The organism is Profundibacter sp. (genome assembly GCF_965277155.1).
GTDB lineage: Bacteria > Pseudomonadota > Alphaproteobacteria > Rhodobacterales > Rhodobacteraceae > Profundibacter.
Window position 1 is genome coordinate 1 of sequence record NZ_CBDIBV010000013.1, and the last position, 55,509, is coordinate 55,509.

Annotated in this window: 59 protein-coding genes, 2 tRNA genes and 1 pseudogene (1 of these 62 only partly in view); 24 read left to right on the forward strand and 38 right to left on the reverse strand. The window is 56.1% G+C overall.

What is annotated here, in order from left to right:
* Positions 1-328: 328 nt before the first annotated feature.
* Positions 329-1,461, forward strand: a protein-coding gene (locus tag ACQY4M_RS15125) for an IS3 family transposase (RefSeq protein WP_428539245.1) whose coding sequence is annotated in 2 segments (ribosomal slippage) — positions 329-581 and positions 581-1,461 — 1,134 coding nt in all. Because the reading frame shifts where the segments join, the coding sequence is not laid out codon by codon here.
* A 46-nt stretch (positions 1,462-1,507) separates the two neighbouring features.
* Positions 1,508-1,846 carry a Hint domain-containing protein gene (locus ACQY4M_RS15130; protein WP_428545772.1) on the forward strand — a complete coding sequence of 113 codons (339 nt, stop codon included), beginning with the start codon at positions 1,508-1,510 and terminating at the stop codon, positions 1,844-1,846.
* 293 nt (positions 1,847-2,139) lie between these two features.
* Here ACQY4M_RS15130 and ACQY4M_RS15135 read toward each other — a convergent pair.
* Positions 2,140-3,366 (reverse strand): annotated as a pseudogene (locus tag ACQY4M_RS15135) (IS256 family transposase).
* Between the two features lie 313 nt (positions 3,367-3,679).
* Between ACQY4M_RS15135 and ACQY4M_RS15140 the strand changes: the two are divergent.
* The gene (locus ACQY4M_RS15140; protein WP_428545775.1) at positions 3,680-4,087 is read left to right on the forward strand and encodes a hypothetical protein; all 408 of its coding nucleotides are present in this window, start codon (positions 3,680-3,682) and stop codon (positions 4,085-4,087) included.
* Here ACQY4M_RS15140 and ACQY4M_RS15145 read toward each other — a convergent pair.
* The 6 genes from ACQY4M_RS15145 to ACQY4M_RS15170 form a co-directional block, all read right to left on the reverse strand.
* Positions 4,068-4,724 carry an IS1595 family transposase gene (locus ACQY4M_RS15145; RefSeq protein WP_428539609.1) on the reverse strand — a complete coding sequence of 219 codons (657 nt, stop codon included), beginning with the start codon at positions 4,722-4,724 and terminating at the stop codon, positions 4,068-4,070. The two genes, ACQY4M_RS15140 and ACQY4M_RS15145, sit on opposite strands and share 20 nt — an antisense overlap.
* 119 nt (positions 4,725-4,843) lie before the next feature.
* A tRNA-Thr gene (locus ACQY4M_RS15150) sits at positions 4,844-4,919 on the reverse strand.
* A 41-nt stretch (positions 4,920-4,960) separates the two neighbouring features.
* Positions 4,961-6,481, reverse strand: a complete 1,521-nt coding sequence (locus ACQY4M_RS15155) for a heme biosynthesis protein HemY (protein WP_428545778.1) — start codon at positions 6,479-6,481, stop codon at positions 4,961-4,963.
* A gap of 9 nt (positions 6,482-6,490) precedes the next feature.
* Positions 6,491-6,844 (reverse strand): COG4223 family protein, encoded by a 354-nt coding sequence (locus tag ACQY4M_RS15160; RefSeq protein WP_428545781.1) that lies wholly within the window; start codon positions 6,842-6,844, stop codon positions 6,491-6,493.
* The gene (locus ACQY4M_RS15165) at positions 6,807-7,688 is read right to left on the reverse strand and encodes a hypothetical protein (RefSeq protein WP_428545784.1); all 882 of its coding nucleotides are present in this window, start codon (positions 7,686-7,688) and stop codon (positions 6,807-6,809) included. Before ACQY4M_RS15165 ends, ACQY4M_RS15160 begins: the two co-directional genes overlap by 38 nt.
* Positions 7,689-7,775: 87 nt before the next feature.
* Positions 7,776-8,459, reverse strand: coding sequence for a uroporphyrinogen-III synthase (locus tag ACQY4M_RS15170; RefSeq protein ID WP_428545787.1), 684 nt, complete (start codon positions 8,457-8,459; stop codon positions 7,776-7,778).
* Positions 8,460-8,534: 75 nt separating this feature from the next.
* On the opposite strand from ACQY4M_RS15170, the gene tsaD reads away from it, so the two are divergent.
* From tsaD to ACQY4M_RS15195, 5 genes are read left to right on the forward strand one after another with little or no spacing between them, the layout of a single operon-like run.
* Positions 8,535-9,632: a tRNA (adenosine(37)-N6)-threonylcarbamoyltransferase complex transferase subunit TsaD gene (tsaD, locus tag ACQY4M_RS15175; RefSeq protein ID WP_428545790.1), complete on the forward strand. Its 1,098-nt coding sequence runs from the start codon at positions 8,535-8,537 to the stop codon at positions 9,630-9,632.
* On the forward strand, positions 9,629-10,594 hold the full coding sequence (locus ACQY4M_RS15180) for an NAD(P)H-dependent glycerol-3-phosphate dehydrogenase (RefSeq protein ID WP_428545793.1): 966 nt from the start codon (positions 9,629-9,631) through the stop codon (positions 10,592-10,594). The genes tsaD and ACQY4M_RS15180 overlap by 4 nt, the downstream gene beginning before the upstream one ends.
* A 3-nt stretch (positions 10,595-10,597) precedes the next feature.
* Positions 10,598-10,870 carry a YciI family protein gene (locus ACQY4M_RS15185; protein WP_428545796.1) on the forward strand — a complete coding sequence of 91 codons (273 nt, stop codon included), beginning with the start codon at positions 10,598-10,600 and terminating at the stop codon, positions 10,868-10,870.
* Positions 10,870-11,316 (forward strand): EVE domain-containing protein, encoded by a 447-nt coding sequence (locus ACQY4M_RS15190; protein WP_428545798.1) that lies wholly within the window; start codon positions 10,870-10,872, stop codon positions 11,314-11,316. Before ACQY4M_RS15185 ends, ACQY4M_RS15190 begins: the two co-directional genes overlap by 1 nt.
* A 57-nt stretch (positions 11,317-11,373) precedes the next feature.
* Complete coding sequence (locus ACQY4M_RS15195) at positions 11,374-11,898, forward strand: DUF302 domain-containing protein (RefSeq protein ID WP_428545801.1); 525 nt, start codon at positions 11,374-11,376, stop codon at positions 11,896-11,898.
* Between the two features lie 12 nt (positions 11,899-11,910).
* On the opposite strand, the gene ACQY4M_RS15200 is transcribed toward ACQY4M_RS15195, so the two are convergent.
* The 8 genes from ACQY4M_RS15200 to ACQY4M_RS15235 form a co-directional block, all read right to left on the reverse strand.
* Entirely contained in the window at positions 11,911-13,137 is a 1,227-nt protein-coding gene (locus tag ACQY4M_RS15200) for an IS256 family transposase (RefSeq protein WP_428539582.1), read from the reverse strand.
* Positions 13,138-13,342: 205 nt separating this feature from the next.
* Positions 13,343-14,215, reverse strand: a complete 873-nt coding sequence (locus ACQY4M_RS15205; protein WP_428545804.1) for a carbohydrate ABC transporter permease — start codon at positions 14,213-14,215, stop codon at positions 13,343-13,345.
* Positions 14,215-14,793 (reverse strand): carbohydrate ABC transporter permease, encoded by a 579-nt coding sequence (locus ACQY4M_RS15210; RefSeq protein WP_428545807.1) that lies wholly within the window; start codon positions 14,791-14,793, stop codon positions 14,215-14,217. The genes ACQY4M_RS15205 and ACQY4M_RS15210 overlap by 1 nt, the downstream gene beginning before the upstream one ends.
* A 133-nt stretch (positions 14,794-14,926) precedes the next feature.
* A complete protein-coding gene (gene istB / locus ACQY4M_RS15215; RefSeq protein ID WP_428539322.1) occupies positions 14,927-15,658 on the reverse strand; it encodes an IS21-like element helper ATPase IstB in 732 nt (243 codons plus the stop codon).
* On the reverse strand, positions 15,655-17,154 hold the full coding sequence (gene istA, locus ACQY4M_RS15220; protein WP_428539289.1) for an IS21 family transposase: 1,500 nt from the start codon (positions 17,152-17,154) through the stop codon (positions 15,655-15,657). The genes istB and istA overlap by 4 nt, the downstream gene beginning before the upstream one ends.
* A gap of 73 nt (positions 17,155-17,227) precedes the next feature.
* Positions 17,228-17,611, reverse strand: a complete 384-nt coding sequence (locus ACQY4M_RS15225) for a carbohydrate ABC transporter permease (protein ID WP_428545810.1) — start codon at positions 17,609-17,611, stop codon at positions 17,228-17,230.
* Between the two features lie 84 nt (positions 17,612-17,695).
* Positions 17,696-19,021, reverse strand: coding sequence for an extracellular solute-binding protein (locus tag ACQY4M_RS15230; protein WP_428545813.1), 1,326 nt, complete (start codon positions 19,019-19,021; stop codon positions 17,696-17,698).
* 41 nt (positions 19,022-19,062) lie between these two features.
* A complete protein-coding gene (locus ACQY4M_RS15235; protein WP_428545816.1) occupies positions 19,063-20,160 on the reverse strand; it encodes an ABC transporter ATP-binding protein in 1,098 nt (365 codons plus the stop codon).
* Positions 20,161-20,311: 151 nt separating this feature from the next.
* Here ACQY4M_RS15235 and ACQY4M_RS15240 point away from each other — a divergent pair, with 151 nt between their 5' ends.
* From ACQY4M_RS15240 to ACQY4M_RS15250, 3 genes are all read left to right on the forward strand, one after another.
* Positions 20,312-20,965 (forward strand): GntR family transcriptional regulator, encoded by a 654-nt coding sequence (locus ACQY4M_RS15240; protein ID WP_428545819.1) that lies wholly within the window; start codon positions 20,312-20,314, stop codon positions 20,963-20,965.
* Positions 20,966-21,063: 98 nt separating this feature from the next.
* The gene (locus tag ACQY4M_RS15245) at positions 21,064-21,273 is read left to right on the forward strand and encodes a hypothetical protein (RefSeq protein ID WP_428545822.1); all 210 of its coding nucleotides are present in this window, start codon (positions 21,064-21,066) and stop codon (positions 21,271-21,273) included.
* A 175-nt stretch (positions 21,274-21,448) separates the two neighbouring features.
* Complete coding sequence (locus ACQY4M_RS15250; protein WP_428542502.1) at positions 21,449-22,465, forward strand: IS110 family transposase; 1,017 nt, start codon at positions 21,449-21,451, stop codon at positions 22,463-22,465.
* Between the two features lie 445 nt (positions 22,466-22,910).
* On the opposite strand, the gene ACQY4M_RS15255 is transcribed toward ACQY4M_RS15250, so the two are convergent.
* Together ACQY4M_RS15255 and ACQY4M_RS15260 are read right to left on the reverse strand one after the other, a co-directional pair.
* Entirely contained in the window at positions 22,911-23,396 is a 486-nt protein-coding gene (locus tag ACQY4M_RS15255; protein WP_428545825.1) for an N-acetyltransferase family protein, read from the reverse strand.
* A 5-nt stretch (positions 23,397-23,401) separates the two neighbouring features.
* On the reverse strand, positions 23,402-24,271 hold the full coding sequence (locus tag ACQY4M_RS15260; protein WP_428545828.1) for a LysR family transcriptional regulator: 870 nt from the start codon (positions 24,269-24,271) through the stop codon (positions 23,402-23,404).
* A gap of 105 nt (positions 24,272-24,376) precedes the next feature.
* Between ACQY4M_RS15260 and ACQY4M_RS15265 the strand changes: the two genes are divergently transcribed.
* On the forward strand, positions 24,377-24,532 hold the full coding sequence (locus ACQY4M_RS15265; RefSeq protein ID WP_428545831.1) for a hypothetical protein: 156 nt from the start codon (positions 24,377-24,379) through the stop codon (positions 24,530-24,532).
* Here ACQY4M_RS15265 and ACQY4M_RS15270 read toward each other — a convergent pair whose 3' ends face one another.
* Complete coding sequence (locus ACQY4M_RS15270; RefSeq protein ID WP_428545834.1) at positions 24,533-25,126, reverse strand: YfbR-like 5'-deoxynucleotidase; 594 nt, start codon at positions 25,124-25,126, stop codon at positions 24,533-24,535.
* A gap of 153 nt (positions 25,127-25,279) precedes the next feature.
* Positions 25,280-26,530: an IS256 family transposase gene (locus ACQY4M_RS15275; RefSeq protein WP_428539230.1), complete on the reverse strand. Its 1,251-nt coding sequence runs from the start codon at positions 26,528-26,530 to the stop codon at positions 25,280-25,282.
* Positions 26,531-26,695: 165 nt separating this feature from the next.
* Here ACQY4M_RS15275 and ACQY4M_RS15280 point away from each other — a divergent pair, with 165 nt between their 5' ends.
* From ACQY4M_RS15280 to ACQY4M_RS15310, 7 genes are all read left to right on the forward strand, one after another.
* Positions 26,696-27,001: a hypothetical protein gene (locus ACQY4M_RS15280; protein WP_428545837.1), complete on the forward strand. Its 306-nt coding sequence runs from the start codon at positions 26,696-26,698 to the stop codon at positions 26,999-27,001.
* Between the two features lie 80 nt (positions 27,002-27,081).
* Positions 27,082-28,476: an adenosylhomocysteinase gene (gene ahcY / locus ACQY4M_RS15285; protein ID WP_428545840.1), complete on the forward strand. Its 1,395-nt coding sequence runs from the start codon at positions 27,082-27,084 to the stop codon at positions 28,474-28,476.
* A 250-nt stretch (positions 28,477-28,726) separates the two neighbouring features.
* A complete protein-coding gene (locus tag ACQY4M_RS15290; RefSeq protein ID WP_428545843.1) occupies positions 28,727-29,305 on the forward strand; it encodes a porin family protein in 579 nt (192 codons plus the stop codon).
* Positions 29,306-29,477: 172 nt separating this feature from the next.
* On the forward strand, positions 29,478-29,819 hold the full coding sequence (locus ACQY4M_RS15295) for a DUF2853 family protein (RefSeq protein ID WP_118944226.1): 342 nt from the start codon (positions 29,478-29,480) through the stop codon (positions 29,817-29,819).
* A gap of 59 nt (positions 29,820-29,878) precedes the next feature.
* Positions 29,879-30,535, forward strand: a complete 657-nt coding sequence (locus ACQY4M_RS15300) for an IS1595 family transposase (RefSeq protein WP_428539609.1) — start codon at positions 29,879-29,881, stop codon at positions 30,533-30,535.
* A gap of 479 nt (positions 30,536-31,014) precedes the next feature.
* On the forward strand, positions 31,015-32,241 hold the full coding sequence (locus tag ACQY4M_RS15305; protein ID WP_428539582.1) for an IS256 family transposase: 1,227 nt from the start codon (positions 31,015-31,017) through the stop codon (positions 32,239-32,241).
* A gap of 332 nt (positions 32,242-32,573) precedes the next feature.
* Positions 32,574-33,617: an IS5 family transposase gene (locus ACQY4M_RS15310; protein ID WP_428539221.1), complete on the forward strand. Its 1,044-nt coding sequence runs from the start codon at positions 32,574-32,576 to the stop codon at positions 33,615-33,617.
* Positions 33,618-33,939: 322 nt separating this feature from the next.
* Here ACQY4M_RS15310 and ACQY4M_RS15315 read toward each other — a convergent pair whose 3' ends face one another.
* The 3 genes from ACQY4M_RS15315 to ACQY4M_RS15325 form a co-directional block, all read right to left on the reverse strand.
* A complete protein-coding gene (locus ACQY4M_RS15315) occupies positions 33,940-35,190 on the reverse strand; it encodes an IS256 family transposase (RefSeq protein ID WP_428539230.1) in 1,251 nt (416 codons plus the stop codon).
* A 394-nt stretch (positions 35,191-35,584) separates the two neighbouring features.
* Entirely contained in the window at positions 35,585-36,811 is a 1,227-nt protein-coding gene (locus ACQY4M_RS15320) for an IS256 family transposase (RefSeq protein ID WP_428539582.1), read from the reverse strand.
* Positions 36,812-37,166: 355 nt separating this feature from the next.
* A tRNA-Ser gene (locus ACQY4M_RS15325) sits at positions 37,167-37,256 on the reverse strand.
* 175 nt (positions 37,257-37,431) lie between these two features.
* On the opposite strand from ACQY4M_RS15325, the gene ACQY4M_RS15330 reads away from it, so the two are divergent.
* On the forward strand, positions 37,432-37,731 hold the full coding sequence (locus ACQY4M_RS15330; protein ID WP_428545847.1) for a DUF308 domain-containing protein: 300 nt from the start codon (positions 37,432-37,434) through the stop codon (positions 37,729-37,731).
* On the forward strand, positions 37,728-38,045 hold the full coding sequence (locus ACQY4M_RS15335) for a DUF308 domain-containing protein (protein WP_428545850.1): 318 nt from the start codon (positions 37,728-37,730) through the stop codon (positions 38,043-38,045). Before ACQY4M_RS15330 ends, ACQY4M_RS15335 begins: the two co-directional genes overlap by 4 nt.
* 54 nt (positions 38,046-38,099) lie before the next feature.
* Here the strand turns inward: ACQY4M_RS15335 and ACQY4M_RS15340 are convergent, their stop codons facing one another.
* A complete protein-coding gene (locus ACQY4M_RS15340; RefSeq protein ID WP_428545853.1) occupies positions 38,100-38,447 on the reverse strand; it encodes a hypothetical protein in 348 nt (115 codons plus the stop codon).
* A gap of 60 nt (positions 38,448-38,507) precedes the next feature.
* Here ACQY4M_RS15340 and ACQY4M_RS15345 point away from each other — a divergent pair, with 60 nt between their 5' ends.
* Complete coding sequence (locus ACQY4M_RS15345) at positions 38,508-39,551, forward strand: IS5 family transposase (RefSeq protein ID WP_428539221.1); 1,044 nt, start codon at positions 38,508-38,510, stop codon at positions 39,549-39,551.
* A 102-nt stretch (positions 39,552-39,653) separates the two neighbouring features.
* On the opposite strand, the gene ACQY4M_RS15350 is transcribed toward ACQY4M_RS15345, so the two are convergent.
* From ACQY4M_RS15350 to ACQY4M_RS15385, 8 genes are all read right to left on the reverse strand, one after another.
* A complete protein-coding gene (locus ACQY4M_RS15350; RefSeq protein ID WP_428545856.1) occupies positions 39,654-39,872 on the reverse strand; it encodes a hypothetical protein in 219 nt (72 codons plus the stop codon).
* 159 nt (positions 39,873-40,031) lie between these two features.
* Positions 40,032-41,075, reverse strand: a complete 1,044-nt coding sequence (locus tag ACQY4M_RS15355; protein WP_428539227.1) for an IS5 family transposase — start codon at positions 41,073-41,075, stop codon at positions 40,032-40,034.
* A gap of 177 nt (positions 41,076-41,252) precedes the next feature.
* The gene (locus ACQY4M_RS15360; protein ID WP_428545859.1) at positions 41,253-43,616 is read right to left on the reverse strand and encodes a DUF3772 domain-containing protein; all 2,364 of its coding nucleotides are present in this window, start codon (positions 43,614-43,616) and stop codon (positions 41,253-41,255) included.
* Entirely contained in the window at positions 43,616-44,653 is a 1,038-nt protein-coding gene (locus ACQY4M_RS15365; protein ID WP_428545862.1) for a cysteine synthase A, read from the reverse strand. Before ACQY4M_RS15365 ends, ACQY4M_RS15360 begins: the two co-directional genes overlap by 1 nt.
* A gap of 53 nt (positions 44,654-44,706) precedes the next feature.
* On the reverse strand, positions 44,707-45,834 hold the full coding sequence (locus tag ACQY4M_RS15370; protein WP_428545865.1) for an NUDIX domain-containing protein: 1,128 nt from the start codon (positions 45,832-45,834) through the stop codon (positions 44,707-44,709).
* 3 nt (positions 45,835-45,837) lie between these two features.
* Positions 45,838-46,278 (reverse strand): TrgA family protein, encoded by a 441-nt coding sequence (locus ACQY4M_RS15375; protein ID WP_428545868.1) that lies wholly within the window; start codon positions 46,276-46,278, stop codon positions 45,838-45,840.
* A 43-nt stretch (positions 46,279-46,321) separates the two neighbouring features.
* Entirely contained in the window at positions 46,322-47,551 is a 1,230-nt protein-coding gene (locus ACQY4M_RS15380) for an aminotransferase class V-fold PLP-dependent enzyme (RefSeq protein ID WP_428545871.1), read from the reverse strand.
* Positions 47,552-47,632: 81 nt separating this feature from the next.
* The gene (locus ACQY4M_RS15385) at positions 47,633-48,172 is read right to left on the reverse strand and encodes a TetR/AcrR family transcriptional regulator (RefSeq protein ID WP_428545874.1); all 540 of its coding nucleotides are present in this window, start codon (positions 48,170-48,172) and stop codon (positions 47,633-47,635) included.
* A 166-nt stretch (positions 48,173-48,338) separates the two neighbouring features.
* Between ACQY4M_RS15385 and ACQY4M_RS15390 the strand changes: the two genes are divergently transcribed.
* Complete coding sequence (locus ACQY4M_RS15390; RefSeq protein WP_428545877.1) at positions 48,339-48,908, forward strand: carboxymuconolactone decarboxylase family protein; 570 nt, start codon at positions 48,339-48,341, stop codon at positions 48,906-48,908.
* 53 nt (positions 48,909-48,961) lie between these two features.
* Here ACQY4M_RS15390 and ACQY4M_RS15395 read toward each other — a convergent pair whose 3' ends face one another.
* From ACQY4M_RS15395 to ACQY4M_RS15425, 7 genes are all read right to left on the reverse strand, one after another.
* Positions 48,962-50,572, reverse strand: coding sequence for a BCCT family transporter (locus ACQY4M_RS15395; RefSeq protein ID WP_428545880.1), 1,611 nt, complete (start codon positions 50,570-50,572; stop codon positions 48,962-48,964).
* 205 nt (positions 50,573-50,777) lie between these two features.
* Positions 50,778-51,176 (reverse strand): RidA family protein, encoded by a 399-nt coding sequence (locus tag ACQY4M_RS15400; protein ID WP_428545883.1) that lies wholly within the window; start codon positions 51,174-51,176, stop codon positions 50,778-50,780.
* A 272-nt stretch (positions 51,177-51,448) separates the two neighbouring features.
* Entirely contained in the window at positions 51,449-52,120 is a 672-nt protein-coding gene (locus ACQY4M_RS15405) for an IS1595 family transposase (protein WP_428539759.1), read from the reverse strand.
* Positions 52,121-52,150: 30 nt separating this feature from the next.
* The gene (locus tag ACQY4M_RS15410) at positions 52,151-52,450 is read right to left on the reverse strand and encodes an NUDIX domain-containing protein (protein WP_428545886.1); all 300 of its coding nucleotides are present in this window, start codon (positions 52,448-52,450) and stop codon (positions 52,151-52,153) included.
* 78 nt (positions 52,451-52,528) lie between these two features.
* Positions 52,529-53,521: an acryloyl-CoA reductase gene (acuI, locus tag ACQY4M_RS15415; RefSeq protein WP_428545889.1), complete on the reverse strand. Its 993-nt coding sequence runs from the start codon at positions 53,519-53,521 to the stop codon at positions 52,529-52,531.
* Positions 53,522-53,536: 15 nt separating this feature from the next.
* Positions 53,537-54,049 carry a DinB family protein gene (locus ACQY4M_RS15420; RefSeq protein WP_428545892.1) on the reverse strand — a complete coding sequence of 171 codons (513 nt, stop codon included), beginning with the start codon at positions 54,047-54,049 and terminating at the stop codon, positions 53,537-53,539.
* A 2-nt stretch (positions 54,050-54,051) separates the two neighbouring features.
* The gene (locus ACQY4M_RS15425; RefSeq protein ID WP_428545895.1) at positions 54,052-55,224 is read right to left on the reverse strand and encodes an acyl-CoA dehydrogenase family protein; all 1,173 of its coding nucleotides are present in this window, start codon (positions 55,222-55,224) and stop codon (positions 54,052-54,054) included.
* 97 nt (positions 55,225-55,321) lie between these two features.
* Here ACQY4M_RS15425 and ACQY4M_RS15430 point away from each other — a divergent pair, with 97 nt between their 5' ends.
* Positions 55,322-55,509: the beginning of a FadR/GntR family transcriptional regulator gene (locus ACQY4M_RS15430; protein ID WP_428545898.1), read on the forward strand. 538 nt of this gene lie beyond the right edge of the window; only the first 188 of its 726 coding nucleotides appear in the window; it begins with the start codon at positions 55,322-55,324; the stop codon falls past the right edge of the window.

Genomic DNA, 55,509 nt, shown 5'->3' on the forward strand with positions numbered 1-55,509 from the left:
CTGGAAACGCTCGCTCAGCCCGTCGCCGACGCAACCCTTGACCAAGCCGCCTGACCGGCGCATAACTCAACCCGCTCGGAGGTGCCTGAAATCAATTTCCACCACTTTCGAGACACAACCCTGATGGTGTCGTCGATATTCAGAGCAACAACGGGTTTGAAAACGGTTTCTGTGTTCACTCAAATCAATATGTTTCCTTAAACAGCAATAATACCTTCGAGCCCGAACTGTAATTTCGATGCCTGATACCGATGATATTGACAGAGGTGGTCGCGGAAATTCGGACCAGTTGTTAAGGTGGATCGACTTATGAGAAAGACGATTCAAAATGACGAAACGAAAGAACCATTCTCCCGAATTCAAAGCCCGCGTTGCGCTTGAAGCAATCCGCGAGGAAATGACGATGGCGGAGCTGTCGAAGAAGTATGGTGTGCATCCAACCCAGATTGGCACATGGAAACGAGCAGCGATTGAAAACATGGCCACGGCATTTTCCAGACGGGGCCGTGATCCTGATCGGGTTGATGAAGCCCAGATTGAGAAGCTGCACTCCAAGATTGGTCAGCTGGTCGTGGAACGGGATTTTTTAGCCAACGCCTCGCAACAGTTGCTCGGGAAGCGAGGCAAAAAATGGTGAGCCGTGAGCATGATCTGAGTGTGCGACGACAATGCGGGCTACTTTCTCTGGCGCGCTCGAACCTGTATTACCAGCCAAAAGGCGAAAGTGCTGAAAATTTGCGGTTCATGACAATAATCGACAAGCAATTCTTGCAGACGCCGTGGTATGGATCACGGCAAATGGCCCGGCACATGCAGCGCCAAGGTTACAAGTGTGGTCGCCACAGGGTCCGCCGTTTGATGCGGCTGATGCGGTTGGTTCCGATCTACCAGACGCCCAACACGAGCAAGAAACATCCGCAGCATAAGATCTACCCGTATCTGCTGCGAGACCTGACGATTGATCGTCCAAACCATGTGTGGTGCGTAGATATCACCTACATTCCGATGCAGCGCGGGTTCCTCTATTTGGTCGCGATCATGGACTGGCACAGCCGCAAGGTTTTGAGCTGGAGATTGTCAAACAGCATGGAGGCAGATTTTTGCGTTGAAGCCCTGAAAGAGGCTATGGCCAAATACGGCAAGCCCGATATCATGAACAGCGACCAGGGCAGCCAGTTCACCGGGTTTGAATGGACGCAGGCGCTGAAAGAAGCCGACGTGAAAATCTCGATGGATGGCAAAGGTCGCTGGGTCGATAACCGGATGATCGAGCGGCTTTGGCGATCCTTGAAATACGAATGCATTTACCTCAACGCATTTGAAACGGGTTCGCAGACCCGCGCCGGGATCGGGAAATGGTTGGCTTACTACAACACCGAGCGCCCGCATTCCACCCACGGAATATTGACCCCGGATGAAGCCTATGACAGAAAAACAAAACCAATGAGTTTGGCAGCCTAAATGAAACCCTGATCCATCTTAAACTGGCTGCTGACTGGTCAAAAAAGTGGGACCACCTCTGAATTTCGCAACAGATTCCATGTTATGCGCAGCCAAATATCTGGTTAATGGCACAACAATTATAGTAGATTCGATAACGCAAGAGGTTAAATACTATCACTTGATGTTCGATAACCACGAGGTTGTTTTATCGAACGGGTTACCAACAGAAAGCCTGCTACCCAATGGTTTAAGCGCAACATCCGGTGAAGCAGCCGCGAAATACGAGTTTAAGGAGATTTTTGGTGTCAGGTCCCTTGATCCCGCCAACGATAAAATATCTGCCTTTCCTTCCATGAAGTGTTATGAGGCAAAACTCATGCACTCTTTAAAAACTATTCGTTAGATTAGCGGATCATTTGCTCTGAAGCCGTGTGATTTAGCGCCCCACCCGCTGGCAAGGAATGGGCCTGCTTTCGCATAATGCCCAAAGCACGCAGCCGAGCAATGCGAAGCCCTGAAAACAAGCATGGGTACTATGGGGATGCATACTGGATTAATAGATGTCACGCCGCACACTCTAAAGAACACAACTGTTTCTTGGGCCTTCTTGTATGGTGTGACGTTGGAAGAGGTTGTGTCTCGAAAGTGGTGGAAATTGATTTCAGGCACCTCCGAGCGGGTTGAGTTATGCGCCGGTCAGGCGGCTTGGTCAAGGGTTGCGTCGGCGACGGGCTGAGCGAGCGTTTCCCAGCCATCGACCTTTCGCATGACGATCTGCCCCGAGGCCATCAGAGCCCAAAGCAGCATCGGCACGGTCTCGGCGCATGGCAGCACGGTCTGGGTCTTGATGCGGCGGCGGAATTCCTCGTTCAGGCGTTCGATCGCATTTGTCGTTCTGGCCGATTTCCACTGGCCTTGTGGCAGACGCGTGAAGGTGAAAAGCTTATCTCCTGCTTCTTCCAAGCTGTCAGCGACGGCCTTGCATTTCAGCCGCCATTTTCGCAGAAATGCCTTGCGGCGGGTGGCGATTTCCTCGGGTGTTTTGGCGTAGATCATGTCGCGGTAATCTTCTGTCAACTCATCATGCATACGCTTGGGTGCCTTGGCCAGAAGGTTGCGGTGCTTGTGCACCGTGCACCTCTGGATCGGCAGATCTTCACCCCAGAGGGCAATGAGAGCGACCTCAAGTCCCGGTGCCCCGTCCACGATGACAAATTCGGGCCGTTTCAACCCGCGCGCATCCAGATCGTTGATGAACTGACGCCAGGCGGAGGTGCTTTCGCCGCCCATGTTCATCAGTGATAACAAGACCTTCTGCCCATCCCGGCGCACGCCAATCGCGGCCAGAACCGAGATATTGGTGGCCTTCCTGTCAATCCGCGTTTTGATCACGGTGCCGTCCAGGATCAGCCGCACGATGTCTTCATCCGCAAGGCTGCGGGCGCACCACGCCTGCCAGTCCACCTTCACCTTGCGCTAGGCGCGGCTCACCACATCCTTGCTGACCGCCCCCTGAAACAGGCCGAACAGGGCGCGTTTTACCCGCCGTGTGTTGGTGCCCGAAAGGTAGACAGCAGCGATCAGCGCCTCGGCCTTCTTCGTCAGCCGCTGGTAGCGGGGCAATGCCTTCGAGCGCCATTCTCTGGCCTTGCCGGCCTCGCCTGTGATCCGCGCACGCGGCACGCGCACCGTTTCGGTTCCAAATGTTCCGACCAGTTGCCGCTCGCGATGCCCGTGGCGGTATCCGGCCTTTGCCCCGCCGCTGCGGCCATACCGGCAACGGCCCAGAAACTGCTCCAGCTCCTCTTCGAAAACCGCCTTGATCGTCGCGCGGATGTTCTGGCGCAGCCGGTCTTCAATCGGGTCATAGCCTGCTTCATTGGCCAGTAGCGCGGATGTCGATGTTGCTGTATTCTTTGTCATGGCGTGATCTCCTTGGCGGTTCCAGCCGCCGGTTGGGTGGCTTCGATGCACCCGGAGATTACGCCGTCCTCGAATTTCCACCAAACTCGCGACACTACCACGTTCCGACATTGGCTATTCTGGCACAAATTACCCAACGATAATCTATCTGCACGGATGTAGCGGTTTTTGGAAAGGGACGCGTGATCGAGTTAAATTTTATGCCGACCAGGGCTATTTGGTAATCGCGCCGGCCAGTTTTGCAAGATTGAAATACCCCAAGTCATGTGAACCGGCCACCAAAACTAGTGGTCTATTTCGCGGGACCTTAGCTATGCGGCAAGCCGATGCGGGTAACGCTATCGAAATGGCGCGTAAAATCCCATTTGTCGACCAAACAAAAATAATTCTAGCCGGGCTAAGCCAAGGTGCAATTACAACTGCAACTTTCAAGGCTGCAAACAGTAATCAGAAAACGGTAGCCCGAATTGTCGAAGGATGGACCTGCAATGCCAAATGGCCGGAATACAAAGGTATCAATGCGGGGCCGAAAGAAGCTGTTCTGACGCTCGTTGCAAAGTATGACCCGTGGTTTCAAAACGAATGGACCAAGGGCAATTGCGGCAGGTTTCTTTCACCTGTTAATGGAAGCATCTCCGTAGTCTACGACAAAGGAAAATTGTCCTATCAGCACGAACTACTTAAGGGGCTGACCCAGATAACTACTTCAAGTAACGCTTAACCCATTGTCTTAGCTGCAATAACTGAGCTGAAGGGTCACTGTTGTTGAAACGCCACTCGCATTCCTTCAAATATAGCCCAAATTGGGCCTTGGGGACACCGTTAAATCGGCGCATGTGGCGCTTGGCTTGGTTCCAGAAATTCTCGATGCCATTGATGTGGTTGTGACGGTCTGCAAAGAGCTTGGAATGGTTGATGCGAAAGTGGTGGAAGTCTGACACATCCAGCACATTATAACCGCGCCAACAATCGGAATAGACGATGGAATCCGGCACGACTTTGCGCTCTATGATCGGGATCAGAGTGGCGGATTTGGCGTCCGGGATGATCTTGGTGTAAACCTTCCCACCCCTTTTTAATATACCAAAAACGGGAATTTTACCTGCCGCACCACGCCCGCGTTTACCTTTGCGTTTGCCGCCAAAGTAGCTTTCGTCCACTTCTATTTCTCCGCCGAACATAGCTTGGCTTTCCGCCTCCAGCTCATAGGCGATTATCTCGCGCAGGCGTAGAAAATAAAACGCTGCGGTCTTGCGGTTTACACCACACAAACTGGCTGCTGTTCGTGCTGTCGATCCCGAAACAAAATGCTCCGTAAGACGGTCTTGCTTGTAGTGGCTCAGGCGACTCTTTCTCATGCTTCCCATCATAACCTCTTTTTAGGTTATCTGGGTCAGCCCCCTACTTAAATATAGACCGCCCAGGAAACGTGTTCTGGACTTCCTTGGTACGCTGCTTGAACAAAACCCATAGTTAGTGGTGCCGCATGAGGGACTTGAACCCCCGACCCATTACTTACGAAGCAATTGCTCTACCAGCTGAGCTAATGCGGCATTGGCGGGGTTTTACCCAGCTTTTCCAAAAAACGGTAGCCCTAATTTACAGGTTTTTCATCTCCACCCAGCGCCACAACCTCGCCATCGGCAACCACCTCGGGTTCTTCCGGTGCAGACTCGGATTCGGGCAGGATTTCGGCTTCGACGACAGGCTCTTCAACAAGGTCTTCCACCTTGTCTTCAAGCGCGCCAACGATCAGTGGCAGCATTTCGGTCGAGGCAGGCATCGCAACTTCGCCCTCGGAGGGAACAACCCAGCTTAGGGAATCGAAACTCTCGCAGTTATGACAAACCGGCGCCCACTCACTGTGGACGCTGTGGCAATTGTCGCAAACCCATTGCGGCCCGCGTGATGCAGTCAGTGCCTTGGTTAACCAGCCACGCACAACCGTATCTTCCGATCCTTCGCCGCGCTCAATCGCCGCCATGATGGTCAGCGACCGCGCGGTCGGGTCAGTTTCCACCAAATCGCCCAGCGCCTTGCGGGCGGCGGGGAAATCCTTGGCGGCGATGTTCAGTTCGGCCAGCAACATCCGCGTTTCGGGGTGGGTCGGCTTTAGCTTGGTCAGCGCGCGGAACCGTTTCAGGCGTGCCTCGGGTGTTTCATCCGGTGCAATCGCGGCAAAAGCGGCCGCCAGATCAGGATGGGGGTTTGCCTCCCATGCCTTTTTGATCACCCGCGCGGCAGGGCGCAGTTTACCCATTTCTGTGTAAACCTTGGCGGCCATCACAGCGGCGGGCACCAGATCGGGCGATAGGCGGTTGGCCTCGATCGCGGCTTCGTTTGCCTTGACCGTATCACCAGCCGCCAACGCATTACGGGCCTCTGACAGGGCCAACACCGCATCGCGGCGGCGGTGCACATCGCGCGGCAAGGTGCCGGTTTTCAATTTGGCACTCAGGGTTTTGCGCGCCCCGCCCCAGTCCTCTTTGCTGGCTTGCAGACGCAACAGGGTATCCTGCGTTTCCTCGTGCTTGGGCTTGATCGCAAAGGCCTTCTCGGCCAACAGAAGGGCCGTTTCGGTATCCCCCTCGGCCAGCTTTTGCTTCATGATCCCGCGCACGCCGACAAAACGGGTTTTTTCATCCTGCAACAGGCGTTTGTAAACCTCTTCGGCCTTGCGTTTATCGCCGGTCATTTCGGCGGCTTGTGCGCTTAGCAGATTTGTCAGCTCGGGCTTGTTCAAATACTTCTCGGCCTTGGCCGCTTTGGCCATCGCCACCCGCCCTTCGCCCGAAGCCAGCGCCAGCATCCCTTCGGACAAGGCTTCGTATCCGCGTTTTTCACGGTTGCGGTCAAAGTAGCGGGAAATCGCGGTTTCATCGCCGTTCAAAAACTTGAACGTAGCAATCAACAGACCCATAACCTTTAGCAGCAACCAGACCCCGGCCAGCAGCGCCACTGCAAGTAGCACCATCATCAGCGGGCCGATAACAAATTCGGTATTGGCAACGGTAATCACCACACTGGATCCGGTTTCCATCAGATAACCGGCACCAAAAGTTGCCCCCGCAATTGCGGCAACAAAAAGCAGAATTTTGATCAGGGACCAGAGCATGTTATTTCCTTAATTACCGTTTAAACTGTCAGCCAGCGCGCGCACGGCCTTGACTGCTTGCAAACGTGTTTCGGCCTGTTTTACCCAACCGGCCATCGCCGCCTGTCCTTCATCGGGCAGGGCGCCAACCAGCGTAATCACACCGGCAATATCGCCTTTGCCCAATGCCGCCTCGGCACGGGACAGAACTGCATCAGGGTCATCCCCTTCGCGTGGCTCTAGTGACCGTGCACCGACCTGAGATCGGAAAAATGCGCCGATCTTGTCGCCCACGCCATCGCCTGTCGTGGCCTTGATTGACGCAGCCAAACCGGCCCGCGCAGCATCAGGATATGATTCCTGCAAATCCAGCAAAGTCGGCACGCCGCCCTTGGCTGCGTCCTTTAGCACCGGTGGAACATTCACACCGGCAGCGACCAAATTCGTGACTGTGGCTTCGAACGCGCCGCCATTGTCCAGCGCCGATTGCAACTGTGCGACCGCCACTTTGACGGCCGTCGCTTTGGCTGTTTCCTCGGCGCTTTTTTCGGCCTCGGCCGCCTAGTTGCGCCACGCCTTCAATTCGCGCCGTCGCTTCAGCGGCCAGTTTTTCAATATCTGCCTTCTGGGTTGCCAGAAGATCCCGCATATTCTGCAATTCCCGCTCATAAGCAGCGGCAGCTTCGCTTGTCATGCCCCCCTCGGCTACGGGCCGTTTTTCAAGCGTGGTCAGCCGCGTATCAATATCCTCAAGCTTGTTGGCCAGATTGGCCAAAGTGGCGGAAAGTTCCTCGTCTTTGCTGCCGGTTGCCGTGGCCAAAGCTGCAACCGCCTCTTTCGCTTCGGTCTTGGCCCCCGCAAGCGCATCCGGTAGCCCGCCAACCTGCGCACTGACATCCTTTAGTGCAGTTTGCTGGCTTTCCAGTGTCGCCTGAACTTTGGCTATATTCTGCTCAACATCCGAAGGGCGGTTCATAAAGTAATAGCTGGCCGCGCCGAACCCGATAGCGCCCGACAATACACCACCAACCAGCATCGGTATAAATCCCGATTTCGGGTTGGCATCATTCGGGGCCTGTTCGGTATCTGCGGGCTTGTTCTCGACTTTATCCTTGGCCGGTTTTACGGGTTCTTTTAAAACCACCGCATCCTCGATCATATCTTCGGATTTGGCACCTTTTCCCGCTTTGGCACCCTTGGCGCGCACCGGTTTCTTTGCAGTAGCCACGACGAAAACCCCCTCGAATCGCTTTGAAATCAAATACCGTTTTACAGCACCAGCCTACCCGCGGATCAAACGATCCTCAAGCGCAACTCATGCGTCGATACGTCCCTGTATCGCTGCAATCATCCCCTTGGCATCCGGTGTTGTGGAAACGGTGATGTCGTCAAAAACAGACCCTGACAGGGCCTCTTTTACCGCTTCACTTATCGCCACAACCCGCACACGCGCTCCGATCCGGCCCACGTCGGCAACAAATAGCCTGGCCGTGCGTGGCGAGAAAAGGGGAAGAATCACAATGCTTTCACCCCCCAGCAATTTTCGTGCCTGTTCGCTCAGTGGCCGGGCCACTTGGCGGTATCCCACAACCTCGTCCACACGCAGCCCCAGTGCGCGGAGTTTTCCGGCCACATCCCCCCGCGTATGTTCCCCGCGAATATGCAGAAGTGGCCCCTCAACTGCCCGATCCGCAATTATCCGCACCAGATCATCCGCCGATCCCTTGGCCGAAACCGCGCGCATACCGGCATCTTTCGCGGCCTGTGCCGTTCGGTCCCCGACGCAAAAAGCAGGCAAGGCGCATTGTGGGCAGGCCCACACCCCGTTTTCCGAGGTAAACACCAGCCCGCGATACCCTGTCAGTTCCACATCCAGCGGCTGTTGTTCAATCCGCATCAAGGGCGAAATGACCACCGGAATATCACCCAACGCCTGCGCAAACCGTTCGGCCTGTGCTTGCGGGCGGGTCAATAGGACAGTGGGGCGATTATCGGGCATAATTACCTGTCGGGATTGTCTGTTAGGCCCCTTCGGTGTTACCTGCCTATGATCCATATCGCAACCGGCAGAGCCATGAAGCAAACACTTACCATCCTCGGACTTGAAAGCAGCTGTGACGATACCGCCGCCGCCGTGGTGCGCCAGACTGTTGGCAAAGCGGCCGAAATTCTATCGTCTGTGGTGGTCGGACAGGTTGATCTGCACGCCAGCTTTGGCGGCGTTGTTCCCGAAATTGCCGCCCGCGCACACGCCGAAAAGATAGACCTGTGTGCTGAACAGGCCTTGCAAAAAGCGGCTCTAACGCTAGGGGACATTGATGCAATCGCCGTTACTTCCGGTCCCGGCCTGATTGGCGGGGTGCTGTCCGGCGTGATGTGCGCCAAGGGGCTGTCTGCCGGTTCAGGCAAGCCGCTGATCGGGGTGAACCACCTTGCCGGCCACGCCCTGACCCCGCGCCTGACGGACGGGGCCGCGTTCCCCTATCTGATGTTGCTGGTGTCCGGCGGTCATTGCCAGTTTCTGATCGCCAAAGGGGTGGATGACTTCACCCGTCTTGGCGGCACCATTGATGATGCCCCCGGCGAGGCGTTTGATAAAACCGCCAAATTACTGGGCCTGCCCCAGCCCGGTGGCCCTGCTGTCGAGGCCGAGGCACGCAAGGGTGATACCAAACGGTTCCCCCTGCCGCGTCCGCTGCTGGACCGGCCCGGTTGCGACATGTCCTTTTCCGGCCTGAAAACAGCCCTGCTGCGCGCCCGTGACAAACTGGTTGCGGAACATGGCGGTCTGCGCCAACAGGACCGCGCCGATCTGTGCGCCAGTTTTCAGATGGCCGTTTCCGATGTTCTGGCCGAAAAAACCCGCCGTGCATTGGCGCTGTATCAGGAGTTGAACCCTGCGCAGCCCACCTTGGCCGTGGCCGGAGGGGTTGCCGCAAATCAACAACTTCGCGCAGTGTTAGAGACTGTTTGTGCCGATAACAACACCAGCTTCACCGCCCCGCCACTGGCGCTTTGCACCGATAATGCCGCGATGATCGCCTGGGCCGGACTGGAGAAATTCCGCGCGGGTCATCGCGATGATCTGACCCTCCCCGCCCGCCCCCGCTGGCCCCTTGACCGCACCAGCCCCGCCATGTTGGGATCGGGCAAGAAAGGGGCAAAGGCATGAGCATTTCCATCCTTGGCGCAGGAGCCTTTGGCACCGCGCTGGCAATTTCACTGGCGCGAAATGGTCAACCCGTCACCCTGTGGGCGCGGGATGCAAACCATGCGAAAGCGATGCAAACGGACCGCGAAAACAGTAAACGCCTGTCCGGCCACCGTTTCCCCGATTCCCTGACCGTTACCGCCGACATTCAAACCGCCAGGCAGGCCAAAACCCTGTTGCTGGCCACACCGATGCAGCAATTGGCCCGTTTCGCCGCCGAACACGCTGACCTGCTGGCCAACCACCCGCTTGTTGCCTGTTGCAAAGGGGTCGATCTGCAAACCGGCCTTGGCCCCGTTGCCACGCTGGCGAAAATCTGCCCCACAGCAACCCCCGCCATCCTGACCGGCCCCAGCTTTGCCAATGACATTGCAAAAGGCCTACCCACAGCCCTGACGCTGGCCTGCGCGGATGACAAGATCGGCGCCACGCTGCAAACCCAACTGTCCACCGACAACCTGCGGCTGTACCGCACCACCGACACCACCGGCGCCGAACTGGGCGGGGCATTGAAAAACGTCGTCGCCATCGTCTGTGGCGCTGCGATGGGCGCCGGACTGGGCGAAAGCGCGCGCGCCGCTGTGATGACGCGCGGCTATGCGGAAATGCAACGGTTGGCGCAGGACTTGGGCGCCAAGGCGCAAACGCTGTCCGGCCTTTCCGGATTCGGGGATTTAACGCTGACCTGCACGTCCGAACAGTCACGAAACTATTGCTACGGGCTGGCCTTGGGGCAGGGTAAACAATTTGACCCCAATATCACGGTTGAAGGGGCGAAAACGGCGTTAGCAGTCTCTAACATTGCCAAAACCCGCAAAATTGATATGCCCATCACCGAAGTGATCGCCGCTGTTCTGACCGAAAAAACCACCATTAAAAAGGCAATGGAAGCCCTGCTTTCCCGCCCGCTGAAAAAGGAGTAACCGATGCAAGTTTGCCTGATCGCCATTGATAAACCCGACGCCCTGCAAATCCGAAAAGACAACCGCGAGGCGCACCTTGCTTATGTCGCAGAAACCGGCGTGGTTGACCTTGCCGGTCCGTTTCTGGATGCAGATGGCAATATGTGCGGCTCGCTTCTCATCCTGAATGTCGGCAATATGTCCGAGGCCGAAACCTGGGCCGAAAATGACCCCTACGCCAAGGCGGGCTTGTTTGACTCCACAACCCTGCGCGAATGGAAAAAGGTGATTGGCTGATGGCGTACTGGTTATTCAAATCCGAGGCTATGAGCTGGAGCTGGGAAGACCAGTTGGCCAAAGGCGAGGAAGGCGAGGAATGGGATGGCGTGCGCAATTATCAGGCACGCAATTTCATGCGGCAGATGCAGATCGGTGATCTGGGGTTTTTCTACCTGTCACAAAAGGAAAAGGCTATTGTCGGTATTGTCGAGGTGATTGCCGAGGCCCACCCCGACAGCACCACCGATGACGAGCGCTGGGAATGTGTGGACATCAAGGCGGTGAAAACGCTGCCAAACCCCGTTACCCTGCAAATGTGCAAGGATGATCCAGGGCTGGCCGATATGGTGCTGGTCAAAAATTCCCGCCTGTCTGTTCAGCCCGTCACACCAGAAGAATGGCACATTGTTTGCGAACTGGGCGGGAGTGATCCTGAACAACACCGCAATAACGGATTTGCCTAATTCCCATATTCATGTATTCTAATTTATTACTGCCAACAGGATATCTGGAGAATTACAATGGGTTTCATCCGCAACATTTTTGCCCTTTTGGGCGTTGTCGCCGTGGGTCTGGCGATTTGGCTTGGACCGGCACTGTATAAATACAAGGTCGCTTTTGACGGGTTCGATGATCAGGCCTTTGACACCTACAAGAGCATGATGGACCGGTTGGCCGAAACCGGCAACAGTGCAGCGGCAACGGTCTGGAAGGCCAAAGTGGCCGAAGGGCTGACGTTTGAAGATGTGGATCAATCCATCAAGCAGGTGGCAATCGACCGCAATATCAAAGGAGTTGGCGAGCTTCCTCTGGGTGATCAGGTGGCCGCTATGACGGGCAAACCCTGGCGCAAGCTGAATATCTATCTGTATTGTAACCCGCTGACGGCCGCCAAGATGGTTGAATATGATCCGGCCTATGCCGCCTATTTGCCCTGCCGTGTTTCACTGGTCGAAGACAACACTGGGCAGCTATGGCTGTATACTCTGGATGGTTGTGTCTCGAAAGTGGTGGAAATTGATTTCAGGCACCTCCGAGCGGGTTGAGTTATGCGCCGGTCAGGCGGCTTGGTCAAGGGTTGCGTCGGCGACGGGCTGAGCGAGCGTTTCCCAGCCATCGACCTTTCGCATGACGATCTGCCCCGAGGCCATCAGAGCCCAAAGCAGCATCGGCACGGTCTCGGCGCATGGCAGCACGGTCTGGGTCTTGATGCGGCGGCGGAATTCCTCGTTCAGGCGTTCGATCGCATTTGTCGTTCTGGCCGATTTCCACTGGCCTTGTGGCAGACGCGTGAAGGTGAAAAGCTTATCTCCTGCTTCTTCCAAGCTGTCAGCGACGGCCTTGCATTTCAGCCGCCATTTTCGCAGAAATGCCTTGCGGCGGGTGGCGATTTCCTCGGGTGTTTTGGCGTAGATCATGTCGCGGTAATCTTCTGTCAACTCATCATGCATACGCTTGGGTGCCTTGGCCAGAAGGTTGCGGTGCTTGTGCACCGTGCACCTCTGGATCGGCAGATCTTCACCCCAGAGGGCAATGAGAGCGACCTCAAGTCCCGGTGCCCCGTCCACGATGACAAATTCGGGCCGTTTCAACCCGCGCGCATCCAGATCGTTGATGAACTGACGCCAGGCGGAGGTGCTTTCGCCGCCCATGTTCATCAGTGATAACAAGACCTTCTGCCCATCCCGGCGCACGCCAATCGCGGCCAGAACCGAGATATTGGTGGCCTTCCTGTCAATCCGCGTTTTGATCACGGTGCCGTCCAGGATCAGCCGCACGATGTCTTCATCCGCAAGGCTGCGGGCGCACCACGCCTGCCAGTCCACCTTCACCTTGCGCCAGGCGCGGCTCACCACATCCTTGCTGACCGCCCCCTGAAACAGGCCGAACAGGGCGCGTTTTACCCGCCGTGTGTTGGTGCCCGAAAGGTAGACAGCAGCGATCAGCGCCTCGGCCTTCTTCGTCAGCCGCTGGTAGCGGGGCAATGCCTTCGAGCGCCATTCTCTGGCCTTGCCGGCCTCGCCTGTGATCCGCGCACGCGGCACGCGCACCGTTTCGGTTCCAAATGTTCCGACCAGTTGCCGCTCGCGATGCCCGTGGCGGTATCCGGCCTTTGCCCCGCCGCTGCGGCCATACCGGCAACGGCCCAGAAACTGCTCCAGCTCCTCTTCGAAAACCGCCTCGATCGTCGCGCGGATGTTCTGGCGCAGCCGGTCTTCAATCGGGTCATAGCCTGCTTCATTGGCCAGTAGCGCGGATGTCGATGTTGCTGTATTCTTTGTCATGGCGTGATCTCCTTGGCGGTTCCAGCCGCCGGTTGGGTGGCTTCGATGCACCCGGAGATTACGCCGTCCTCGAATTTCCACCAAACTCGCGACACTACCAACGCTGGCTGTGATACCCAGTTGGTTCAGGGCCTCGGCCAGATAGTCGATCTCTTCTTGTTTGGTTTCGACCGTGGCCAGTAACAACACATCGCATTTCATCGGGTTATCCTTTAACCGCACCTGCGGTCATGCCGGTGATGATCTGCCGCGAGGCCACAAAGGTAAAGATGATCGGCGGGATCGCCAGCAACATGCCGGTGGCCATGATCACCCCCCAATCCAGATTATATTCGGATAGGGAATTTACAATGGTAACCGGAACCGTGCGCGTGTTCCGGTTCGACAACGCATTGGCCAACACGAATTCATTCCAGGCGATGCGAAAGGTAAAGATCGACGCGGCCGCCAGTCCGGGTTTGATAATTGGCAGCACGATCAGAAAGAAAACCTGCAATGGGCCGGCACCGTCAATCCGCGCACTTTCCTCCAGCTGGATTGGCACCTGCACGATAAAGCTTTGCAATATCCAGATGACGAAGGGCAGGTTCATGGCAACATAGATCAGGATAATCCCCGTCAGTGTTCCGTATATCTGGAACTGGAATGTCCAGATACCAAAAATCGGAACCAGCAGCACAGCGGGCGGAACCATGCGTGTCATCAGTGTGACCAGCGAAACGGTATCACGGCCCATAAAGCGGAACCGCACCAGTGCGTAGGCGGCCATACAGCCAATGATCAGGGTCAGAATTGTCGAGGTGATGGCAATGATCAGCGAATTCCCCAAGGCCCGGCCAAAGGTGGGGTTGCAATAATCCAGCCCCTGTGGCTCGTACCAAAGCACGTTACACAACACCGTTTCATAATTGTGGATCGTCGGCATGAAAAACATGCTGGAGGTATCCGACATAATATCGACGGTGAGCTTTAGCGATGTGGACAACATCAGGATGATTGGTCCCACAGCCATAAAGATCAGAGCGACCAGCAGGGCATAAAAGGCGGGGTTCTGTTTGTCGTAGGATTTCTGGGGCATTACGCTTCCTCTGCCGCTATATTTTTCAGCCGCATAGCCCGCATTTCTGTGACCTTATTATAAAGGAACATGGCAACCGTCAGAAATAGCAGCATCAGCAACAGGATGTTCGACATAGCCGCCGCTACCCCCAGTTCGCGAAATTCCGTTGCGGTGCGCATGATGCGCAGGGCCATAACCTCGGTTGACAGGCCGGGGCCGCCGTTGGTCAACACAAGGATCACTTCCAGAACCTTGAATGAATCGATCAAGCGCAGAAGGAAAGTGATGATCAGAACCGGCATCATCAGCGGCAGTTTGATATAAAGAATACTTTGCCAGCCGTTTGCCCCGTCAATCCGCGCGGCCTCCATCACTGATTGGGGAAGGGTCTGCAATGCTGCAAGGGACAGAATAAAGATGAACGGCACCCATTGCCAAACGTCGGCAATGATAACCGATGCAAACGCCCAATCGCCATTCAGTAACCAAGGCATTGGCTCAAGCCCCAAACTCTTTAGCGTGCGGTTAAAAAAGCCGACTGTCGGGTGATACATATAGCGCCACATCAGGCCAACCACGATTGGTGAAATCATCATCGGCAGTGTCAATGAGCATTTAAAACTGACCCGGTTTCGGCATTTAAATTTGCCCCCCCCTTTGTGGCGCAAAGCCCCCAGTCGGGCCGCCTTCATGTAGCGAGTCCGTCTGGGGGCTTTGCTTGCGGAACGGCTAGTTTTTTCTACGGCGTTTACTCTGGGCGAACCGGTATGAGGTATTGCCGGTTTCGATGATGTTGCAGTGATGAGTGACGCGATCCAGAAGGGCGGTTGTCATCTTGGCATCCCCGAAGACCGAGACCCATTCACCGAACTCAAGGTTGGTTGTGATGATGATGCTGGTCTTCTCGTAGAGCTTGCTGATCAGATGGAAGAGCAACGCGCCACCGGATTTGGGAAACGGGATGTAGCCCAGCTCGTCGATGATGACGCAGTCCAAAGCCGAGAGCTGCCGGATGATCTTCCCTGCATTGCCGTCGGCCTGTTCCTTGATCAGGGCGTTGATCAGATCGACGGCGTTGAAGAAGCGCGCCTTCTTGCCGTTGTTGATCAGCGTCGTTCCCAGCGCGATGGCGATGTGGGTTTTGCCCGTGCCGGTTCCGCCCACCAGGATGAGGTTATGGGCCTCCTCTGTGAACTGGCCGGTGCAGAATGGTTCGATCTGGGCCTGGGTGAGGGCGGCGGCGCTGTAATCGAAGGTGGCGAAGTCCTTGTGATGGGGGAACTTCGCAACCCTCATTTGATACTGGATGGAGCGCACCCGGCGCTCTACAGTCTCGGCGTCGATCAGTTGCCTTATCGCTGTGGTCAGACTTGGCGGCTTGCGCGCGGACAGCAGATCATGGGCGCAAGCTGCCATTCCATGCAACCTGAGGGCTGTCAGTTGGTCGATCAAGGCATTCATACGGCAACCTCCTCAGCCGAGCACAGGGTCTCATAGCGTTTGCAATCGGCTTCGGGCCGCAAGGTCAGCTGCGGATAAGCGCAGGCATCGCTGAGCGGTGTGATGACCGGTTCCACCAACTGGTTGATCAGATTGATGATGGCGGGCAGCCGCAGGGTGTTTTGTGCCACCGCCAGATTGCAGGCCGTCTCGACCACCTCGATCCCGTGATCCTGTGCCAGCAGGAGCAGGTCGACGAACTCCCGATCCCCGCCTTTACCAGCCATGTAATGTTCCCTGATCCGATGCATGGCCTCGGGCAGTTCCCAGCCCACAAAGGGGGCGCCATTGCGCAGGGCACCAGGCTTGCGGTCCAGCAGGGGAACGTAATGCCAGGGCTCGAAATAGCTGATATTGCGGGTAAAATGACGCCTGTGCTCGGCAATCACATCCTGACCGGAGACCACCACGATCCGGCCGGCATAGGCGCGTAGCGACACATGATGCCCGGCAAAGCGGGAGGGCACGCTGTAGCGATTGCTGGCATATTGAACCAGGCAGGTGGAGCGGACACGGACGGTCTTTTCCACGTAGCCGTCGAAGGCCCGACCCAGGGGGCGCAGTTCGGCGCGCTCGTCTTCGAACACTTCGGTAATCGTGCGATCCTGCTGCTCGGGATGGGGACGCTCTGCCAGATCTTCGCAACGCAGACGCAGCCACGCGTTCAGCGCCTCGAGATCATCAAAGGCCGGTTCGGGAACGAACAACCGGCCCCGCAAGAACTGGACCTGGTTCTCGACCTGTCCCTTCTCCCAGCCCGCAGCGGGCGTGCAGGCCACCGGCTCCATCACATAGTGGTTCATCAAGGCCAGGAACCGGGGATGGAATATCCGCTCCTTCGAGCGCGAAACGTAGGTCACCATGGTCTTGGGGTTGTCGATGATCACCCTGCGCGGAACGCCTCCGTAAAAGGACAGCGCCTGCACGAAAGCATCCAGCACCATCTCCTGGGCTTCACCGGGATAGGCAATCACGAAAGGCTTGCGGCTGTGACACAGGCGGAAATGAGCGACCTTCACCTTCTGCTCGACACCACCCAGTACGACCCGTTCTTCGCTCCAGTCAAATTGCAGCGCGTCACCCGCCGCAAAATGCAGCGGGATAAACGCATCTCCCGAACAGGCCCCGGCGCGCTTCAACTCACGAACAAAACGCTGAACCGGCGAATAGGACCCGGTATAGCCCTCTGCCACAAGCTGCTCGTATAGCTTCTGGGCCGTCCGCCGCTCCCGGCGTGGTCGCCTCGAGTCCTGATCAAACAGTTCCTGCAGCCGAAGATCAAACCCATTGCACAGTTTGTGCCGAACTGGCGGCGCATGGCGCTGGTAGCTCGGCGGATTCTCGTCCTTCAAATACTTCTTGATCGTGTTCCGCGACAGTCCCGTCGCCCGCGCCACAGACCGGATGCTGCGCCCTTCAACCAGCACCCAGCGCCGGATCTTCGATACGCTTTCCATCAATATCACCTGCTCTTTCCTCCGCACAATTTTGCGCGGATGTTAACGAAACAGGTGGGTCAATTTTACTCGCTCATAACCCACCCAAGTGGGTCAGTTTTGCACGCCGATTCACAATCGGCAGAATGAAAAGTGTTCGCAGGGCGGACATGCCGCGAATATTGCGGTCCAGCAGAAAGGCAAGGCCAACACCAATGAGCATTTCCAATGATACAACGATGGCCGAGAAGCGGAGTGTTACGAAGAAACTTTCGCGGAAACTGTCGTCATGGAATAGATTGATATAGTTTCGCAGACCTACAAATTCGGCCTGCCCGATCCGCTGGCTGGGATTCCAGTTCAGAAAACTGGCATAAAACACATAGCCCAACGGGTATAAAAGCGCGACCAACAGGATGGCTGCGGCAGGGGCCAAAAACATGTATGGCGTCAGACGGTTGGCAAGCGATGTATTCATATTCAAAGCCGTTTCTTGGGACCGGTCATTATTGCAAGGCAGCGAACGGGCCGGAGTAATCCGGCCCGCCGTGTTAGGTTAGGATTATTGCCAAGTATAATATCCGGCGTCTTCCATTGTGGCACGGGTGCGTTCGGCAACACCGTCCAGCGCTTCCTGAATATCCAGATCTTCGGTCAGTACCTTGGACAAGGTTGTACCCAGATCGGCATTGATTTTGCCCCATACAGGGATAATCGGGCGCCAGTTGGGGTCGGCAAATTTCAGCGCTTCGCCAAATTTGCTCATGTAGGGATACTTTGCGTTAACTTCCGGATCCGCATGGGTCGAGAACCGCACAGGGTTTCCGCCTGCCATTGTCACCAGTTTGTCACCGTGTTTGGATGTCAGCCATTGCATCAACAGGAATGCCGCTTCTTTGTTTTGCGCATTCTTGGGAATAGCAATACCAAAGCCGCCGGTTTCAGAACCGCGGCGTACGCCCATTGGATGCATTGCCCAACCAACCTTGCCTACAACGGTAGATTTCGCTGGATCATTAACTTGACTTGCGAATTGGGTTGAATCCAGGAACATCGCAGTTTTCCCTTGCAGGAACGCAGCGCCTGCTTCGGCGAAACCAAATGTTTGCGACCCTTCAGGACCACAATCCACAATGGTTTTCAGCGCTGTTGCTGCAGCAACACCGGCCTCGTTGTTCATGATGGGGTTCCAGTTGTCATCAAAGATGCGACCACCCAGTGGGGCAAGGTGCAACAGAAATGCATGTGTCGCATGGTGACCCGAGGCAGCACGCGATGACAAACCACCCATTCCCGGTTCCAGCTGCGGAATCTTGCAGGCCAGATCCAGCAGTTCTTCATAGGTTTCCGGCACTTTAAGACCATGTTTTTCAAAGATATCCTTACGATATCCAAGGATCGAGGTTTCAGATCCGAAAGGCAGGCCATAAAGCGAGCCGGTCTTGCCGGGCAGATAGCCCTTTTTACCGCCTACAATGCCGATGTTGGCGACATAACCGTCAATCAGATCATCGGCGTCATAATGCGGATCAGCCAGTTTCGGGTTCATGAAATACTTGGCCAGATTGTCCAGCTGGTCGGCAAAAACGTAGTCGGCCTTGGAAAATACAACATAGCTGATCAGGTCGTAGTCGCCGACATCTTTTGTCAGTTCCAATGTCTGACGCTCGCGCATTTTCAGATACTGCAGCTGATCCACTTCGACATTAATGCCGGTTTCTTTTGTAAATTCGGGCAGCACTTTCATTACGGCATTGAAATGTGGAGTAGTGGGAAAGTTGACGACAATTGTCGTGCCTGCATAGGGTTCATAAGGGTTACCGGCAAATGTGGCTGTCGCAGCCAATGCCATCCCTGTTGAACAAACCAGTGTTCTTAAATGTTTCATTTTTTCCTCCAAGTTAGTTGCGCCGCCCTAAATGGCGGCACTTACATAGCTGGCACGGGCAATAGCGATGTGCCGGTATTCGGATCAAAAAGGTGAATTTCCTCCTCTTTGACCGCAAATTTACGAATTTCGCCCACCTTTACGGGGGCCGCTGAATTCACCTCGATCGAGACGCGCTGACCGCCGAATTCACAGGTCACAACCGATTCCGAACCGATATATTCCGACAGAATAATTTTCATCGGCAACGCATCGTCGCTTTCGGTTTCTTCAAAACTGGATGGCCGGATGCCCAGGGTTACGGGGTTGCCCACTGCCCCTTCCAGGTGTTGAAGAAATGCTTTTGGCAAGGGGATGGAATAGCTGTCACTGCGCACGACCAGACGATCGTTTTTAGTGGCCAGAACCCCATCCAGAAAATTCATTGTCGGAGAGCCGATGAACCCCGCAACAAATTTGTTGGCCGGCGTGCGATACAGTTGTTCGGGCGTGCCCTGCTGCATAACTTCGCCGGATTTCATCACCACAATCCTGTCGCCCAGCGTCATTGCTTCGACCTGATCATGTGTGACGTAAATGATGTTCTTTTCGATGCGCTGACTTAGCAGCGCCAGTTCGGCGCGCATTTGTCCGCGCAATTTGGCGTCCAGATTGGACAGCGGTTCGTCAAACAGGAAAATCGACGCGTCCCGCACCAGCGCGCGGCCCATCGCCACCCGCTGCCGTTGCCCGCCGGACAGCTCGCCTGGCATCCGGTCCAGATAATCGGTCAGATCCAGCATCGCGGCGACTTCGGTAACGCGCTTGTTGATCTCGGCCTTTTTATAGCGGGCAAGACGCAAGGCGAACGACATGTTCTTGGCCACGTTCATATGCGGGTACAGGGCGTAATCCTGAAACACCATCGCGATATCGCGTTCTTTGGGTTCCAGTTTGGACATATCCCTGCCGTCAACCAGAATTTCACCATCTGTATTTGTTTCCAGACCGGCAATCATACGCAGGGTCGTTGACTTGCCACAGCCCGACGGTCCAACCAACACGACAAATTCGCCATCTGCCATCATTAGATTCAAATCCTCGATGACTGTTACAGCCCCATAGGTCTTTTTCAGGTTCTTCAGTTCAATTACCGGCATCACCCACCCTTGAATTCCACTACGCGGCTCTCAGGTTAGGGCCATTGTATACATAGTCAATATAAATATGCAAAAATCCTTTGTGATTGCCCAAACCCCTAATTATATGCTATTCCCGCATACTGATGGGCAATATGGATTGGAACCATAGGTGGAAAAAGACAAAGTGCAGAAGAGCAGATCAATCTCGAAACACATTGAAGAGACCTTGAGGGCCGATATTGCCTCGGGGCAGATTGATGCGGGCGCGCGGCTGGATGAAACAAAATTAGCCGAACGGTTCTCGGTTTCGCGCACGCCGGTGCGCGAGGCTCTTAACAGGTTGGTTGCGCAGGGAATTCTGGTATCAAACGGACGGCGTGGCGTGCGGGTGACCGAATACAGCCGCGAGGAGCTGGCACATATGTTCGAGGCCATGCACGAAATCGAGGCTCTGTGTGCGGGAATGGCCGCAAAACGCCTTACGTTATTGGCTAGGTCCAGCATAGAGGCAGCACAGGCCGAGTGTATAAAAGCCGCAAAAGCCAATGATCTGCCCGGCTTTTTACGCGCAAACGAAACCTTCCACCTTGCGATCTATCGGGCCACAGAGAACCCGTTCATCTTTGATTTGGCCTCGGGCTTTCGCCAGCGCACCGGCCCCTTCCGGGCCAAGAAGTTTTCAACGGCCGAAGATCTTTTGATCTCGGCGCGGTCACATGAAGACATCATCAAGCACCTGTTCTCGACTGATTCTGCGGCGGCTGCCTCGGAAATGGGCCAACATATGAAGGATACATTCATGTCCATTCTGGCAAAGATGTAGGCCGAGATAGCAGTTTATGGCTACGGTACCATTATTGCTGTAGACAGTTTCAATATCTTGTTTACAATATCTCCGAACCTAGCTTTGGAGAACTGCGAATGACCATATCCGAGACCAAGATCTATCCTATTAACACAGGTTGGCTGGAAGGCGACCTTGGGACGTATATCTTCTGGAAAGGCCCGGCGGGCAAAAAGAAGTGGCAGCCCGTTTATTGTTATTACATCGACACCGGTGAATACAAAATTCTGGTCGACACCGGATTGTGCGACGAAGAACGCGCCACGAAGTACCACCACAAATGTTAAAAAACGCGGCTGCCTTCAGGTGCATGAACACCTGAAGCAAAAGCTGGGCGTTGACCCTGACGAGATCGACGCAATTGTTTTCACCCACCTGCACTGATGGCGTGGATGGCCCCTGCTTCCGTCAACTCACTATGGCAAAGTGAGGGCCGTAGAAGTGCTTCACAAGGAGAGGATCATGAACAAGAAACTACAAGCAGAGGCTATCGTCACCGTCGGCCTCGACATTGCCAAGAATGTTTTTCAGGTGCACGGCATTGATATACAAGGGCAAGTGATTGTCCGACGCCAGTTGCGCCGCAGCCAGGTTCTTTCATTCTTTAGGCTGCTGAATTCCTGTCTGATTGGCATTGAGGCCTGCGCCGGAGCCCACTTCTGGGCGCGTGAGCTGACACGTCTGGGCCATAATGTGCGTCTGATGCCACCTTCTTATGTCAAGCCCTACATCAAGCGTCAAAAGACGGATGCCGCAGATGCGGAAGCAATATGCGAGGCTGTAACCCGGCCGACCATGCGCTTTGTGCCAGCCAAGACCGAAGAACACCAAGCCATCTTGATGCAACACCGCACCCGCGATATTCTGGTCCGGCAGGTCACGCAGATCGTCAATGCCATCCGCTCGCATCTGGCTGAATTCGGAATTGTTGCGCCTGTTGGCGTACAAAATGTCGACCGTCTGCTTGAGGCAGCCGCAGAGCTTCCAGAACAAGCTGGCGTTGCATTCGATCTCCTTTCCCGGCAGTTCCATGAGACCCGTGATCGGGTTGCCGAAATCACCCGCCAAATTGAGATTTCCCAACGGCAAGACCCAACTGCACGTCGCCTGACCACGATCCCCGGTGTCGGGGTGCTGACTTCCAGCGCGATTACCGCGACAACGCCGGATGTGTCGCAGTTCCGCTCAGCACGCGACTATGCGGCATGGATCGGCCTTACCCCCAAACAGAATTCAAGCGGCGGTCGGGAACGGATGGGTGGCATATCGAAAATGGGTGACCGGTATATTCGACGGTTACTTTATCTTGGCGCTCTGGCGCGTATCCGCACACGACGCCGGCGTGGGGAAGGCGATGATTGGATCTGGCAATTGCTGAAGAGAAAGCCGGTGAAGGTGGTGGCGATTGCCATTGCGAACAAAATGGCCCGAACGATCTGGGCGTTGTTGAAATCCGGCCAAAGCTACCGGCCCGCATAAATTGACCAAAACACAATAGCCGGGCCCGCCCGGCTTCCGAGACGGCAAGGCGCAAAGTGAGGTGATGGCAAAAGGCAATAAACGTATCAGGACACCCCGTGTGGCCCCAAGCGATACGATCGCGTTCCACTGATTGGACCTGATACATGCGGACTTCATCAAGGCGCGCAGAAATACATCTGCAAACAGACGCCGAATACATGGCCGCGAAACGCCAGTTGCAGTACCAATTTTGTACTTGCCCAGCAGGGGCCATCCATACATGGGGCCACGGCCCCTCTTCACTCCCCACGGAGGGCGCTATGCAACGGAGCAATCAGATTAAACATCGCAGTATCCGCACAACGGCCTCATATGCCTAACCCGTTCTAAAATGCGCCCTCCAGGTCGGGCGCTGCCATTTTTGCGTTTTAGCGTTTTATTGCAGGGGGCTTTAACCGACAGCCTACAACCTCAACCGCTTGCTAACCCTGTCAACCAATGTCCCATCGTCCAGCGGCACGGCTTTCGCGATTGAGTGATCCACGAACCCCATCTTGGAATAATAGGCCAGCCCGCCGGTATTGTCGGCGCGGATGGTGGCGTCGATTTCGGTAAAGCCCAGCGCGGGCGCGGCCTGTCGGGTGGCGGCGAACAGGGCAGAACCGATGCCGCGTTTGGTGCTACCAACCTTGGCAAAGGTGGCGATGATGCCAAGGGTTTTTGGCAGGTCGGGATAGGATTCAAGCGATTGATAGCCAAGCATGGCATCTGTTTTGCGGTCCCGCGCGACATGGATGCAGCCGGTGGTTTTCAGCTTGCGGATAAACTCCTGCATTGCCTCGGCTGTCCATTCCTTTTGAAAGGCAGTTGTGCCGCCGATGCGGATGATTTCGTTCAACAGCACGGCCATTTCGGCGGCATCATCGGGTGTGGCTGGACGGATAATCATGGGACTTACTTACAGCACTTCAGCCATTTGATAAACACCGCTAACTTGTCTGGCATCGCCTCTTTTCGGGTGACCAGATAATAGCCCAGCGAGCCGGGTTTTGCGCTGAACAGCTTAACCAGCCGGTCGTTTTCCAGATCATGTTCCACAACCGCTTTGGTCAATATCGCAACCCCATAGCCGGATCTTGCTGCCAGATGAACCAGCGTGGCGGTCGGGAATTCGGTTGTGTCCAGATTCTCCAGTTCGAAATTCTGTTCCGCCGCCCACAGCATCATTTCCCGCCGGTCGGATTCAATCAGCCATTTGGCGTCTTTCAAATCCTCAAGGCTGCGGATGTTTCGATCTCCGATATAATCCTTTGATGCAACCACGATGAATTGCGCCGAGGCCAGATATTCGCTTTGATACCCCGCCCAAACCCCGTTGCCATAGCGGATCGCCAGATCCACGCCATCGCGGCGCAGGTCGACCAGATTGCGGCCGGGCAGCAGGGCCAGCTCTATTTCGGGATGATCCGCCCAGAACCCGCCAAGGCGCGGCATCAGCCAGCTTTCGGCAAAGGTCGGGGTCAGTGCGATTTTCAGCGGGCGATCCTCGGTTTCGGCCTTTAGATCATTCACGCCGGCCTGGATGGTCAGGAATCCTTCGTTCAGGGATGTGGCAAGCCGCTGACCGGCGGGGGTCAGCTCCATCTTGCGCCCCTGTCGGAAGATCAGGCCTTGGGCAAAGAAATCTTCCAGCCCGCGCACATGCTGGGCGATAGCGGCATGGGTGACATTCAGTTCCCGCCCCGCTGCGCTGAAACTGTTTAGCCGCGCAGCGGCCTCGAACGCGCGTAGGGCCGACAGGGATGGGATCTGGCGCCAGTCCATGAATCACCTTTGATAGTTCAACTTACATATTGGAAATCTTACAGATTCGATCCGTCAAGGCAATAGCGCTAAACATGGTGCATCACAGGAACGAAAGGAAATGATATGTTAGGAATATTTGCAAGTGCAATGCGTATCGCAACCCGCACAGAAAAGGACCATGATGCTGCCATGCGGCGCTATCGGGCCAAGCAAGAGGCCGAACAGCGCAATAGGGAATACTATCGCCGCTGGTTGCTGACGTCGAAAGGCCGCTGGTAACTAAAGATTGCGCATCAATTCGTTGTGACGGGCGGTAAAATCCCGCCGAACGGCAAGCGGCGGGCGCAGATGGATGCGCAATCCGTTGACAAGATCAGAGGCGGGCTTGCCGAATAGTTTGTCCGCCTCTTCTACCGTAAATCCGGCAATCTGGGTCGCTTCCAGCCATGCGCTGATCTTGTCGGCCTTCTTGATCTGCTTTTTCACCGCAACAGGAAGTATCGCAGGCAGACCGAAACGGATGTGAATGGCGGCGGTCAGACGGTCATCCAGCATGCCGTAATCCGGCCCCACAGCGGATTTTACCGGCGAAATCATATCCCCGATCACATATTCCGGCGCGTCATGCAGCAGCGCGGCCAGCCGCCATTTCACCGGCGCTTTGGGTTGGATGAGGGCGTAAATCTGTTCCACCAGCAGCGAATGTTCAGCCACTGAATAGGCGTAGTCGCCAATCGTCTGCCCGTTCCAGCGCGCCACAAAGGCCAACCCGTGGGCGATATCCTCAATTTCGATATCGACTGGGGTTGGGTCCAGCAGGTCCAGCCGGCGACCAGAAAGCATTCGTTGCCATGCGCGGGGTTGGGGGGCCATGTTTGATATTCCTTGGTGTTGTCCAGAAACGGCTCGCAAAGAGTGACGCATTTGTGTGCGGTAGTCATTCGCAAATTTCGGCCGGCAGGTCCATTTTATTATCAGGCGAACCCGAAATCGCCGAGCTATGCCCAAAAGTTGGTGACGCAGTAATCAGGCGGCATGTTTTTCCTGCTTGATCCCGTCCTTAAATTCAACCCCTTCGATGATTTCCGGCAATCGGAATGCGCCGTCGAGTTTACGCCATTTCTTCTTTGCCGACATCATCAGGCGGAAGGTCATTGCCAAGGCGGTCTTGCGCCCGAGGCAGCCTTTGGTCTTCTTCGTTCGGTGCCGCACGGTGGCAAATATGCTTTCGATGGGGTTGGATGTGCGGATGTGTTTCCAGTGCTCGGCAGGGAAGTCGTAGAAGGTCAGCAGCACGTCCCGGTCCTTGGTCAGCTTCCCCACGGCACGCTCGTATTTCACGCCATAGGCTTCGATGAAGAAATTGAACGCGGCCTCGGCGTCCCGTTTGTTCTCGGCCATCCAGATGTCCTGTAGATGGCCCTTGGCTTTGGCTTGCAGCGACTTCGGCATGGCATTCAGGACGTTGCCGGTTTTATGCACCCAGCAGCGCTGCTCCCGGGTCTCACCGAACACCTCCCGCAAGGCGTTCCAGAAGCCGAGCGCGCCATCACCAACGGCCAGATCAGGGGCTTTTCTGAGGCCACGACGTTGCAAGTCCAGCAGCAGTTCACGCCAGCTCTGGCTGCTTTCTCGATACCCGTCCACGAGGCCCAGAACATCCTTGTTACCCCACTCGTCCGCGCCGATGATCACCAGCATGCATTGCTTGTCAGCATCCGTGCGCGGCTTGAAATAAACCCCGTCGGCCCAGAAATACACATAGCGTTTGGCCGACAGGTCACGCCGGTTCCAACGCTCGTATTCTGCCCACCACTCCGCCTTCAGGCGCGAAATCGTGCTCGATGTCAAACCACCCGCATCAGGCCCCAGAAGGGCCGCCAGTGCTTCGCCGAAATCACCCGTGGAAATACCTTTGAGATAGAGCCAGGGCAACAACTCCTCGACCGACTTTGCCCGGCGCAGATACGGCGGCAGAAGCGTCGAGGTGAACCTGATCTTCTCCGCCCCCGTGCCACGATCACGCACCCGAGGCACATTCACCGGGACAGGGCCGATCCCCGTCATCACCTCGCGCTCCGGCAGGTATCCGTGGCGAACAAGGCGCTGGCGACCGGCCGAATCCCTCAAATGCGCGTGTTGCGCCATCAGATCACAAACCTCGGCCTCGACCGCCTGTGCCAACAGATCCCGCGCGCCTTTGCGCAAGATATCCGTCAGCGGATCAGGTGAAATTCCGGCTGGATCGGTAAACTCCAAAATAGTATCGTCTTCCATGTGGCATATCCTTTTCTCTCTGAGAATCGCGGCGCGTCAACACCGCCATGATATGCCACCCAATCACCCCATCACCAACTTTCGGGCATTACTCGAAATCGCCAGCAACCTGCCCCGACAGTTCAACATACTATTTGCGGGGCCTTAACCCAAAGGAGACCAGTTATGTTTAAACGTATCGTCACCGCCGCCCTTGTTTTTGGCACGCTGGCGCTTGCGCCTCCGGTGCAGGCGCAGGCCCTATGTGCAGAAAGAAGTGTTATCACCGATCGTCTGGAAAGCCGTTTTCACGAAACCTATCAGGGGGCCGGGCTGCAAAGCACAACAAGTCTGGTAGAAATCTGGAGTTCTGATGAAACAGGCACATGGACGTTGTTACTGTCGCGTGCTGACGGGACAAGCTGTGTAATTGCCTCGGGTCAGAACTGGCAGTTCGACCTGACCGAAGAAGTGGCGGGAATCGCCAGTTAATCAGTTGATAAGTTGCCCTTGCTACCAAGCGGTGCTATTTGCCCCTTCAATGTGTATCTGAACCGCAAGGAAAATGCCCAATGGCAACCGATTATATTGTAAAAGACATCGCGCTGGCTGACTATGGCCGCAAGGAACTGGATATCGCCGAAACCGAAATGCCGGGCCTGATGGCCCTGCGTGAGGAATACGGCAACAGCAAGCCGCTGAAAGGTGCGCGGATTGCCGGCAGTCTGCATATGACCATCCAGACAGCAGTTCTGATTGAAACACTGGTTGCGCTGGGTGCCGATGTGCGCTGGGCGTCCTGCAACATCTTTTCCACGCAGGACCATGCGGCGGCCGTGATTGCAGCTGCTGGCGTTCCTGTTTTTGCTGTCAAAGGCGAAACACTGGAAGAATATTGGGATTACGCCGACCGGATTTTCATGTTCGAAGAAGGCACATGCAACCTGATTCTGGATGATGGCGGTGATGCCACCATGTATATCTTGACCGGTGCCCGCGTTGAAAACGGGGAAACCGACCTGATTGAAACCCCGACATCCGAAGAAGAAATCGCCCTGTTCGCCCAGATCAAAAAGCGGCTGAAGGAAAGCCCCGGCTGGTTCACCAAACAGCGTGACGCAATCCAGGGTGTTTCCGAGGAAACCACAACCGGCGTTCACCGTTTGTATGATCTGGTGAAACAGGGTCAGCTGCCCTTCCCTGCGATCAACGTGAATGACTCGGTTACCAAATCGAAGTTCGACAACAAATATGGCTGTAAGGAATCGCTGGTTGACGGCATCCGTCGCGCTACTGACACCATGATGGCCGGTAAGGTTGCCGTGGTTTGCGGTTATGGCGATGTTGGCAAAGGTTCCGCCGCATCCCTGTCCGGTGCTGGTGCCCGCGTGAAAGTGACCGAGGTTGATCCAATCTGTGCCCTTCAGGCCGCTATGGACGGGTTCGAGGTGGTCCGTCTGGAAGATGTGATCGATAGTGCCGATATCTTTGTTACCACCACCGGCAACAAGGACGTGATTCGTATCGAGCATATGCGCGCGATGAAGGATATGGCGATTGTTGGCAACATCGGCCATTTCGATAATGAAATTCAAGTTGCCGCGCTGAAGAACCACAAATGGACCAACATCAAGGATCAGGTGGATATGATCGAAATGCCTTCTGGTGCGCGGATTATCCTGCTGTCCGAAGGGCGTCTGTTGAACCTTGGAAACGCCACCGGTCACCCTTCATTCGTGATGTCGGCGTCCTTTACCAACCAGACGCTAGCCCAGATTGAATTGTGGACCAAAGGCGATGAATACAAGAATGACGTTTACATTCTGCCCAAGCATCTGGATGAAAAAGTTGCGCGCCTGCACCTTGCCCGTATCGGTGTGAACCTGTCGGTTCTGGACAAAGAGCAAGCGGATTATATCGGTGTGTCGGTTGACGGACCTTATAAGCCGGAGCATTACCGTTACTAATTTGCGCAAATAAGCAATGAAAATACCGGGCATCCTGTCCGGTATTTTTTTGCCTGCGATTCTGATAAGACTGCCTGATCTGATCACGGATGTGAATGGATCTGGCGCATGGGCCAATAATTAGAATGTATCCGGCGGAATACGCCACTTCCCGCTAACCTGATTCCCCCCTTCTGGCCGCGATTTGCCGAATAATGCATCACCGGCTTTGTGATTTGTCTCATCCTTTGGTCTGCCGATAGGCAGGGCTTTGATCAACACAACGGGATCACCCTGTTGTCCGATCAACATCAAAAACGAGGAGAGAATAATGAAACATATAAAATCGGCAGCCCTCGCAATTGCCCTTCTGATGCCTGCAACTGTAATGGCACAGGACTGGGGCGGCTTTTACGGCGGCCTGCAGATCGGTCGCGGAGATTTCGGACTGGATGGCACGGCAACCACGACAGATAACACATATGGTGTTTTTGGTGGCTATAATCAGGATTTCGGCAGTTATGTTCTGGGTCTGGAACTGGAAGCCGAAGGGACCAATATCACGACCACAGGCGGCACCGATCTGGACAGTCAATATGGCGCCAAGGCACGCGCCGGATATAAGGTTGGCAACGGGTTGATTTTCGCAACGCTTGGTTATGCGGTTATCGACACATCCAATCTGGGGACAGGTCGCGGTGCGACCTATGGTATTGGCTATGATCACGCCATCACGGACAGGATGTTTATTGGTATTGAATACCAGCGCCATGATATTGGTAATCTGTCCGGTGCAATTCCTGACGCCGAACTGGATCAGATTTCCGTAAGGGCAGGTTTCCGCTTCTAGCCTGAATAGAAAAGTCAGGCGCTGGAATGGCTTGCGCCTGACGCATCATATGTGACAAACATGCCAAATTTTTCCCTTTGTGCAGGTATATTCTTGGGCTATCGTGTCGTCACGCGCCATTTAGGCGTTTTGTAACACGGCAGAAATGCCAAATTGGTGGGAGTAAAACCTTATGGGTAAAAGAGACGACCTGATCGCGCAGTATGCAGATGATCTGAAAAACAAATGCGGCATGACACCTGACATGGATCTGCTGACCAAAGTAACCATCGGCTGTGGCCCGGCCATTTATAATGCCGATGCCTCGACTGTTGCAGGCAGTGACAAATCCGAGCTGGAAACAGTCAAGAACAACTTTCTTATGAAGAAGTTGGGACTGTCCGACAGCCCCGCACTGATGGAAGCAATTGATTCCGTGATCGAAACTTATGGCCGCTCCGAGCGCAACAAATACCGTGCTGTGGTTTACTATATGCTGACCAAGCATTTCGGAAAAGAGTCCGTATACGGCTAAATCCGAATAATAGTTCGGGGCTGACCCAGATAACCTAAAAAGAGGTTATGATGGGAAGCATGAGAAAGAGTCGCCTGAGCCACTACAAGCAAGACCGTCTTACGGAGCATTTTGTTTCGGGATCGACAGCACGAACAGCAGCCAGTTTGTGTGGTGTAAACCGCAAGACCGCAGCGTTTTATTTTCTACGCCTGCGCGAGATAATCGCCTATGAGCTGGAGGCGGAAAGCCAAGCTATGTTCGGCGGAGAAATAGAAGTGGACGAAAGCTACTTTGGCGGCAAACGCAAAGGTAAACGCGGGCGTGGTGCGGCAGGTAAAATTCCCGTTTTTGGTATATTAAAAAGGGGTGGGAAGGTTTACACCAAGATCATCCCGGACGCCAAATCCGCCACTCTGATCCCGATCATAGAGCGCAAAGTCGTGCCGGATTCCATCGTCTATTCCGATTGTTGGCGCGGTTATAATGTGCTGGATGTGTCAGACTTCCACCACTTTCGCATCAACCATTCCAAGCTCTTTGCAGACCGTCACAACCACATCAATGGCATCGAGAATTTCTGGAACCAAGCCAAGCGCCACATGCGCCGATTTAACGGTGTCCCCAAGGCCCAATTTGGGCTATATTTGAAGGAATGCGAGTGGCGTTTCAACAACAGTGACCCTTCAGCTCAGTTATTGCAGCTAAGACAATGGGTTAAGCGTTACTTGAAGTAGTTATCTGGGTCAGCCCCAATAGTTCAGTAAAATGCCCGCCATTTTTGGCGGGCGTTTTTGTTATCAGTTCAGGTTTGATTTGAATCATATTGAAGGCACTTGGTGTTTGATTGGAATCACTGCTTGGCCTAGGGTTATCTGTATCGGGCCAGGACGGCCGGAACCTTTATATATTCACGTGTGGTGCTAAGGGAGCACGTGGGGTGATGGGGGGTTCCGGGGGGTCGGGACCCCCCAGTTTATTCTTACGGCAGTATCAGAAATCACCTTCGGCTGCGCGGGTCAGGATATCTTGCATGATGTCTTTGACTTCCAGCGCTTCTTTCAGCAGATCGGGTGGCAGGGTTTTGCCGCCGTAAATCATCATATCCATATCCAGAGGTAGTGTCGCGAGTTTGGTGGAAATTCGAGGACGGCGTAATCTCCGGGTGCATCGAAGCCACCCAACCGGCGGCTGGAACCGCCAAGGAGATCACGCCATGACAAAGAATACAGCAACATCGACATCCGCGCTACTGGCCAATGAAGCAGGCTATGACCCGATTGAAGACCGGCTGCGCCAGAACATCCGCGCGACGATCGAGGCGGTTTTCGAAGAGGAGCTGGAGCAGTTTCTGGGCCGTTGCCGGTATGGCCGCAGCGGCGGGGCAAAGGCCGGATACCGCCACGGGCATCGCGAGCGGCAACTGGTCGGAACATTTGGAACCGAAACGGTGCGCGTGCCGCGTGCGCGGATCACAGGCGAGGCCGGCAAGGCCAGAGAATGGCGCTCGAAGGCATTGCCCCGCTACCAGCGGCTGACGAAGAAGGCCGAGGCGCTGATCGCTGCTGTCTACCTTTCGGGCACCAACACACGGCGGGTAAAACGCGCCCTGTTCGGCCTGTTTCAGGGGGCGGTCAGCAAGGATGTGGTGAGCCGCGCCTGGCGCAAGGTGAAGGTGGACTGGCAGGCGTGGTGCGCCCGCAGCCTTGCGGATGAAGACATCGTGCGGCTGATCCTGGACGGCACCGTGATCAAAACGCGGATTGACAGGAAGGCCACCAATATCTCGGTTCTGGCCGCGATTGGCGTGCGCCGGGATGGGCAGAAGGTCTTGTTATCACTGATGAACATGGGCGGCGAAAGCACCTCCGCCTGGCGTCAGTTCATCAACGATCTGGATGCGCGCGGGTTGAAACGGCCCGAATTTGTCATCGTGGACGGGGCACCGGGACTTGAGGTCGCTCTCATTGCCCTCTGGGGTGAAGATCTGCCGATCCAGAGGTGCACGGTGCACAAGCACCGCAACCTTCTGGCCAAGGCACCCAAGCGTATGCATGATGAGTTGACAGAAGATTACCGCGACATGATCTACGCCAAAACACCCGAGGAAATCGCCACCCGCCGCAAGGCATTTCTGCGAAAATGGCGGCTGAAATGCAAGGCCGTCGCTGACAGCTTGGAAGAAGCAGGAGATAAGCTTTTCACCTTCACGCGTCTGCCACAAGGCCAGTGGAAATCGGCCAGAACGACAAATGCGATCGAACGCCTGAACGAGGAATTCCGCCGCCGCATCAAGACCCAGACCGTGCTGCCATGCGCCGAGACCGTGCCGATGCTGCTTTGGGCTCTGATGGCCTCGGGGCAGATCGTCATGCGAAAGGTCGATGGCTGGGAAACGCTCGCTCAGCCCGTCGCCGACGCAACCCTTGACCAAGCCGCCTGACCGGCGCATAACTCAACCCGCTCGGAGGTGCCTGAAATCAATTTCCACCACTTTCGAGACACAACCGGCTTCCCATAAGCAAACCTACTGCATATAGTGCCCACAGCGCACTGGGGTGCTGTATTAGTGAATGAACGGGGCGTTGTTATTAACGTATTTTGGCTTGATCAAGAGCTATGCCCAAAAGTTGGTGACGCAGTAATCAGGCGGCATGTTTTTCCTGCTTGATCCCGTCCTTAAATTCAACCCCTTCGAAAGACCTCTGCATAACATCGGGATTCCCCGGGTTGGCCGTTTTGGTAAGCTAGCCGGGAAATCTCTGGGGTGAATAGATGGACCTTTTCCTGCACGAAGCGGCGGCACGGATCGGCGCGGATGACGTTCTGTCGAAGATCGACGCGCTGATGGATTGGAACTCGTTTTTGCCGATCCTGCGGCGCGGTCTGGGGCGCTCGGGGATCGGGCCTCAGGGCTATGATCCGCTGGTTCTGTTCAAGTGTCTTCTGGTTGGCCAGTGGCACGGGCTGAGCGACCCGAAGCTGGAGCGGGCCTTGAAGGTGCGGCTGGATTTCATGCTGTTCTGCGGGCTCGATCTGCACGCGTCGGTGCCGGATGAGACGACCCACTGCCGGTTCCGCAATGCGCTGGTCCGGGGTGGCGTTTACGATGAGCTGCTGGCCGAGGTCTGCCGCCAGATCGAGGCGCATGGGCTGAAGCTGAAAGAGGCTGAGGCGGCGATCATTGATGCGACCCTGATCGCGGCGGCGGCGCGCCCGCGCACCCATATCGACGCCCCGCAGGACCGGGCAGAGGACGGGGCAAGGGAAGGGACGCCGGATGATCCGCCCGAGGTCTCACCCGACGGGGCACAGCTGCATTTCAGCGCCGACCCTGATGCCCGCTGGGTCAAGAAGGGCCGCAAGAGCACGCTCGGCTACAAGGGCTTTGCCCGCTGCGACGAAGAGGGCTTTATCGACAAGGTGCACACCACGCCCGCCAATGCCGCCGAAAGCCCCGAATTCGCCACCATGATCGCGGGCGCAAAGGCGCAGCGGGTGCTGGCCGACAAGGCCTATGCGAGCAAGGCCAACCGCCAGATGCTGCGCGGCAAATACCGCGACGGCATCCTGCGCAAGGCAGCGCGCGGCCGCCCCCTGCGGCAATCGGAGAAACGCTTCAACCGGCTGATTTCGAAACGCCGCTTCCGCATCGAGCAGACTTTCGGCACGATGAAACGCCTCTTCGGCCTGCAGCGGGCGAGATATTTCGGGCGCGCCAGGGTGCATGCCCAGATGGTCATGGCCGCCATCGCGCAAAACCTGCTCAAGGCCGCAAACAGGATCACCCTCAACCCGCAAACCCCCGCAATCGCATAGCCCCAAACCCCGCCACCCGTCTGTCCGCCGGACCCGCAGGGGCGCAAGGTGGGCGGCCGAAATCTTGCTTCAACCGAAAGCCATGGCCTCATGCAGAGGTCTTTTGAAGATACTATCCCAGCAAACCCGCTTCAAAGGATTTTAGGCACAACGCTGCGGCCTTGTACTGATGATCCTGTTTCGCAAGTTCCGGAAACAAAGTAAGGATTTCATCCCGAGATTTGTCATCCAGCCCACGCATCGCGGCCTGCCCGGGCAAGAAGCTTTCACTGGGCACCCCTTGCGAAAAAAGAGCTATGCCCAAAAGTTGGTGACGCAGTAATCAGGCGGCATGTTTTTCCTGCTTGATCCCGTCCTTAAATTCAACCCCTTCGATGATTTCCGGCAATCGGAATGCGCCGTCGAGTTTACGCCATTTCTTCTTTGCCGACATCATCAGGCGGAAGGTCATTGCCAAGGCGGTCTTGCGCCCGAGGCAGCCTTTGGTCTTCTTCGTTCGGTGCCGCACGGTGGCAAATATGCTTTCGATGGGGTTGGATGTGCGGATGTGTTTCCAGTGCTCGGCAGGGAAGTCGTAGAAGGTCAGCAGCACGTCCCGGTCCTTGGTCAGCTTCCCCACGGCACGCTCGTATTTCACGCCATAGGCTTCGATGAAGAAATTGAACGCGGCCTCGGCGTCCCGTTTGTTCTCGGCCATCCAGATGTCCTGTAGATGGCCCTTGGCTTTGGCTTGCAGCGACTTCGGCATGGCATTCAGGACGTTGCCGGTTTTATGCACCCAGCAGCGCTGCTCCCGGGTCTCACCGAACACCTCCCGCAAGGCGTTCCAGAAGCCGAGCGCGCCATCACCAACGGCCAGATCAGGGGCTTTTCTGAGGCCACGACGTTGCAAGTCCAGCAGCAGTTCACGCCAGCTCTGGCTGCTTTCTCGATACCCGTCCACGAGGCCCAGAACATCCTTGTTACCCCACTCGTCCGCGCCGATGATCACCAGCATGCATTGCTTGTCAGCATCCGTGCGCGGCTTGAAATAAACCCCGTCGGCCCAGAAATACACATAGCGTTTGGCCGACAGGTCACGCCGGTTCCAACGCTCGTATTCTGCCCACCACTCCGCCTTCAGGCGCGAAATCGTGCTCGATGTCAAACCACCCGCATCAGGCCCCAGAAGGGCCGCCAGTGCTTCGCCGAAATCACCCGTGGAAATACCTTTGAGATAGAGCCAGGGCAACAACTCCTCGACCGACTTTGCCCGGCGCAGATACGGCGGCAGAAGCGTCGAGGTGAACCTGATCTTCTCCGCCCCCGTGCCACGATCACGCACCCGAGGCACATTCACCGGGACAGGGCCGATCCCCGTCATCACCTCGCGCTCCGGCAGGTATCCGTGGCGAACAAGGCGCTGGCGACCGGCCGAATCCCTCAAATGCGCGTGTTGCGCCATCAGATCACAAACCTCGGCCTCGACCGCCTGTGCCAACAGATCCCGCGCGCCTTTGCGCAAGATATCCGTCAGCGGATCAGGTGAAATTCCGGCTGGATCGGTAAACTCCAAAATAGTATCGTCTTCCATGTGGCATATCCTTTTCTCTCTGAGAATCGCGGCGCGTCAACACCGCCATGATATGCCACCCAATCACCCCATCACCAACTTTCGGGCATTACTCCCGCAGATTCCCCGACCCCGACAACTTCAAATTCACCGGTTTCCTCGATGCTCTGCACCAGCCCGTCACGAAAGATCGGGTGATCATCTGCAAGTATCAAACGTATTGTCATGTAACATTCTCCACATTTGCAAGCGTCAGACACATAGTTGTGCCCTTGCCCTGCTTGCTGGTGATTGCCAGATTGCCGCCAATACTGTGGGCGCGGTCAAGAAGACCCAGCAAGCCCTGGCCGGTTGTGTCTCGAAAGTGGTGGAAATTGATTTCAGGCACCTCCGAGCGGGTTGAGTTATGCGCCGGTCAGGCGGCTTGGTCAAGGGTTGCGTCGGCGACGGGCTGAGCGAGCGTTTCCCAGCCATCGACCTTTCGCATGACGATCTGCCCCGAGGCCATCAGAGCCCAAAGCAGCATCGGCACGGTCTCGGCGCATGGCAGCACGGTCTGGGTCTTGATGCGGCGGCGGAATTCCTCGTTCAGGCGTTCGATCGCATTTGTCGTTCTGGCCGATTTCCACTGGCCTTGTGGCAGACGCGTGAAGGTGAAAAGCTTATCTCCTGCTTCTTCCAAGCTGTCAGCGACGGCCTTGCATTTCAGCCGCCATTTTCGCAGAAATGCCTTGCGGCGGGTGGCGATTTCCTCGGGTGTTTTGGCGTAGATCATGTCGCGGTAATCTTCTGTCAACTCATCATGCATACGCTTGGGTGCCTTGGCCAGAAGGTTGCGGTGCTTGTGCACCGTGCACCTCTGGATCGGCAGATCTTCACCCCAGAGGGCAATGAGAGCGACCTCAAGTCCCGGTGCCCCGTCCACGATGACAAATTCGGGCCGTTTCAACCCGCGCGCATCCAGATCGTTGATGAACTGACGCCAGGCGGAGGTGCTTTCGCCGCCCATGTTCATCAGTGATAACAAGACCTTCTGCCCATCCCGGCGCACGCCAATCGCGGCCAGAACCGAGATATTGGTGGCCTTCCTGTCAATCCGCGTTTTGATCACGGTGCCGTCCAGGATCAGCCGCACGATGTCTTCATCCGCAAGGCTGCGGGCGCACCACGCCTGCCAGTCCACCTTCACCTTGCGCCAGGCGCGGCTCACCACATCCTTGCTGACCGCCCCCTGAAACAGGCCGAACAGGGCGCGTTTTACCCGCCGTGTGTTGGTGCCCGAAAGGTAGACAGCAGCGATCAGCGCCTCGGCCTTCTTCGTCAGCCGCTGGTAGCGGGGCAATGCCTTCGAGCGCCATTCTCTGGCCTTGCCGGCCTCGCCTGTGATCCGCGCACGCGGCACGCGCACCGTTTCGGTTCCAAATGTTCCGACCAGTTGCCGCTCGCGATGCCCGTGGCGGTATCCGGCCTTTGCCCCGCCGCTGCGGCCATACCGGCAACGGCCCAGAAACTGCTCCAGCTCCTCTTCGAAAACCGCCTCGATCGTCGCGCGGATGTTCTGGCGCAGCCGGTCTTCAATCGGGTCATAGCCTGCTTCATTGGCCAGTAGCGCGGATGTCGATGTTGCTGTATTCTTTGTCATGGCGTGATCTCCTTGGCGGTTCCAGCCGCCGGTTGGGTGGCTTCGATGCACCCGGAGATTACGCCGTCCTCGAATTTCCACCAAACTCGCGACACTACCCCCAGCCTCGCTCGCCCAGCGTATGGAAGTTCGAACCATAGAAAATGATTGTTCTAAATTATAGATATTTTACAACATGTTACAAAACTGAACCAAAACCCCTTTAGGCAACAGCTTTGGAGAATATCGGGGGGTAGAGAACCATTTCCGCCAAAACTGCCAGAAGGGCACTCAACAGCCCACCACCTATAACCTTTGAAAACAACAAGAAAATCCGGCTGGGGCCGCAAACGGAGAACGGGTTCTCCGGGGATAGTGGCGGACAGACAGGGATTCGAACCCTGGAGACGGTTTCCCGCCTACACACTTTCCAAGCGTGCGCCTTCGACCACTCGGCCACCTGTCCGTTGCCGCTGTTATAGCTTGAAGTTTTGCGAGCGCAAGAGGCGAGTTTTTCTTTTTCCATCTTGAAAGAAAGAAAGGTTACCCTACGTTAGCAGCAAGAAAAATGGCTCCATTCCCGGAGCCACTCCGGCGCCGCAATAAAGCGACGAGGAGAGCATATTCAAAGGAACGAAAAAATGGAACAGACAACTGAAAACAAAGGGATTCAAGGTGGCTTTGTCGCCCTTGGTGTCCTGAAACCAAAATGGGGATGGGTACTGGCAAGCGGGCTGGTCACCATCCTGTTCGGCCTGCTGGCCTTCTGGATCCCGCTGGGGGCCGTCTATGCCATGACCCTGCTGTTTGGCGCTTATGCGATGGCGGACGGCATCTTGTCGATTATCGCGGCTGTTCAGGGGAAAAACAGCGATAGTGGCAATTTTTGGCCCCTCGTCTTGCGCGGTGTGCTGGGGATGTTTGCCGGTGCCATCGTTTGATCCTGCCGGGACTGTCCGCCGTGTCACTCGTGATTTTCGCATGGACCATGCTGGCAATCTGGTCGATCGCAACCGGTGTGCTGGAACTGGCCGCCGCGATCCGTTTGCGCAAAGAGATTGAGGGCGAATGGATGCTGGGCCTGTCGGGGTTGATCAGCCTTGGGCTGGGGATCGCCATTCCGGTCGTGTTGTGGGGCAATCCCGCTGCCGGTCTGGTGACAATGGGCTGGATGATCGGGTTTTATGCGCTGCTGCATGGTGTGCTTGAAATCGCACTGGCGCTGGCCCTACGCAAGCTGGCAAATCAGGCCTGATACAAAAAAGGGGCGCCGGACAGATCGGCGCCCCTACTCTTTTATAGCGTTCAATCAATCTTCCAGATCATTGCTGTTTGCGACAATTTTCTGCAACAGCTGCTGGTCATCCTCACCTTCAATCCGGCCCAGCAAATCACGGCGCATGTGATAGGTCAGCACCGCAACGCTCTGCATAATCTGCGCCTGTTCCGCATCACTGATTGTCTGGTCATCGGTTGAATCATCCAGACGCCGCAGCACATCGTTAAACTGGCCAATCACATCTGCACTGCCGATCATTGCCAGCTTGTGGTTCAGCACACGCAGTTCCGCAACACCATCGGGATCCAGCCGACCTTTTTCAACGATTTCCCCGATATGGTCGATCAACGCCATATAGGTAAGACCTCTGCATAACATCGGGATTCCCCCGGGTTGGCCGTTTTGGTAAGCTAGCCGGGAAATCTCTGGGGTGAATAGATGGACCTTTTCCTGCACGAAGCGGCGGCACGGATCGGCGCGGATGACGTTCTGTCGAAGATCGACGCGCTGATGGATTGGAACTCGTTTTTGCCGATCCTGCGGCGCGGTCTGGGGCGCTCGGGGATCGGGCCTCAGGGCTATGATCCGCTGGTTCTGTTCAAGTGTCTTCTGGTTGGCCAGTGGCACGGGCTGAGCGACCCGAAGCTGGAGCGGGCCTTGAAGGTGCGGCTGGATTTCATGCTGTTCTGCGGGCTCGATCTGCACGCGTCGGTGCCGGATGAGACGACCCACTGCCGGTTCCGCAATGCGCTGGTCCGGGGTGGCGTTTACGATGAGCTGCTGGCCGAGGTCTGCCGCCAGATCGAGGCGCATGGGCTGAAGCTGAAAGAGGCTGAGGCGGCGATCATTGATGCGACCCTGATCGCGGCGGCGGCGCGCCCGCGCACCCATATCGACGCCCCGCAGGACCGGGCAGAGGACGGGGCAAGGGAAGGGACGCCGGATGATCCGCCCGAGGTCTCACCCGACGGGGCACAGCTGCATTTCAGCGCCGACCCTGATGCCCGCTGGGTCAAGAAGGGCCGCAAGAGCACGCTCGGCTACAAGGGCTTTGCCCGCTGCGACGAAGAGGGCTTTATCGACAAGGTGCACACCACGCCCGCCAATGCCGCCGAAAGCCCCGAATTCGCCACCATGATCGCGGGCGCAAAGGCGCAGCGGGTGCTGGCCGACAAGGCCTATGCGAGCAAGGCCAACCGCCAGATGCTGCGCGGCAAATACCGCGACGGCATCCTGCGCAAGGCAGCGCGCGGCCGCCCCCTGCGGCAATCGGAGAAACGCTTCAACCGGCTGATTTCGAAACGCCGCTTCCGCATCGAGCAGACTTTCGGCACGATGAAACGCCTCTTCGGCCTGCAGCGGGCGAGATATTTCGGGCGCGCCAGGGTGCATGCCCAGATGGTCATGGCCGCCATCGCGCAAAACCTGCTCAAGGCCGCAAACAGGATCACCCTCAACCCGCAAACCCCCGCAATCGCATAGCCCCAAACCCCGCCACCCGTCTGTCCGCCGGACCCGCAGGGGCGCAAGGTGGGCGGCCGAAATCTTGCTTCAACCGAAAGCCATGGCCTCATGCAGAGGTCTTTAGGTTGTGCTTTTCTGGTCCAGCAGCAGCACTTGCCCTTCTTTGCGCAATTCCAGTTCGGTTTGCTGGTTCAGCAACAGGGCTGTAATCAGGATCGTTGCAATCGCCCCCAGAAACACCAAAAGCAGTTCCTGACTGAAGGGAAAACTGTCGCCAACCCCGTATAACAAACGAAATGCAAAATAGCCCGCCACCATCGCAACAATATACAGGAGCAAAATAACCTGGGAACCTCTGTAAATTCCCGTTTTCGCCTTCTTCGCGGCGGGGTGGACGGTTTTTCGCCTGTCCCGCCTGATTGCTTCGGATCATAAACCCATTTTCACCGGTTTCAAGCCGGTTTTGGGTATTTCAGGCACACCTCACCCCATGAACCCTTATCCCGGCGCCGCCAGGCCGCATTCGAACTGGACGAAGCGCTTCATGTTGTAGACCAGGTTCATCATCCCGATGCGAAATCGCGCCCGCTTCAGGCCGATGGAGCGGATCAGCTTGCCGCCCATGGAGCGCTCCTGAAAAGCGAATACATGCTCGACCCGGACCCGCACTTTCGAGCGCCTCCGGTTGGCCTTTTGCTGGCGCTCGCCAAGCGGCTTGCCGCGCCTGCCCTTGTGATGGATATGGCTGTGAAGCCCCCGCTCTTCCAGCTCGCTTTCGATCTTTTGCGAGCGATAGGCGCTGTCGGCCCACAGGTCCGATGAGGTGTTGCTCGCATCAATCAGACCGGCAAGCGCCTGGCTGTCATGCACGGCGGCATCGGTGACATCATAAGCGCGGATGAATTTGTGCCGCCGGTCGACATTGATGTGGTTCTTGTAGCCGTAATAGCTCTTGCCGTGCTTCTTCGTCCAGCGCGCATCCACGTCCTTCTGGCGCTTCTTGTGGGGTTTTTCCTCCCACTCTTCAGGCGTTTCGCCCGCCTTGATTTTCTCGTTCTCGTCCCTTTTGTTGTGCTGGCGCGGCGCCGGAACGATGCTCGCATCAACAATCTGCCCGCCCATCGCCAGATAGCCCTTTTCGCGCAGAAAGGCATCGAACTTGTCAAACAGCTCCTTCATCTTCCCGGCCCCGGCCAGCCTTTCACGGTAGGCCCAGATGGTCTTGGCGTCAGGTACGCTGTCTTCAATGCCAAGGCCGAGAAACCGCATGAACGACAGGCGGTCGCGGATCTGATACTCGATCTGATCGTCAGAGAGGTTGTAGAGCTGCTGCAAAACCATCGTCTTGAATATCAGCACCTCATCCCAAGGCGGGCGGCCAGCGTTGGATTTGCGCTGTTCGGGCGGCGTGCGCCATATGGCCTTCAGCTCGTCCCGGTAATCCTCGAACGGCACCATGTCGTTGAGCAACACCAGCGGATCACCAGATTTGTCCAGTCCCGCGTATCGGCTGGAAAGATCAAAAAATCCCATCTGACCCATGACAAAACCCCGTCGGTCGAATCATTTTCATCCTGATGACGATTCTACCCCGTCAGGCCGGATTTTGGGGGATTTTTAGAGGTTCCCACCTGTCTGTTTTCAATCATCTTTTTCATGGGACCCCCGAGTATAACCGAACAAAATAAGCTTGGGCAGAATTACCCGTGAGTGCCAAAGCTACTCTTTCTTTGGTTCAGGACGCAAGGCTTCGGGGTTACGCAACCAGATATCCCGCTGGGCAAAGGGTATCTCGATCCCTTCTTCGGTAAACCGGCGGGCGATTTCGTGGTTGATGTCGGACTTCACACTAAGTTTCCAGTTGATGTCACGCAGGATGGCGCGGATCTCGAAGTCCAGTGAATCCGCCCCGAACCCCTGAAAGATAATCGAAGGTTTGGGATTGGCCAGCACCATCGGGTGCGCTTCGGCGATTTCGCGCAGCAGGCCTTCGACCATTTTGGTATCGGTGCCATAGGCCACCCCGACCGGCACAATCAGTCGCCCGACCGAATTGCCGCGGGTCCAGTTGGTGACCACACCCGACACAAGGTCCGAGTTGGGCACGATCACATCGGTGCGGTCAAAGGTTTCAATCCGGGTCGAGCGCACGGATATGTCGCGCACATAGCCCATCTGACCGCCAACCTCGATCCAGTCGCCTTCGGAAATGGGGCGCTCGATCAGCAGGATGATGCCGGACACAAAGTTGGATACGATATTTTGCAAACCAAAACCGATACCGACCGACAGTGCACCGGCAACGATGGCCAGCGATGACAGATCAATCCCCGCTGCGGTGATCGCCACCACGGCCGACAGGAATATCCCGATATAGCCAACGCCTGATACAATCGCATTACGCCCGCCCACATCCAGTTTGGTTTTTGGCAGAACCGTGGTGCGCAGGGTGCCCTGTATCAGGCGGGTGACCATGTAACCGATCACGAAGATGATTGCGAAGGTCAGGAAATCGGATGGCGATATCCGCGTGCCGCCAACACTAAACCCTTCCTGAAAACGCGCCCACATCTCGGTCAGGTCGGTCACCCTTGCGCCCCAGATCAGGGCAAACAGCGGAGTCGAGGCCAACACAATAATAAAGCCCAGCAGAACAGGGATCAATGCCTCGCGGGCCCGTTCCTCGCTGCCGATGATCAACCCGTATACTTCAAGGATCATGCGTTGCAGAATCAACAGAAACGCCAGCAACCCAAGGGACATTGCGGTGGGGAATACGATTGCTTGCCCTGCCTCGAAATACCCGATCGCCGCCAGTAGCGGTCCGATAATGGCCAGCGCCAGAATGATCCGGCTGAGGTAATATATTATCCGGTTCTTGTAGCTGCGCTCTTCGCCTTCGACCTTTTCGTTCAGCACATGCAGGCGCAGCAGTTTCGATATGCGCAACAGCGCATAACCGGCGATAACAAGCAGCGGAAAGATAACTACAATTTGCGCTTCAACACTCCAGTTGTCGAAACTGGCAATCGATTTCACCATGGTTTGCAACCCCAGCAAAACCCCCAGAGTTGCGCTATAGAACCGCCCTTTGCGGCGTTGGGCTGTCGACAGGTTCAGGGGCGGGGTGATGTATTCGCTTTTGGGAAAAATCCGTCCGCCCAACCAGCGGGCCAACAGGAAAAATACCCCCAGCACCACAAATGTAGACAAAGCAATATCACCGCGCACACCGATCATCTGGGTGGCATACAGCGCCTCGACCAAGGCCAGCAGACCGATCAATGGCAGGATCACCTGCGCAATCGACAGGAAAAACGCCATGCTCCAGCGGGCCGGCGTGCGTTCCTTTGTCTGCATCGAAAAGGTCAGCTTTTCCATCCAGTGCCGACCACGGCCCAGCAACAGCAAAGCCACGATAAGCAGAAACACGATTTGCGGCAGCTTTGCTTTCAGTTGAACTTGTTGTGCGGGGCTGGACCAGGCATCGGTCAGCTCTTTGCGAATGGCCTTGAACGAGGATTGCAGTGCTGCAACGCCTTTGCTCCAGTACACCGGATTGAGGGGGGATACGCCAAGCTCGAGCAGCGCATCGGCCTGACGGGCGCGAATAATCTGGTCAATCCCCCGGATCAGCCCGTCTGCTTGGCTATAGGCCACCTCGGCCGATTTCACAGGGGCCTGCAGCTGGGCCAGCCGTTGTTCCAGATCTCTGCGCTGTTTTGCAATTTCCGGCGTTTCCTCGCCGCTTTCAGGTTTTGGGCCAAGGGCGGTAATCTGCGCCTGTAATGTATCAATGGCGCTTTTGTTAGTGGTTTGCGCCGCCAAGAACTTGTCACGCCATTCAACAAGCTGACCGCGCAATTCCTCAAGTGCCGCGGTCGAGGCCCGCCCCGCATCAATCGCCTCTTCCGCACGTTTTGCCGTCTGCTCCCATGCGGACAGGGTGTTCGTTATCGTTTTCTGATAGCTTCCGGAACCGGAACGCCCGCTATTGTCCCCCTGCCCCGCATCCTCGGCCAAGCCCTGAAAGCCGGCAAACACCAATGCAAGAACCGCAATTATCTGAACCATATACCTCATCAGTCTTGAAACACCTTAGGTAAATCACGTGGGGCACGGTCCAGCCATTCGGGGACCGGCAAATCCTTTTCCCGCAGGAATTCGGGGTTGAACAGTTTGGATTGATAGCGCGTGCCGTAATCGCACAGCATGGTGACAATGGTATGCCCCGGCCCCATTTCCCGCGCCATTCGAATGGCACCGGCAATGTTGATACCGCTGGACCCACCCAGCACCAGCCCTTCGTTTTGCACCAGATCAAAGATGATCGGCAGGGCCTCGGTATCGGGGATGCGATAGGCCATGTCGACCGTCAGCCCCTCAAGGTTCTTGGTGATCCGGATCTGTCCGATCCCTTCGGCAATCGAGCCACCCTCGCTGGTCAATTCACCCGTGGTGTAATAGCTGAACAGCGCTGCACCTTCAGGGTCGGCAAGGCCGATTTTCACATCTTTCGACCGGTTGCGCAGCCCCTCGGCCACACCGGCCAAGGTGCCACCAGAGCCGACAGCGCAGATAAAGCCATCCACCTTACCGTCCGTCTGCTGCCAGATTTCCGGCGCTGTGGTTTCCACATGGGATTGCCGGTTGGCTACATTGTCAAACTGGTTGGCCCAGATCGCGCCATTGGGTTCGGATTGCGCCAGCTTTTCCGCCAAACGACTGGAATAGCGCACAAAATTATTCGGGTTGCGGTAGGGCGCTGCGGGCACGGGTACCAGTTCGGCCCCGGCCAGTCGCAGCATTTCCATCTTTTCGCGGCTTTGGGTTTCAGGGATCACGATCACCGTTTTAAACCCCATCGAGGCCCCGACCAACGCCAGCCCGATCCCGGTATTGCCGGCTGTGCCTTCGACAATCGTGCCGCCGGGCAACAGATCGCCGCGTGCAATGGCATCCTTGATGATATAGAGCGCCGCGCGGTCCTTGACCGACTGGCCGGGGTTCATGAATTCGGCCTTGCCCAGAATATCACAGCCTGTGGCCTCGCTGGCTGCATGCAGGCGGATCAACGGGGTGTTGCCGATCGATTGTTCCAGATTTTCGCAAATGTCCAAAGCGCATGCCTTTTTGTGACTTACTCTATGTCTATGCAGGCCGCGAGGGGTATTCAAGCGCCACTGCGCAGCCGGTCACGGTTTCTTGCAAGCCAGTTGGCGGCAAAAACCAGCGGCAGGATGTTGGCTTCACCGGAATCCACGAATTGCATTAACTGGTCATAGCTCAGGATATGGCTGTGAATATCTTCGTTTTCCTCGACCTCGCCCCTGTTGGCACCACCCTGCCCCGCCAGATCGCAAATCCCCAGATAGATGTGGTAATATTCGCTGGAGGCGCCCGGGGACGGATAGGTTTGGGCAACCGGGATCAACTCGCTTAACGCCAGTCCCGCCTCCTCGACCGTTTCGCGCCGCGCGGCCTGTTCGGGGGTTTCGCCCACATCAATGTGCCCCGCGACAGGTTCCAGCACCCACGGGTATTGCGCCCCGCGGGCATAGGGGCCAAGGCGGAATTGCTCCACCAACAAAACACGGTCCAGAACAGGGTCATAGGGCAGCACGATGGACACATCAAAGCCGATAAAACTGGCGCGATCCAGAACATCGCTCATTTCGCCGTTGAACTGGCGAAACCGGATGTCGAATTCCCGCATGGCGTAGAAATTGCTATAGGCCATGCGGCTGTCCTCGACCACGACATCATCGCGCAAGCGTGGTGACCATGTAGTGGGCTTGCGGGTGTCCGCCTGCCCCCGTAGATAAGATGCTGCACGACGACGGATGGCGGGGAACCGGCGGGCCAACTCGGTTGCTGTGATTTGGCCGAAATACTGCATCGCCTCTTTGGCTGCCAGAACTGTCAAATCCCCCCATTCCGCTTGCCATTGTTGCAAATCCCACGGGTCGCCACGCGGCGGTGAATCTGTCGGGAAATAGACCTGCGCCATGTCGGGGCCGGTTTCGGTTTCAACAGGCAACGCCCGCAAATCATAATCAAACCCGCCCTCGTAGAAATCCAGCCGTGCGCGCTCTTCGGTGGTCAGCCCTTTTAACAAAATCCCGACCGCAAGCACCCCCTTGCAGGGTTCAATAAAAGGATAGGCGTGCCCCCGAACACAATAGACTGCATGATCCGCAAGAGTTGCATCCACAATCTGCCCAGACTTCAACCTATGCCCAAGCACCGTTTCCAGCAAAGGAACATACGCCAAGGTACTGTAAAGAAACAGGTTTTTCATACCTTAAGGCCAGCGTTTAGCAACCGCGCCACAAAACCAGCCTCCAAGAGCGCCAAACACGAAAATAGCAATGATAACTGCCGGTGCCGCGATCATCACCCCATATTCCATCATTATCTGGAAGATATTGACCACCGCCTCGACCGGCCCGTCATAGCGCATCCGCATGGATTGTTTGATCATTTCCGCCAGCGCATAGAAAAACAGCCCCCAAACGACAATCGCAACCGCTGTGGTAATCCCCGCACCCAACGGGCCGCTGGGGCTTCTGGCCACTGCGGGTTTCATCATGACCCAGCCAAGGATCGCCCCCAGAATTGCATTGTAGATCGAAAATCCGCCCGGGTTGGTGCCTTCCGGCATTAAGGGGATTATCATTTCCGAAACCACCCAACCCATTGCCGCAAAGACAACAAATCCGGCTAAACGTATTGCTGAGGGCATTGCTCGATACTCCGTTAGACTTTATGGGCGGATAATCCCCGCCCTAAAGCGTCTGGTCAAGCGCTGTGATCAGCTTGTCGATTTCCGCTTTGGATGTGTAATGCACAAAGCTCAATCGCAAAACGCCCTTTTCGGGGTCAATCCCCTGTGCTTGCAGCGCCCTGACGGCGTAAAAATCACCCCCGCCGGCCATAATTCCCAGTGGCGCCAGCGCGGCGGCAGCGGCTTCGGCATTGCCTTCCAGCTCAACCGCAATCGTCGGGGCGCGGCCCGTGGCCTGTGTTGGTCCCAGCAAACGCACGGAATTCTTCTGCCCCAGATACTCCAGCAGCGGCTGCATCAATTCAGTTTCCGCCCCGCGCATCAGCCCGTGCACCGCCCTGGCCCGTCCGGCAGCATCCGCCGTCCCGTCAAAGTGATGCGCATATAGCTGGTCCACATAATCGGCCATGCCCGAACAGGCCGCGACCTGCGCATGATCCGGCCCTGCGGGTGTAAAGCGTTTATAAAGGCAAGGCGCGTTGAAATAATGCCCCTGATTTGGCAGTTCCATCCCCAAGGCGCGGCGGATCACCATGATGCCCTGATGCGGCCCATAGGTTTTATAGGCCGAAAACAGGTAGATATCCGCGCCTATTTCATCAACATTAACAAAGCCATGCGGTGCATAGCTAACCCCGTCCACACAGGAATAGGCGCCGTTCTCCCGCACCACTTTGCAAATCGCGGCCACATCGTTGATTTCCCCCACCACGTTCGAGCAATGCGGAAAACACACCAGTTTCACCTTGCTATCCAGCAGCTTTTCCAGATCAGCCGTGTCCAGATGGCCGGTTTGCGGGTCCATCTGCCATTCGCGCAGCTCAAACCCCTCTTCGGCCAGTCGCCGCCACGGACCGGTGTTTGCCTCGTGATCCTGATTGGTGACAATGATCGCATCGCCGGGGTTCAGGTGCTGCCGAAACGCCTGTGCCAGCACATAAGTATTCTGCGTGGTCGAAGGCCCAAAGGACAATTCATCCGTATCTACCCCCATCATCAAAGCCAGACGCTCGCGGGCCTCGTCCATCTCGGCCCCGCCCAGCCGCGATGCCTCGTAGGGGGCATAGGGCTGCACCTTGCGGCTGTGGTAAAACCGGAACAGGCGGTCCAGCACCGGTTTACAGGTGTAACTGCCACCGGCATTTTCGAAAAACGCCTGCCCTTGCAGTGATGGTTCCTTGAACGCAGGGAACTGGTCCCGCACAAACCCGGTGTCTAGCGCCTTTTGCATTTCATATCCTCAAGAATATCAGAATTTCCCCGACCTTGGGGGGATTTCCCGATCTTGTAAATGCAAAATCAAGCCCCTGACCTATTTCCCGCAACACAGATCAACAACGGTGCGCGCCGCCGGATACATTTCTTCGGCAGCACAGCCCGTGCGCGCCCGCACCATCAACCCGCGCGCGGTGGCGGCCAGCATCATCGCCAGATCGTCGGCGCTTGGACGGGTCGGTATCTGGCCTTTGTCCTGCGCCCGTTGCAGGCGTTGTTTCAGGGTGTTTTCGACCATGCCGAACCGCCCCGCCAGCATATCGCGCATGTTCTTGTTGCTGCCCGCCGCATCGGCCAGCGCCACAGCAATCAGACAGCCCAGCGTTTCGGGGTCTTTGGTGGCAAAATCAATCAGCCCTTTGAAAAACCCGTTCAGATCGGCGTGCACATCGCCACTGCCCTCCAATTTGTCCATCACCGAGGCAAAGCTGACCTCGCCGTAATGGGTAATCGCGGCCTTGAACAGCCCCTCTTTGTCACCGAACAGTTGGTAGAGCGTGGCGCGCGGCACGTTCATCGCATCGCTTAACATCCCGATCGAGGCACCGGCATAGCCATGCGCCCAGAAAACCCTCATCGCGGCCTCAAGCGCAACGGCCTTGTTAAAACCGCGCGGTCGCCCCCTTGGGCGGGTTTGGGGGGTGTGATCACTTATATTTGAACTCATCGTTCTATTATTAACTGGCCACAGGGCCTTTTGCAATATATGAAACGATCATTCTATTATTCAAAAGGACCCTGACATGACACGCCAGCCGCTACTGAACCTAACCGCTGTGACCCCAAAAACCGCCACGGAACCCGTGGCCGAAATTCTGAATAATACCCAGTTAAAACTGGGGTTTATCCCGAATATGTATGGATATATGGGGGTTCTTCCAGGGGTGTTAGAGGGCTATTTCGCCGCCTATGCCAGCTTTCGCAACGATGCCGGTTTCACCCCGCCAGAACAAGAAACTGTGTTCCTGAGTGTAAGCGCCGTGAACGGCTGCACCTATTGCACAGCGGCCCATTCGATGATTGCCGACAAATTGTCCAAGGTCCCCGCCGGTGATCTGGCCGCCCTGCGCAATGGCACCCCCCTGCCCGACCCGCGCCTGAACGCGCTGGCCATATTCACCCGCAGCATGGTCGAAAAACGCGGGATGCCCGAGAAATCCGAAGTGGACACATTCCTTGCCGCCGGGTTCACCCCGAAACATGTGCTAGGGATCGTTCAGGCGATTGCCTGCAAGACCTATTCCAATTTCGTAAACCATCTGGCAGCAACCGAAGTGGATGCAGCGTTTGCGGATTATAAAGTCACCGCCTGATGTAAAAAGCCCCGCGTTTTTGCGGGGCTTTTCCATTTTCAGTTGTCAGCTGTTTACTTCAGCTTTTGCAACTCTTCCCGCAGACCGATGAAAATCGATACACACATCAGCAACAGCAGCATCGCAAACGGGAAACCCGTCGTCACCGCCATCGCCTGAAGTGCGGTCAACCCGCCCCCCAGCAACAGGGTAATTGCCACCAGACCTTCGAAGGTGCACCAGAACACACGCTGGGGCACGGGGCCTTCGGTTTTGCCGCCCGCCGTAATTGTATCAATCACCAACGAACCGGAATCCGACGAGGTGATAAAGAACACCACCACCAGCACAATGCCGATCACCGAAGTGATTTTAGCCAACGGCAACTGGCTTAGCATTTCGAACAACTGCACCGGCAGGGCAGCGTCCTTGGCCCCTGTAAAGCCGTCTTGAACAACCTGTTCAATGGCTGTGCCACCAAAAACTGTCATCCACAGCACGCAAACCAACGATGGGATCAGCAGCACGCAAATGATAAACTCGCGCACGGTGCGGCCTCGGCTGACGCGAGCGATAAACATACCAACGAAGGGTGACCAACTGATCCACCACGCCCAATAGAATGCGGTCCATCCCTGACTAAAGTTGGCATCTTCGCGACCAAACGGCTGCGAAAGGGCCGGCAGGTTTTTGGCATATGCACCAAGGGATGCAAAAAAGCCCTTGATGATGTCCCCCGTCGGGCCGACAAACAACACGAACAACAACAGAATTGCCGCCAGCACCATATTGATTTCCGAGGCCCGCTTCACGCCTGAATCCAGCCCCGCCAGAACCGAGGTCATGGCAAAACCGGTAATGACAACAATCAGGACAATCATCGTGCCGGTACCTTCGGGGATACCGAACACGTAATTCAGACCCGCATTGGCCTGTTGCGCACCAAAGCCCAGCGATGTAGCCAATCCGAACAGCGTGGCAAACACCGCAACAACGTCGATAATATGACCAACCCAGCCCCAGACGGCATCGCCGAAAATAGGGTAGAACGCTGAACGAATTGTTAACGGTAATCCTTTGTTATAGCTAAATAAACCCAATGCTAGCGCCACAACAGCATACATCGCCCAAGGGTGCAGGCCCCAGTGATAGATGGTTGCGGCCATACCCAGTTGCGTCGCAGCCTGGGCATCGCCCGGCGCGCCCTTTAGCGGTGCCCAGCTATCGGGGCTGCCCGCCCCTTCGGCAAAGGATGTGCTGAAATGCGACAGCGGTTCGGACACCCCGTAAAACATCAACCCGATGCCCATGCCCGCCGCAAACAACATCGCGAACCAGCCGACATAGCCATAATCGGGCCGCGCATCCGCCCCGCCCAATCGCACTTTGCCCAGTGGAGTGACAATCAGCATCAGACAGAACAACACAAAAATGTCGCCTGCCAGCAGGAAGAACCAGCTAAAGTTGGTGGTCACGAAATTGCGCATCGCCTTGAACAGGTCCGTGGCCTGTTCGGGCACCATCAAGGTGCCGATTACAAACGCAAAAATTCCCAAACCGGCAATTAGAAACACCGGATTGTGGATATCAAGCCCGAACGGGCCAATGTTGGTCTGGATATTATCCTGACCAACCTCATAGTCGATTTTATCTATGAGGAGGTCGGTATCGTCAGTCGCTGACATGTTCACGTCTCCCTGTTAGGTTTCGCAATATCTGGGGCGTTATTGTTTTTCTTTCCCCATAAGATGAAGGCTAACAGGGGAAATGGCCGATCAGCGCCAGAAAGCGAAGGCAAACGGGCAGGAAACGTCACTTTTAGGTGGAAATCGGGGGCATTACTGGCAAAACCCATTTGGGCTAAACACGCTTTACACTCAATGTCCCAGTTCAGTTGTCAGGGTCAGAGGCCGCAATCACCCTAATTTCGACAAGTGCCCCTTCCCGCCTTAACCCCGCCACTTCGACGGCTGTCCAGGCCGGATAAGGGGCCTTGACGTAATCAAGACGGACCTTGTTGAACAAATCAAAATGACCGCGCAAACCGATGTGATAACTTGTCATTTCGACCACCGCTGCAAAGGTCAGACCTGCTTTGCCCAAAACGCCACCAATCTTGTCAAAGGCATTCCGAAACTGTGCTTCAGGGTCTTCAGCCATCCCGCCTTGCGCATCGCTTCCTGTGACACCCGACAGGAAAACGTGGTTGCCAGATATGATTGCCGGAGAGAGTTTTAACTGCTCCGCCGATGCTCGTGCCTCCTCTGGAGTGATTGCGCGAATTGCCATGTGGTGTCCTCTCTGGTTGGCTTTAGCCCCTACAATTGCTCAAATAGCTAATACGCATAAATCTTACGTCAGTAGTTTACACCACTATCTGGCCACAAGAATTGCCTTAAGGCCTGAGGGGTAAAGTTCAATCTCTCCATCGTCCAGTATATCCAGATCGAACCATCGGGCGATACAATCTGTTCCGTTGTCTTCTGAAAACCTGACAACATCCTGCCCGTCAAAGGTTCCCTCGGCAAACTCGATATCCGATATAAAAACTAGGGTCATGCCTAGCTGAGCGGGTTTTCTCTGAGGTAGCTTAGCAGTATCTTGTACTTGTTCAAGTTGCGATGATTATAGCGCCATTCTGTTTCCTTGAGATGCAAATGGAAGGTGTGTTTGGGAAGGCCCTTGAACTTGGCAAGGCGTAGTTTGGCCAATCCCCAGAAGCCTTCGATGCCGTTGATGTGCACGCGGCCACGCGCGAATTCATCCTTGGAATGGTCGACACGGAAGTGCCCGTATCCCAAATCCACCAAACCGTTATAGCCGCGCCAGCCGTCTGTGTTGATCACGGATGCCGGATCAACCCGACCGCGGATAATCCCTTGCAGGGTTGGCTTTGAGCAGTCCGGTACGATCTCGGTGTAGACCTTTCCGTCACGCTCGAAGACGCCAAACACGGTCGTCTTCCCATAAGCCCCGCGTCCGCGCTTGCCTTTCACACGTCGCGCGCCAAAGAAGCTTTCGTCCACTTCTATGATGCCGAACATCGGACGCTGTGCCTCGCAGGCCAAAAGGATACGCTCGCGCAAAGCGCGGTAAAACCGATTGACGGTATTGCGGTTGAGACCCGAGAGCTGGGTAGCCTGGGTGGCCGTCAGATCAGCGGCAAAATACCGAACAATCTCGCGGATTTTCTTCTCTGAAACGCGGGAACCGTGTGCGTATCTATTCTTCATGCCTTTTCATAGCCTTATGACAATTTATTGTCACTCAGCTAGGCATGACCCAAAAACTATTTCATGACCGGTCATACCCTCGTGATTATAGACATTCTCCATGACCAAAGGTGTTTCGGACATCGAAATTTCCACACCAAGCTCTTCTTGGAACTCTCGGGCCAATGCTTGCTGCCAGGTTTCCCCAAACTCGATACCACCGCCAAGTGGGCGAACGCCTTTGATGCGACCGGCGTCATCCATTACTTCCGTCGCAAGAATGGATCGGCCCCGCCAATTGAGGCCGATCACAATAACACGGATATTCTGTCTTGGGCGCCAAACTGTCATAATATCCCTATAAATCTGTTTGTTGATTTACACCAGTTTGCCCCCAAGCAGTTCAGCATCAGAAAGCAATAATAGGTCTCACCCGTTTACATCCACCACCACACGCCCCTTGACCTGACCCTTCAGGATGTCACGGCCTAGTTGCGGCAGGTCCTCCAAAGTCGCAGGCCGGATCATGCTTTCCAGCTTGTCCATCGGCAAATCCTGCGCGATCCGCTGCCATGCTTTGACGCGGTTCCCGTAAGGTTGCATGACGCTATCAATCCCCAACAGATTTACACCGCGCAGCAGGAAGGGGATAACGGTCGCGTTCAACTGGGCCCCGCCGGCCAGCCCCACAGCGGCAACCGAAGCGCCGTATTTCATCTGTCCCAAAACCCGCGCCAGCATGTCTCCACCCACGGCATCGACACAGCCGGTCCATGTTTCGGCCTCGAGCGGGCGTTTGGTGGTCTCGTTGATATCCTCGCGCGGTACGATCTGGGTGGCGCCAAGGGATTTCAGGTAATCAGCCGCCTCGGGACGGCCTGTTACCGCGGCAACCTCATGCCCAAGGTTCGCCAGAATGGCCGTGGCGACCGAACCAACACCGCCCGCAGCCCCCGTCACCAGCACAGGCCCGTGCCCCGGCACCAGTCCGTGATCCTCCAGCGCCATCACCGCCAGCATCGCGGTAAAGCCCGCCGTGCCCACCGCCATTGCCTGACGTGTGGTCAGCCCGTCGGGCAACGGCACCAGCCAGTCGGCCTTTACCCGCGCCTTTTGCGCATAGCCGCCCCAATGGGCCTCGCCCACGCGCCAGCCGGTCAGCACCACTTTGTCGCCGGGTTTGTATCGCTCGTCTGACGAGGTTTCCACGGTGCCGGCAAAATCAATCCCCGGGATATGCGGATAGTTGCGCACCAAGCCGCCACCCGGCCCGATGCACAGCCCGTCCTTGTAGTTCACGGTGGAAAATTCCACCGCCACTGTGACCTCGGCATCGGGCAGCTGATCTTCGGAAATCTGCTGCACGGATGCGCTGGTTTTGCCTTCGTCGTTCTTATCGACGATCAATGCGTTGAATGTCATGTCGGTTTCCTTTTCCTAGGCCAGATAGTCATCTGGAATAAATGGCAAATCCGTATCGTCCGGCTTGGTGCCAGCCGCTGTCAGCATGGCGTGGACCTGGCCACGATGATGGGTTTGGTGATTGAATATATGGGCTACGCAGACCGTTTTCGGTTTTGTAATTTCACGTTCTACTGTGCGGGAATACCACGTGAAATCGCCTTCAAGATCGGCTTGTGTTATGCGCGTTCCCCAATCAATGAAACGATTATCCGTGGCAAGGCGATCTGTTTTCAGTGTGTTCCAGTCTGATGGGTATTCCCCTGCAAGCGCGACTTGCGGATCGGGCTTCTCGCCCCCGTCAAAGATGCTTAACCACAGGGTATCCCCCCATAGAATATGGGTCAGCGTCGCTTGAATGGATTTGAAAAATGCCCCCCGATCAAGCAGCCGTTCATCAGAACTTAACGTGTCGGCAGCCCCATAAAGGCTATGGTTCTGCCATTTGTTGTAAAGTGCAAATGTTTGCACATAGTTGGGGGTGATCATGGCTATTCCCCATACCCTTTGGGAATACGAACGTCCGGCAAGCCTTTGGCCCGTTTCTGCAAGGCCCGCCCGATCACCACACGGCTGATTTCGGTGGTGCCGTCAACAATCCGCAACATCTGTGCCAGGCGCGACAGGCGGTCCAGACCGTATTCTTTCAGCAGGCCCGAACCACCCAGCACCTGCGTGCAGATGTTGGCCGCCTCAACCGCCGCATCGGGCACAAAGCGTTTTGCATGCGCGGCCATCAGCGGGCCACGGTCGGTTCCCAGCGCATTGGCGGCCTCGCGATACAGCAGGCGCGACACTTCCAGATTGGTCGCCACATCGCCCAGCATCCACTGGATCCCGTCCAGATCTAGGTTCTTGCCGCCAAACATCTTGCGGTTCTTGGCATAGGCCAGTGCGGTGTCCAGCGCTGTTTCCATCAGACCACAACAGCCCGATGCAATCGAAACCCGCGCGATGTCGATCGCCATCAGCGAGCCTTGCAGACCCTGCCCGATTGGCAGGATGATGTTGTCCTCGGACACCACAACGTCTTTGAAATACATTTCAGACAGCGGCAGGAATTCATAGGATGGCGTGTTGTAACGCGGGCCAAAGGAAACCCCTTCGGCGTCCTTGGGAATAGCAATCATCGCCATGTCCTTGTGGCCCGGCTTGTCACTGGTTTTAACCACGGTCAGGTAAACATCCGCCTCATCCGCCAGCGAAACCCACGCTTTGGACCCGTTGATCGTCCATGTGCCGTCGCCGTTGATCACCGCGCGGGTGTACATGGTCATCGCGTCTGATCCCGATTGCGGTTCGGTCAGGGCGAAATTGGCCAGCTTGCGGCCCGATGTCAGGTCTTTGGCCCATTTCTGCTTGAATGCCTCGGTGCCAAACCCGCAAGTCGCATAGGTGCAGATATTGTGCATCGACAACGCGAACGCATAGGCACCATCACCCTTTCCCAGTTCCTCGTATACGCGGATGCCCTCGCCCAGCGGCAAGCCCTGCCCGCCCCATTCCTCGGGCGCATAAAGGCCGGTCAGGCCAGCGGCACCGGCCATGGCGGATGCGGCACGCGGCCAGACGCCCTTTTCGTTCCAGTCGTCCACATTGGGTTTGATTACATCTTCGCAATGCGCTTTTGCGGCTTCCAGTATCTTGTCTATTTTGGTGCCCATTGTTGCGTCCTCCCTTTGGGCCGCCGTGGCCCGTGTTAATTGTCTTACATTTGGGTATACTCTTGCCACAGCTTTAATTGTCTGACAAATAAAATCTATGAAAACCGATCTGGAAACATCCCGCGAACTGTCGGTGCAGATTGCCGAGGCAATCCGTGATGCGATTGTATCCGGCACCCTGATCGTCGATGAGCGCCTGCCATCGGAAGCCGAACTGAGCGAAAAATTCAACGTATCGCGCCCCACTGTGCGCGAGGCGCTGAAACGGCTGGCGGCGCAAAACCT

Excerpts from the sequence above, each read along its gene's own strand:
- ACQY4M_RS15140 (WP_428545775.1), top strand. The coding sequence starts at position 3,680 with ATGCGGCAAGCCGATGCGGGTAACGCTATCGAAATGGCGCGTAAAATC.
- ACQY4M_RS15145 (WP_428539609.1), bottom strand. The coding sequence starts at position 4,724 with ATGAGAAAGAGTCGCCTGAGCCACTACAAGCAAGACCGTCTTACGGAG.
- ACQY4M_RS15155 (WP_428545778.1), bottom strand. The coding sequence starts at position 6,481 with ATGCTCTGGTCCCTGATCAAAATTCTGCTTTTTGTTGCCGCAATTGCG.
- ACQY4M_RS15170 (WP_428545787.1), bottom strand. The coding sequence starts at position 8,459 with ATGCCCGATAATCGCCCCACTGTCCTATTGACCCGCCCGCAAGCACAG.
- tsaD (WP_428545790.1), top strand. The coding sequence starts at position 8,535 with ATGAAGCAAACACTTACCATCCTCGGACTTGAAAGCAGCTGTGACGAT.
- ACQY4M_RS15180 (WP_428545793.1), top strand. The coding sequence starts at position 9,629 with ATGAGCATTTCCATCCTTGGCGCAGGAGCCTTTGGCACCGCGCTGGCA.
- ACQY4M_RS15185 (WP_428545796.1), top strand. The coding sequence starts at position 10,598 with ATGCAAGTTTGCCTGATCGCCATTGATAAACCCGACGCCCTGCAAATC.
- ACQY4M_RS15190 (WP_428545798.1), top strand. The coding sequence starts at position 10,870 with ATGGCGTACTGGTTATTCAAATCCGAGGCTATGAGCTGGAGCTGGGAA.
- ACQY4M_RS15195 (WP_428545801.1), top strand. The coding sequence starts at position 11,374 with ATGGGTTTCATCCGCAACATTTTTGCCCTTTTGGGCGTTGTCGCCGTG.
- ACQY4M_RS15200 (WP_428539582.1), bottom strand. The coding sequence starts at position 13,137 with ATGACAAAGAATACAGCAACATCGACATCCGCGCTACTGGCCAATGAA.
- ACQY4M_RS15205 (WP_428545804.1), bottom strand. The coding sequence starts at position 14,215 with ATGCCCCAGAAATCCTACGACAAACAGAACCCCGCCTTTTATGCCCTG.
- ACQY4M_RS15210 (WP_428545807.1), bottom strand. The coding sequence starts at position 14,793 with ATGATGATTTCACCAATCGTGGTTGGCCTGATGTGGCGCTATATGTAT.
- istB (WP_428539322.1), bottom strand. The coding sequence starts at position 15,658 with ATGAATGCCTTGATCGACCAACTGACAGCCCTCAGGTTGCATGGAATG.
- istA (WP_428539289.1), bottom strand. The coding sequence starts at position 17,154 with ATGGAAAGCGTATCGAAGATCCGGCGCTGGGTGCTGGTTGAAGGGCGC.
- ACQY4M_RS15225 (WP_428545810.1), bottom strand. The coding sequence starts at position 17,611 with ATGAATACATCGCTTGCCAACCGTCTGACGCCATACATGTTTTTGGCC.
- ACQY4M_RS15230 (WP_428545813.1), bottom strand. The coding sequence starts at position 19,021 with ATGAAACATTTAAGAACACTGGTTTGTTCAACAGGGATGGCATTGGCT.
- ACQY4M_RS15235 (WP_428545816.1), bottom strand. The coding sequence starts at position 20,160 with ATGCCGGTAATTGAACTGAAGAACCTGAAAAAGACCTATGGGGCTGTA.
- ACQY4M_RS15245 (WP_428545822.1), top strand. The coding sequence starts at position 21,064 with ATGACCATATCCGAGACCAAGATCTATCCTATTAACACAGGTTGGCTG.
- ACQY4M_RS15250 (WP_428542502.1), top strand. The coding sequence starts at position 21,449 with ATGAACAAGAAACTACAAGCAGAGGCTATCGTCACCGTCGGCCTCGAC.
- ACQY4M_RS15255 (WP_428545825.1), bottom strand. The coding sequence starts at position 23,396 with ATGATTATCCGTCCAGCCACACCCGATGATGCCGCCGAAATGGCCGTG.
- ACQY4M_RS15260 (WP_428545828.1), bottom strand. The coding sequence starts at position 24,271 with ATGGACTGGCGCCAGATCCCATCCCTGTCGGCCCTACGCGCGTTCGAG.
- ACQY4M_RS15265 (WP_428545831.1), top strand. The coding sequence starts at position 24,377 with ATGTTAGGAATATTTGCAAGTGCAATGCGTATCGCAACCCGCACAGAA.
- ACQY4M_RS15270 (WP_428545834.1), bottom strand. The coding sequence starts at position 25,126 with ATGGCCCCCCAACCCCGCGCATGGCAACGAATGCTTTCTGGTCGCCGG.
- ACQY4M_RS15275 (WP_428539230.1), bottom strand. The coding sequence starts at position 26,530 with ATGGAAGACGATACTATTTTGGAGTTTACCGATCCAGCCGGAATTTCA.
- ACQY4M_RS15280 (WP_428545837.1), top strand. The coding sequence starts at position 26,696 with ATGTTTAAACGTATCGTCACCGCCGCCCTTGTTTTTGGCACGCTGGCG.
- ahcY (WP_428545840.1), top strand. The coding sequence starts at position 27,082 with ATGGCAACCGATTATATTGTAAAAGACATCGCGCTGGCTGACTATGGC.
- ACQY4M_RS15295 (WP_118944226.1), top strand. The coding sequence starts at position 29,478 with ATGGGTAAAAGAGACGACCTGATCGCGCAGTATGCAGATGATCTGAAA.
- ACQY4M_RS15300 (WP_428539609.1), top strand. The coding sequence starts at position 29,879 with ATGAGAAAGAGTCGCCTGAGCCACTACAAGCAAGACCGTCTTACGGAG.
- ACQY4M_RS15305 (WP_428539582.1), top strand. The coding sequence starts at position 31,015 with ATGACAAAGAATACAGCAACATCGACATCCGCGCTACTGGCCAATGAA.
- ACQY4M_RS15310 (WP_428539221.1), top strand. The coding sequence starts at position 32,574 with ATGGACCTTTTCCTGCACGAAGCGGCGGCACGGATCGGCGCGGATGAC.
- ACQY4M_RS15315 (WP_428539230.1), bottom strand. The coding sequence starts at position 35,190 with ATGGAAGACGATACTATTTTGGAGTTTACCGATCCAGCCGGAATTTCA.
- ACQY4M_RS15320 (WP_428539582.1), bottom strand. The coding sequence starts at position 36,811 with ATGACAAAGAATACAGCAACATCGACATCCGCGCTACTGGCCAATGAA.
- ACQY4M_RS15330 (WP_428545847.1), top strand. The coding sequence starts at position 37,432 with ATGGAACAGACAACTGAAAACAAAGGGATTCAAGGTGGCTTTGTCGCC.
- ACQY4M_RS15340 (WP_428545853.1), bottom strand. The coding sequence starts at position 38,447 with ATGTTATGCAGAGGTCTTACCTATATGGCGTTGATCGACCATATCGGG.
- ACQY4M_RS15345 (WP_428539221.1), top strand. The coding sequence starts at position 38,508 with ATGGACCTTTTCCTGCACGAAGCGGCGGCACGGATCGGCGCGGATGAC.
- ACQY4M_RS15355 (WP_428539227.1), bottom strand. The coding sequence starts at position 41,075 with ATGGGTCAGATGGGATTTTTTGATCTTTCCAGCCGATACGCGGGACTG.
- ACQY4M_RS15360 (WP_428545859.1), bottom strand. The coding sequence starts at position 43,616 with ATGAGGTATATGGTTCAGATAATTGCGGTTCTTGCATTGGTGTTTGCC.
- ACQY4M_RS15370 (WP_428545865.1), bottom strand. The coding sequence starts at position 45,834 with ATGAAAAACCTGTTTCTTTACAGTACCTTGGCGTATGTTCCTTTGCTG.
- ACQY4M_RS15375 (WP_428545868.1), bottom strand. The coding sequence starts at position 46,278 with ATGCCCTCAGCAATACGTTTAGCCGGATTTGTTGTCTTTGCGGCAATG.
- ACQY4M_RS15380 (WP_428545871.1), bottom strand. The coding sequence starts at position 47,551 with ATGCAAAAGGCGCTAGACACCGGGTTTGTGCGGGACCAGTTCCCTGCG.
- ACQY4M_RS15385 (WP_428545874.1), bottom strand. The coding sequence starts at position 48,172 with ATGAGGGTTTTCTGGGCGCATGGCTATGCCGGTGCCTCGATCGGGATG.
- ACQY4M_RS15390 (WP_428545877.1), top strand. The coding sequence starts at position 48,339 with ATGACACGCCAGCCGCTACTGAACCTAACCGCTGTGACCCCAAAAACC.
- ACQY4M_RS15395 (WP_428545880.1), bottom strand. The coding sequence starts at position 50,572 with ATGTCAGCGACTGACGATACCGACCTCCTCATAGATAAAATCGACTAT.
- ACQY4M_RS15400 (WP_428545883.1), bottom strand. The coding sequence starts at position 51,176 with ATGGCAATTCGCGCAATCACTCCAGAGGAGGCACGAGCATCGGCGGAG.
- ACQY4M_RS15405 (WP_428539759.1), bottom strand. The coding sequence starts at position 52,120 with ATGAAGAATAGATACGCACACGGTTCCCGCGTTTCAGAGAAGAAAATC.
- ACQY4M_RS15410 (WP_428545886.1), bottom strand. The coding sequence starts at position 52,450 with ATGACAGTTTGGCGCCCAAGACAGAATATCCGTGTTATTGTGATCGGC.
- acuI (WP_428545889.1), bottom strand. The coding sequence starts at position 53,521 with ATGACATTCAACGCATTGATCGTCGATAAGAACGACGAAGGCAAAACC.
- ACQY4M_RS15420 (WP_428545892.1), bottom strand. The coding sequence starts at position 54,049 with ATGATCACCCCCAACTATGTGCAAACATTTGCACTTTACAACAAATGG.
- ACQY4M_RS15425 (WP_428545895.1), bottom strand. The coding sequence starts at position 55,224 with ATGGGCACCAAAATAGACAAGATACTGGAAGCCGCAAAAGCGCATTGC.